This is a genomic window from Ilyomonas limi (assembly GCF_005233845.1).
Lineage (GTDB): Bacteria > Bacteroidota > Bacteroidia > Chitinophagales > Chitinophagaceae > Ilyomonas > Ilyomonas limi.
This window is the reverse complement of the sequence record NZ_SZQL01000008.1, coordinates 1-57,671: the sequence shown is the minus strand read 5'-3', so window position 1 is coordinate 57,671 and position 57,671 is coordinate 1. Positions and strand designations below refer to the sequence as shown.

The window sequence follows — 57,671 nt, the reverse complement described above, 5'->3', positions numbered from 1 at the left end:
GGCAACGAAGGCGCCAAGCGTTTTGTGGAGTTTTTAAAGAATTGTAATGTAACTACCAAAATAGAGCCGTACCCTTCCATTGCGCTGGGTGCCGAAGAAATATCGCTATACGAAATGATGCAGGCATACAGCATGTTCCCCGGCAGGGGCTTTAATACCAAACCGCTGTATATTACCCGTATAGAAGATAAAAACGGTAATCTGCTGCAAAGCAACATGCCACAACGTAAAGAAGTAATTAGCGATATAACGGCATATTATATTATCAGCATGATGGAAAGTGTAATAAAGAATGGCACGGGCCGCCGCATGTGGAGCTACGATGTGCATGGCGATATTGCCGGCAAAACGGGGACTACCAACGATAACAGTGATGCCTGGTTTATGGGCTACACGCCTTCGCTGCTGGGCGGCGTATGGACGGGTTGCGACGACCGTTTTATCCGGTTTAACAGCACTGCTATCGGGCAAGGCTCATCAGTGGCGCTGCCGGTGTGGGCGTATTTTTATAAGAAGATAAGCGATGATAAAAGTTTGGGAATAGATACCCGTATTTCTTTTGCAAAGCCCGAAACACTGCAGCGCGAAGATAATTTTGACTATATCAATGATGTGCCTGATGAGTTTTTGGGTGCCGAAGGCGAAGATGTAGGTAATGGCTCTGCCGAAGACTACAGCGCAGGGCAGGGAGTTACACCGCCACCAGCGGATAAAAACAACGATTACGATATACAACCCGAAAGTAAGCTGCCGGCAGATACGGGTAAAAATACCAATCAAAACCAGCCACCGCCCAAAGCAGTGATGCCGAAACGGCCAAGATAAAGGTATATAAAAACGAGCCTCATCAGAGGCTCGTTTTGCTTTTTATAGATGAGGTGTGGTGCTCTGTTATGCTTTGATTAGTTGTAGATCCAGGGGTATTGTCTGCTGATTGCCAATCCTGAAATTCTGACAACGCTTATCCTACCCTTTACGTAGGCTTTGGGTAGGCTTTAAGTACACTTAAGTTGTAGTGTATAGGTTCTTAGGATGGGTCACACATCCGGCTGGGACAAGGCAAATTGCATAGGTTGTTTATGAAAGATTTTGCCGGTGAAGAACACCGGCAAAGGCGGAAAGGCAAAATTATGTTTGCTGTTGGTAAGGTGTATAGTCATTCGAGTAGCTCTTCAATTTAAGAAAGTCATCGTTCTGACTGGAATACTTAAGAAACATCAAATTGAGTACTATGCTATTCTTTTGCAAGCGGGGCATCCTGGCTGCTCTTTAAAGGCTGCACAGTTTTAAGATAGTTGTAAATTGCTTTCAAATCATTATCACTCATATTTTTAAAAGAATTCCAGGGCATTTCGCTAAATGGAATTCTTTTGCCATCATGGAAGCGGCTGACAAAATCGTTTTGCGACCACCTGAAGATGCGGCTGCTGGAATCGCCGGTAATATCAGGCGGTGTAAGTGCCGGATACCCTTCTTTTACAATAGGGGTGCCACCTGCCAGCCATTCGCCGGTGTACTCGCCCGATATACTGCGTTTGGTATGGCAACCGCTGCAATTGGCAACATTAGCCACCAGGTATTTTCCATATTCTGCAGAAGTATCCCTTTTCACCGATTTTTTAATTACTTCACTGGGACCAACCGGTTTTACTAAAAAGGCAATTACCATCTTTCCCAATAGATTAGGGTTGTGCGCAGGCACCTGGTTATGTACCGGTTTTTGTGCTCGCAAATAGGAAATTACCGCCGTCAGGTCTTCATCGCTGATGTTGTGAAATGGCATGAAATCAAATACGGCAGTACCATCTGGGTGCACGCCATAGCGCAGGGCCCGGGCAATCTCCCCATCGGTATATTTGCCAATACCGGTGGAAGTGTCCGGCGTGATGTTTTTAGAATAAATATCCCCTACCGGCAATCCAAATTTTCGTCCACCTGACAAAGGAATGTCGGCATTGGCAAGCAACAGTGAATCTACATTACCTGCATTATGACATTCCACGCAATGCGCCGGGCCATATACAATTTGTTTGCCTCTTGCAATGATGGAGCTGTCTTTGGATGCCTGAATAGCGGGATAAGGTGCATCATATTTCACGTGCTGCCGGGTTGCGGTAATGATGCTTACGCCGACAATAAGCGTCAGCAGCAATACACCTGCCCATTTAAAGATTTTCCGGATCATTAGGGTTGCATTTAGGATTGAGTAAAAATTTGATAGCAAGATATTTTACTCAGGTAGCCAAATGCAACAGGAATAGGTATCAGTTGTGTTTTTGACGGGATGAAATGATAGTGGATGAATAAGGGAAGCAATAAAAGTAGAAGTCAAATCAGTAGTCATCAATAATTTTTACTTTCCGCCGCTGTTGGTGTTCTTTCGCCAGCAGAAAAACAATTTGCCGGTGAAGAACACCGGCAAAGGCGGAAAAAGGTAATAAAAAATCAGCTCCTGTTAGACTGTATATTTCTATACCCTTTCACCTACATTGGTATTCTTTACCATTTCCCCAAACTTTTCTCAAACCTTTCACCTCTGCAAAAGCTCCCCGCTTTGCCAATTCCCACATTATGCTATATTTGCGGCTCAAAAATTTCTACACGCAGTGCCAACAAAGTTTTCCAAAGAAACATACCTGTACTGGTATGAGCTCATGCAGCTCATCCGCCAGTTTGAACTGAAAGCCGAAGAAATGTATAAAATGGCGGGTAAAATCCGCGGATTCTTTCACGCTTACATCGGCCAAGAGGCCATTGCCGGCGGTTGCATGACTGCTACCAGGCAGGAAGATCCCTTTATCACCGGTTACCGCGATCATGGTTTAGCCCTTGCCAAAGGTGCCGATCCTAAAGCCTGTATGGCTGAACTGTACGGCAAAGCGACCGGTATAGCCAAGGGTAAGGGTGGCAGTATGCACTTTTTTAGCGCCGAGCATTACTTTTTTGGTGGTCATGGTATTGTGGGTGCGCAAATTGGCGCAGGCGCAGGTCTCGCTTTTGCCGAGCAATACAAAGAAACCGGAAATATCGTACTCTGCTTTTTTGGTGATGGTGCTGCACGTCAGGGCATCCTGCACGAAACCTTTAACCTGGCTATGTTGTGGAAGCTGCCGGTAATATTCATTTGCGAAAACAACAACTACGCAATGGGTACCTCAGTAGAAAGAACTTCTAACGTACGGGATATTTACAAGCTGGCAGATGCCTATGATATGCCGGGTGATAAAGTAGATGGCATGCATCCTGAAGCCGTGCACGAGGCTGTAGAACGTGCAGCTAAAAGAGCGCGCGAAGGCGGCGGACCTACCTTACTCGAAATGAAAACGTATCGCTACAAGGGGCATTCCATCTCCGACCCGCAGAAGTACCGTACCAAGGAAGAAGTGGACGAATACCGCGCAAAAGATCCGATAGCCATGGTGTTGCAAACCATAAAGGAAAACAACTATGCTACCGACGAAGAAATAAAAACTATTGACGACCGCATTAACGCTGTTGTGGAAGAAAGCGTGAAATTTGCTGAGGAAAGTCCATGGCCGGATGAAAGTGAAGTATATGGCGATGTGTATATAGACAAAAATTATCCATTCATCAAAGATTAGTAAAGCCGGTATTATTGCCGAAATCAAAAACATTAGTTGTCATTTATTTCATATAAACATTTTTCTTTTTAAAACATATCAAGTTCATTATGGCGGTTGAAACGAAAGTGAAAGCAGTACCTGTACGGGGAGATGCTGCTGCACGTTTGCAGGGTTATTGGATAAAGTATGCAAAAACCGCAGCTATTGTAATTGTAGCTGCTATTGTGATATTCGGTGGCTGGTTTGTCTACAACTCGTGGATAATGCAGCCTAAAGAAGAACAGGCAGAAAAAGCGATTTATAAAGCGCAGCAATATTTTGCCCAGGATTCTTCGTACAAAGTATTGCATGGTGATGGCGTAAATAAAGGGGTGTTGGCGATTATGACCAACTACAGTGGCACTAAAACGGCCAACCTCGCTAAGTTTTATGCAGGGGTAAGCTATTTGAAATTGGGTAAATTCAGCGATGCAATTAACCAGCTTAAAGATTTTACTACCGACAGTAAACCGGTACAAATGAAAGCGTATGGCTGTCTTGGTGACGCATACAGCGAACTCAAAAAGAATACAGAAGCTATTGATGCGTACAAAAAGGCGGCTTCCACCTTTGAGGCGGACGAAGCGGATGCTGCCGAATACCTCTTCCGTGCAGCATTGCTCAGCGAAGTAAGTGGTAATACGCAGCAGGCAGTGGATTTGTATAAACAACTAAAAGATAAATTTCCGACCACCATGCGTGGCTCGCAGGCAGATAAATATCTGTACCGTTTACAAATAGTACCAAACGAATTTAGCGCTAAATAATGGCTACACAAGGCAACACCACATTGCACAAAGGCATTCCGCAAATAGGGGATGCCTTTGTAGTTATAGTAAAAACAGAATGGAACGCACACATCGTAGATAAACTGGAAGATGGCGCCATTAAGGTGCTCAGCCAGCAAGGGGCAAGATATCAAACGCTGGTTGTTCCGGGTGCGGTTGAAATAGCTTTTGCCGTAAAAGCGTTTGCCCAAAAAAGTGCACAAAAAGCAGATGCCTTTATTACTTTGGGCACAGTCATCAAAGGTGATACACCGCACTTCGATTATGTGTGCAAAGCAGTAACCGAAGGTAATACCGCTCTGAACCTGACCTTAGATGTTCCTGTGATCTTTGGCGTGCTTACTGTTAATGATGAAGAGCAGGCAATAGAGCGCATAGGCGGTGCGCAGGGCCACAAAGGAGAAGAAGCGGCTATTACGGCATTAAAGATGATTGCATTGAACCAATCTATTCAATAATAAAAATTCCTGTAGGTTTGGGCATGAACGTCAGCATTTTTATACCTTGTTTTATAGACCAGTTATATCCTTCCGTTGCTTTTAATATGGTAAAGGTGCTGGAGAAGGTGGGCTGCAAAGTGCATTACAATGCCAACCAAACCTGTTGCGGCCAGCCGGCTTTTAATGCCGGTTTTTGGGAGGAATCGAAAGCAGTATGTGCCAAGTTTTTGAAGGATTTTGAAGGCAGCGATTACATTGTAGCACCCAGTGCAAGCTGTGCCGGTTTTGTAAGAAATTACTACAATAAACTCTTTACAAAAGGAGAAGCTGCAAGCGTACAAAGCCGCATTTACGAGTTTTCTGAATTTATGGTAAAGGTGCTGAAAGTAGAGGATGTGGGTGCGCGCTTTTTTGCCAAAGCTACTTACCATGATAGCTGTGCCGGACTGCGTGAAATTGGTATAAAAAGTGAGCCACGTCAATTGCTAAGCAAAGTAGAGGGGCTGCAACTGATTGAAATGAATGATGTGGAAACCTGCTGTGGCTTTGGTGGTACTTTTGCAGTGAAGTTCGAACCGATCAGTATTGCTATGGCCGACCAGAAGATAACCAATGCATCAGCAACAGATGCGCATTACATCATCAGCACCGATATGAGTTGTTTAATGCACCTTGACGGTTGTATAAAGAATAAAAAATCCGGTCTTAAGGTGTTGCACCTGGCAGATGTGCTGGCGAATTTTTAGATAATAAATTTTTAAGCTGCCATATGCTGCTATTTGAGGTCAGCCCTGTAGGAGCAGGCAGGTTAGCAGCAGCGTAATAAGCTTAGCAGCGCATTTGCTACAATGTTTTTAAAACAGTCCGCTCTTTTCGCCTTGGTGCGTTTCCTTACGCGCCACCGTTGCCAATAGCTTCATTTCGGTGCGTGGGGGACAGGCGCCACGCCGGAGCGCTTATGATTACTTTGATTGATTCTTTTCTACTAATGTATTGCTTTTACCGAGCTTTAGAATAATTGCTTAGCCAAAATGATTAAACTCTGGTTATTAGCTATTTTAAAGAAGTTTTTCTTATAATTAACCATGAATAACACCAAGCGCATTTGTTTATGGAGCAGTCCCCGCAATTTGTCTACCGCGCTCATGTATTCGTTTGCGCAGCGGAAAGATACCCTTGCAGTAGATGAGCCGTTGTATGCCCATTACCTGCGTGTAACCAACGCCGATCATCCCGGCAAAGAAGAAGTATTACAATCGCAGGAAAAGGACGGTGCAAAAGTAATTGCACAAATGGTGGATGGCTTGTATGACAAGCCGGTTGTGTTCTTTAAGCAAATGACACACCATTTAGTGGAAGTGGATACTTCTTTTTTAAGCAAAACACTCAATATTATTTACATAAGAAATCCTAAGCGGATTATCAGTTCGTATGCGCAGGTGCGCAAAGAGGTAATAATGGACGATATTGGTATTGCGGCGCAATGGCAGTTGTATCAGTTTTTACAAAATAACAATTACTCCTGTATTGTTTTAGATAGCGGCGAACTATTGAAAAACCCTGAAAAAGTATTAACTGATTTATGCACTGCATTAACTATTCCGTTTGATAAAGCGATGCTGCACTGGCAATCGGGGCAGAAAAAAGAAGATGGCGTATGGGCAAAATACTGGTATGCCAATGTGCATCAATCTACCGGCTTTGCAAAGCAGCCTACGAGCGAAAGACCATTACCCAAATACCTGGAATCCTTGTATCAGGAAAGCAAAGTATATTACGACCTGTTAATTCCTCACTCCATAAAGGCCTAATTAATTATCATGTTACAACAGTATAATCCGGCAAACGAAAACATTTACATTTTTATCAAAAACAAATTGTGCTCCCGGCGAGAGGCAAAAATTTCAGTATTTGACAGTGCTGTACAAGGCGGCGATGCGGTATGGGAAGGGCTACGCGTGTACGACAATAAAATCTTTTGCCTTACAGAACATATTAACCGGTTACAAGCTTCGGCAAAAACATTGGCATTTACAGATATTCCTACCAAAGCGTTTATCAAAGATGCCATCAGGCAAACGCTGGATGCAAACAAAATGGTAACCAATGTACACATCCGGCTTACCCTTACACGCGGCGAGAAAATTACTTCCGGTATGGACCCGCGTTTGAACCAGCATGGTAGTTGCCTTATTGTGTTAGCTGAGCATAAACCGCCGGTGTACGACAATGCAGCGGGCATTAAACTCATTACTTCGCATATCCGCCGCAACTCACCCATGCACCTGGATTCTAAAATCCACCATAATAATTTGCTCAATAATATTCTTGCAAAAATAGAAGCCAATTACTGTCATGCCGATGATGCCATTATGCTGGATAACCTGGGGTTTGTGGCAGAAACGAATGCGTGTAATATTTTCATGGTAAAAAATGGCGTGCTGCTTACATCCCATGCAGATGCCTGCCTTACCGGTATTACGCGGCAAAAAGTAATTGATATTGCTAAACAACTCAACATTGAAGTGATTGAGCGCAATATCTCGCTTAGTGAATTTTATAATGCTGATGAAGTGTTTACCACCGGTACCATGGGTGAGCTAACACCAGTGCATGAGATTGATGGCAGAATAATAGAAAATAAAACAGGGAGTGAAGTAAGAAAGCAATTGTATGCTGTTTTTAAAGAGAAGATTGAAGCAGAAGCAGAGGAAGTATGAAACGTCCATGTTGAATCAGGATTATACTGATGTATTGCCGATGTAACTGATGAAGAATGTGGTTGGCAAGCATTGCTTTAATAACCCAGGGCTGAAGCCTTAGGTTATTGTAAACTAATACTATACAACTTTTATCTGAAAATTACTGTTGAAATAAATTTTACCGAATACTCCTGTATATTCCTGCATAAGCCGATTATCACTATATGCGGCAATATTCTCTAATTTCCTTTTCTTTGTTTATCGTTTTATACATTTTAAACCAACACCACTTCAAATTATACCTATGCCATACAACTTACTTCAAGGAAAAAAAGGAATTATTTTCGGTGCCCTCAACGATCAGTCTATTGCATGGAAAATTGCAGAAAAATGTTATGAAGAAGGCGCTCAGATTGTACTGACCAATGCGCCTATAGCCATGCGTATGGGCGAAATAAACAAGCTGGCTGAACGATGCGGCAACGCCCCGGTAATTGCTGCTGATGTAACGAACAATGAAGACCTGAAGAACCTGCTTCAAAAAAGTATGGAGCATTTTGGTGGTCCGGTAGATTTTATACTGCACAGTGTGGGCATGAGTATGAACATGCGGAAGAATAATTCTTATACAGATCTGAATTACGATTTCACACATAAAACGTTAGACATATCGGCACTTAGCCTGCACCGCATTTTGCAATTGGCCTTTCACATGGATGCCATCAGCGAATGGGGCAGCGTAATAGCACTTACCTACATTGCGGCACAGCGCGTTTTCCCCGACTATAACGAGATGGCTGATGCAAAAGCGCTGTTGGAAAGCATTACCCGCAGCTTTGGCTATCAATATGCATTAAAGAAAAAAGTACGTATTAATACAGTATCGCAATCGCCTACGCGTACTACTGCCGGCAGTGGCGTAAAAGGCTTTGAAGGTTTTATAAGATATGCTGAAAAAATGAGTCCATTGGGTAATGCGTCTGCGGAAGATTGCGCCAATTATTGCGTTACGCTCTTTAGCGATTTAACTAAAATGGTAACGATGCAAAACCTCTTCCATGATGGTGGTTTCAGCTTCACGGGTGTATCGAGGGAGGTAATTGAGCAAATGGAAAAGTAGCTTTATAACACACAAATTATTTAAATACAATTACACGAATTTCTGGAACACACCTGCCTGTTGGCAGACAGGGATGACACGGATCTGATACACGTGCAGGCAGAATTTTATAATAGAAAACCAAGGGCTTTAGTAAGATTTTATTCTTAAACTAAAGCCCTTGGTTTTATTGAATTGCTGAATACTAATCCAATGTAGCAGCATATTCATAAATCCTGGCTATTATATCTGCGAGAAGGATGTTGGCGTTAAAAAAATCGCAGTAATTTTCGAAATCAGTTTAGCATCAGCATAGTCAGGAATAGATTTTAATTTATTCCATTCGGGGCTGCTACCGAATGTACCCCACGATTTATCGTGGTCTGCCATATCATCAAATTGAAGCATATACGTCAAATTGGGCTGGTTACCCCCAATTAAGCTTTGACCATAAAACACAGCGTCCAAACCTGTTTTCTTAAAAATATCCATTTCACCGCCTTCATTAAACATTTCTATTTTTTTCATACCTGCGGCTTCGGTAGGGCTTTCGTAACGGCGCAATTCAAATATGCGCGGCTTATCAGGCGTGGTAGTTGCCATCTCGGGCATGCGCGGAAAGGCATATAGCAGTGAACTTTCTATGCGTTCATAAGCCGGTGCAGTTGCCGGTGCATGGAGGTAAGCACTGGCAGCATCTATATACGTTTTATCATTCATCAGCTTGCTCTTTGCACTGCTGAAATCTTCAATGCTTTTGTACGGAATAACAACGAATAACTTCGTTTGTCCTTCTGGCTTTAGCTCTGTAAAAACACCTATATTTTTACTGCCTGTTTTGTTGTAAGCCGGTATGGCTGCATGTTGATAATAATCTGCTACCATTTGCTGCTGCGTGGCATCTTTTAAAGTATAAACACGCAGTTCGTAATATTCACGGGCCGTTTTTTGGGCCGATGTAGTGCCGGCAAAGGCAGCCGCTGGTATAGTGGGAACAAGGAGGGAAGCTTTCACAAAAGAGCGTCTTTTCATAGTGATGTTTAATTGAATAATTGTCCTGTAAAGTAAACAATTCTGCATACAACAAATACATTTGCTATGCACTTTATAAAAGCCTGTTTAAAAGTGTTTGAGACACAAGGGCAAAAACCTCAAAGCCGTTCAAAGAACGTGCATACTTCGTGCAGTTTAGGTCCTCTTATTTACCGGCAGCGAGGGTTAGGCATCTTCTAACAAAGCAAGAAAGCCACGCCGCAGAAGCGGCATGGCCTACCCTTTGATACTAATTGCTAAACTATTTTATGTTTTAAAGCTTTGGCAACTGCCTCGCTCTTGGAGTTGACATGCAATTTGTCATAAATATTACGAATGTGGCTGCGTACCGTATCTATCGAAATATCCATTTCGGCTGCCACCATCTTATAACTGTTGCCATCTACCAGTAACTGCAATACTTCTTTTTCGCGCTCAGAGAGGTTGAAGTTGCTGCCTGCAGGAGAAGGTATAGAAGCAAACATTTTTAATACCTGTGTGGCGATGGACGCGTTCATTGGTGCGCCGCCTTCATACACTTCATGCAGGTACTCTATCAGGCGTGTGGGGTTAGTTTTCTTCAGCAAATAGCCGTTCGCACCGGCTTTGATGGCTTCAAATACATTTTTGTTATCATCAAATACGGTGAGCATCAGAATTTTTACATCCTGATTTTTTACCCGTATATTTTTTACACCTTCAATACCGGTAAGGCCGGGCATATCTATGTCCATCAGCACAATATCGGGCTGCAGCACCGCAATATCGGTGGGGGCTGTTTCGCAGTTATCAAAAGTACCAACCACCTCAAAGCCTTCTGTAGTGCTTACCAGCAGTTCCAGTGTTTCGCGCAATTCCTGCACATCGTCGTAAATCAAAACTTTTATCATTCGCTCGTATATTTTCTCTATCATGCCTGCAAAGATATTTTGCAGGGTGGTGTGTACAATAGCATAAGTATGCGGTAGGAGAAAGCTATTAGCTGCAAGCGGATATACTTTGAGCCGTGAACCTTCAATTTTTTAAGCTGATAGCAATGTGTGTGCAGCTTGTGACTTGTGGTTTATAGCTCTCAGCTTACAGCGGTATTTTCAGCACCAGTGTTGTGCCTTTGCCAATAGCTGTTTCAATGCTCAGTTTGCCGCCATGCATCCCTTCGGCTCTTTTTTGCATGTTTTTCAGCCCGTTGCCGCGGTGGGCAGCTACCTGTTTATTCGGGTCGAAGCCAACGCCATTGTCAGCAATCGTAATCACAAAGCACTTTTTTTGTACCTGCATACTAATGCTTACTTCTGTACATTTAGCATACTTCAAAATGTTATTAATTGCTTCTTTAAAGATAAGGAAAATGCCGCGGCGTGTCTCCATATCAAAGCCAAGGTCTTTCGCATCTTCATCAATGTGAAAGGTATAATTGATGTCTTGTGCTTCCAGCGAATTACCGGCAAATTCTTTCATCCTCGCCGCCACTTTGCGCATGTTATCATTCACCGGGTTAATGCTCCATACAATATCATCCATTGCTTCCATCATGCGCGAGGAGTTGTTGCTGATGCGCGATATATATTCCTTTGCTGTGTTGTGGTCGGTATCGGCTTTTTTCAAAGCCATATTACTCAGGATATTAATGGTACTCAGGGTAGAACCCATGTCATCGTGCAGGTCGCGTGCCAGGCGGGTGCGCACTTTTTCCACGTGCAGCAAACGCTGTATGCGCAGGTGATGCAGATAATAAAGCAACCCTGCCATAGACAAAGCCAGCAACATATAAAACCATACAGACTGCCAGAAGGACGGTGTAATGACTATGTGAAGGGTAGTAATATTATCAGAGAAAATGCCTTCTTCGTTTTGCGCGCGAACCTTAAATGTATAACTGCCCGGTGGCAGCAACGTATAAGTAGCCTGCAGTTGTTCGGCTTGTATCCAGTCTTTATCGGCGCCTTCGAGCATGTAGTAATAGGTAAGCTTGCGTATTTGCATAAAACTGAGCGCGGCAAACCCTATTGTGAGTGAGTTTTCGTTATGCGCGAGTTTTATTTGTTTTAAACCTAATAAAGAATCTACCGGCAGGTAATCATTAAATAATTCAAAGCCGGTAATAGACACATCGGGAGGAGATTGCCTCATGCGGAACTGAGCAGGATTGAAGCTGACGAGGTTTTGGTTACCAGCAAAAACAATATTGCCATTGTTGAGCTTTGCAGTCGTTTCCAGTACAAACTTACTGTTGTAAATGGTTATCAATCCGTCCCATTGTGTGTATTTAATGTAGGTATTTGCATAGTTGTTATACTTAAAAATACCACTTACGGTGCTCACCCAAAATTGTCCATCATTATCCGTCTGCACTGCCAGTATATTGCCTAACGGTAAGTCGGAAAAAGCAGTGGTAGTAGTTATCTCGTTGCTATTAATGTTGAGTATGTTCAATACATCGCCGGCAATGCCATAAATGCTGTCGTTCAGTTGTACCACATTGCGCAGGTGGTTGCCCGAAAGACTGCCATTGCCGTGACCTTCCAAATATTGTTTTTCAAGGTTATTGGTAGCAGCATCGTACACCAGCAAGCCTTGTCCTTCGGTACTTATCCAGAGCTTGTTCCGTTTATCAATAAACAAACTATTAATAATTGCATTCAGCTTTGCTACCTGAATGAAATTGGTATCGCCGATGTTTTTATGATAATTCCATTTTACCAACAGTCCATTCTGGCAGCCAAACCACATATTGCCCTCTTTATCCTCTTCCACCTGCCTTACCGTACTGCCTTTAAAGATGGCCGGTTGTAAATACGACGTAACATCGGCCGAAGGATTGTACAGTGTGAGCTTACCGCCCTGGCAGCCAATCCATACTTTGCCATCAAGATGGTTTTGCTCCATGTCCCATACGCCGAGGTAATCGGTATCTGGCGGTTTTTGTTTGTAAATATTTACTTTGCTGTAATCGTATATGGTTTTGCCAAGTGACAATACACCGCGCCCCCAGGTGCCTATCCAAATGTCAGTATCAGCATACTGCATTACGCTGGTAATAGATGCCGGGGCTTTCTGCTCATCCAGTACCAAATGGTTGCTCAGACTGTTGGTGGCTAAGGTGTTGTACAAGCCATTATCGGTGGCAACCCATAGCAGCTTTTCACGGTCCTGCAATACATCGGAGACATAAGAAAAATCGATAGTAAAAGACTCGCCGCTGCTGTCTCTTAAACTTACAAAACTGTTGCCCTCATTTATCTGCAAACAGTTGTGGCCATATAACAGCACTATCGAATCGGCAAACTCGGTAAAGTGGTCTAATTCGTAATAACCTTTTATATTGGTGGCAATGCCAGTGGTATCATCGGTAAAGCGCCCCTTTGTTTCATCATAACAATAGCAAAATTGCTGAATACGCTTCGAAGTCATATCCCAATATACAATCCAGTGGCGGCGTTTACTATCTATATAAAAGTTAGTTACATTGTGTGTAAAGCGCTTATCTTTCAGCAGTACATTGTGCGCCGGATTGTTTTGGTGTGTAAATAATTTTTTTTGTTGCCAATCGTACATGGCCAGTCCGCCCGAGCCCGCAACCCATGTTACCTTGTTTTTAGCATCATCCACTACTTTTCTTACGCCAAACGAGTCGGCAATTTGAAACGGAGCTGCATGTTGCTCCATAGAAAAGGTAGCCGGGCTGAAGTAAAACCAATTATAGCCCGCCACTATCAGATACACATTGCCCTTACTGTCTTTTTGTAACTCGTATTCATATACGTCAGAAACGGGCCGCTTAAAATGTACCGGCACTACATGAAATGTAAAAGTAGAAGGGTTGAAAATACCAATGGTCTTACCTTGCCGTACCCACATCCTGCCCCATTTATCGCTTACTATCTGGTGTACCGGTTTTTCAGGTATCTGGTTGGGTGCATTATAGTAAGGATAGGTAAAATTATAGCCATCATACCGTTGCAACCCGCTTTCTGTTCCTACCCACAAAAACCCCTTTTTATCCTGCCACAAACAATAGATGAAATTGGATGCCAGCCCGTCTTTGGTGGTTAAATGATTAAATATATACTCCTGTGCAGGTATGATTGTACTTACAACCAAACCTATTGCCAGCAGGCAAATCCGGCGTTTAAAAATTGAGGGTATGGTAGCAAAAAAGTTAGTCATGGCTAATGTGCTTCAAAAATAAGAAATAATATTTCGGATGCTGCTATACGCAATTGCATACTTCAAAATTGTGCGATACCGCATTGTGTGGGCATCGCATGTTTATGCTATTGAAACAGGGGTACGTGTGATGGTAGTTTTGCATCAGCAAATGAGAGAAAGGAACAAGAGGCAGGAATTGAACATCAGGAAATCATTACCATAAACAAGGATAAAAACAAGCAAACACCACCTTATGAAGAAAATATTTTTCGCTGCTATTTTAATGACCCTACCCTTTGCCATGCAGGCGCAACTTGGCAAATCGCTGCTCAACAAGGCTAAAAGCAAGGCGCAGCAGCGTGCAGATGCAAAGGTTGACCAGGCAATGGATAAAACACTGGATGCCGCAGAAAACAGTGTAAAAAAAGGTAAAAACAACACGAATACGAATGATGCTGTACCAGCTGCCGAGGATAACAATACAACAGCAACTGCCAGCGATGCGCCTAAAGAAGAAAAGCCTGCTGGCATCAAAGCCTACTCCAAATTTGATTTTGTGCCCGGTGATAAAGTGCTGTATGCCGAAGACTTTAACCAGGATGCCATAGGCGAACTGCCGCTTACCTGGAACTCCAGCGGCAAAGGCGAAATAATGACTATTGAAGGGGTAACAGGCAAGTGGGTGAGGGGCTATCAAAACAATACACTGCTGAGTGGTAACAAGAGCAAGTTTGGCGACAACTACACCGTGGAATTTGACCTTATTTATTATTTCAATCCCAAAGAAACAGGCTATGTAATGCCCAATATAGAGTTTGGACTATTCAGCAGCCGTGGTGAGGATAATGGCGATAACCGGTTTTTGAGAGAATATGATGATTATAACGATGTAGAAGTAAAAATTCATCCGAACAGGGAAGGTATTGCCAGTGTAGAAAGCAATCTGGACCATGCGAGAACCTTTGGCAGCGATAATGTAGAAGTGCCGGGCTTTATGAAGGCAATTAATAAACCGCTGCACTATGCTATACAGGTACAAAAAACAAGGTTCCGTATTTGGGTGAATGAAACGAAGATCTTTGATATACCACGCGGCGTGAACACCAAAGACACACTCAACCAGTTGTTCTTTAAAATGGAAGGCAGCAATTACAAAGACGATGAAATTGGTTATTATCTTACTAACATCAAAGTGGCTACCGGCGTACCCGATACAAGACACAAACTGATTGAAGAAGGTAAATTCAGTACAACGGGTATTCTCTTCGACTTTCAAAGTGCAACTATCAAACCCGAATCGTATGGTGTAATAAAAGACATAGCCAGTGTGCTGAAAGAAAACCCGACCGTTAAAGTAAAAATAGTAGGACATACCAGCAGTGATGGAGATTTAAACGCCAACATGGAACTATCTAAGCAAAGAGCTGCCGCCGTAAAGGATATGATGATAAAAGAATTTGGCATAGATGCAGCACACCTTGAAACAGAAGGTAAAGGACCTACGCAACCTGTAGCCGACAACAAAACGGCTGAAGGCAAAGCACAAAACAGGCGGGTAGAATTTATAAAACTGTAAATCTATATATACGTTTCACTCTAAACCCATTAAAGGCTTTTCAACCCTAAATCATCAATATTTAACCTTAAACCCGGTAAAAAGCTTTTTCAACACTAAAGACCTTAAACACTCAACTATAAACCCGTTAAAAAAGTTCTTTTCAACCCAAACCTTAAACAACAGCTTTTTTATCCTAAACCCTGAAAAGAACTTTAAACAGCAGACCTTAAACCCGGAAGACAATAACCCACAATAATAAAGAAGAGAAAGGCAGGATAGATTGTTTATTCTGCCTTTATTTTAAAACCAAAGCGCTTTTTATAACCCACTATAGATAAGCCATTGATTTATTAGCCCAAACCTTACAACATGCGAAAGATTGTAATCTTATTACTGATGACAGTTGCCTTAAGCGCTGCCGCCAACATCTCAACCAATAGCAGCGAAATATCCGCTAATAAAGACGATGCACCTACAGGCGAAAACAGTATTCCGGCCAATACCAACAGTGTTTTATCCGGTTCGTCGCTGGTGATAAAAAATATGCTGCAAAGCACTACTCCGGTAAAGGCGGTATTGGCTTACACCAGGCAATTACGTCCGCTGGATATTCATTATTTCCCCGGAATAAGTAACGAAAATGCGCTGGTAATTGGTGGCGTGCATGGCTCGGAATTGTCTTCTGTATCGGTGGCTAAGCAATTGATTGAATTGTTGTCGAAAGGTGATGTAAAGCCTTATTATAATGTAATTATTATTCCTTCTCTTTTCCCCGATAATGCGGCACTGGCAGCTACATATAAAAACGAAATTGGCAGTACCAGCAATATTGGCCGCTACAGCGATGCTTTTCATCCAGACCCTAACCGGCAAATGCCGCCGTTTGGCAAAGCGTTTAACGAAGACGAACCGGTTGATTTTGCAGGTCGCAGCATTGAAATGGAAAACCAGTTATTACTGCAGGTCATTCAACTATTTCGTCCTTCGCGCATAGCCAATGTACATGCCATCCGCGATAAAAACAGAGCAGGCATTTACGCCGATCCGCGTACCGACTGCAACGGCATTGCACAAGGTTTTGAGCAAGACAGCACCCTGGCTGTAAACATTGCTCAGTATATCTGTCGTCATAATGGTTGTGCACCCGGCAATCAACTGGCAAATTCATATACAGCGTTGTACTATTGCGATCCGGCTATTGCGCCGGTTGGTACCAAGCAGCCACGCAATATTCATGGCAGCTGGCTGGCAGGCAATCGCGGCTATGGCGTATCGCTTGGTGGCTGGGCAAGTACGGCAGTGTGTGAAGATGATACGTTGTTGAGCCGTCCGGCTATGACATTGCTGACGGTAGAATTTCCCGGTAACAAGCGCCCTGAAGATTATGATATGGCAAGTGAGAAAGAAGCCTGCGCACACAACGTAATGCAGTATGCCAAAGCACTGCAAGCGGTGTTTTTGATGGCGGAGTAGTAGCGGGATTATGTGAGATGCGTTTAATGTACACGCAGGCGAAGCAATCTGTGAATGGTGATATATCAGTAGCTGATTTTTCTTATCCCTTCATTTGTCTAAATGTTGCTTTGTATTACTTTTTGATGGTGGGTAATACAATTGTAGATGATAAGTGATTTTAACCCTGATTTACTTACCAAGCACAGATTGCTTTGTTGTGTGATTGCGGAAAGAATAAGCATATAGTAACCAAAATAAGTTGAAGAGGCAATGAGCAGGTGTTAAAGCTATCCCTCGTCATTGCGAGCGGAGCGAAGCAATCTGTGAATAGCTATAAATCATCATAGATGGCTTTGTTGGAATATTTATAACAAAGTTTAGCATTCATTATTACAGACTTATTTTGATCTTCCTACCACCCACAGATTGCTTCCTGCTTCGTGCCTCGCAGTCGCAATGACGACTCACACCCGCAAAAAGATTTTCTTTTTATACATAAAATAAAGGAACAGCCATTTAATACCTACATAGCACACTGCCATCACTACGGCATTGTACGGATTACCAATCCAATCGCCGAGCCAGCCAAAGAAACCGGTAGTTGTATATCCCCAATTGATAAAGTGGCCAGACAGGTAAATAAGTATCGAATTCATGCCAATCACGCGGAAGAAAAACGCCCAGCTTTGATAACCTTTTACATCAATAATATAATAAAAAAGAGATAATAGCAGCAAACTAATGCCGCCTACCTGCAATACAAAAGAGCTCGTCCACAGGTTTTTATTGATAGGAAAGTTTAAATTCCACAGTTGCGCAAGGAGGAGGAAGATAACGCCCGCAATAGCCAGCCACAAAGTTTTTCTTTCGCCGCTAATCGTTGTTTTCTTTAAAAGGTTACCCGCCATAATGCCCAGCAAGCCGGTGCCAATTGCGGGAATAGTAGAAAACAATCCTTCGGGGTCGTGAATGCCGAGGTAGAGTTTTCCGGGTAGTATAGTACGGTCAATATACGATGCAAAGTTGCCTTGCATGGTAAGGTCGCCGGGCGGAAAGCCGGGCGCTGATGCAAACTTCATAATGAGCCAATAGCCAATTAATAAAGCGCCAAACCATATTATTTGCGCGCGCTCTTTGGTGTAGAGATAAATGATGTTGGCAAACATATACGCCAGGCCAATACGCCCCAGTACGCTGGCAAAACGTATCTCCGAAATGGGTTTTAATTCCGTTAGTCCGTTGTTGTAAATAACGCCCAGCAGCACGAGTATCAATCCTCTTTTAATAACGCGCAACAGCAATTGCTGTCGGCTTTTACCCTTCTCCAGCTCGCGACCTATGGAGTAGGGTGTTGCCACCCCCGCCATGAATAAAAAAAGTGGAAAAATAAGGTCGTAAAAATGAAAGCCATTCCAGTCGGGGTGCGTGAGTTGGGTGGAGATAGCGCCCCAGAAAGGTGAGCCGGTGGCTTTGTACAGGTTGTGAAAAATTTCTTCGGCCCCCATGATCCAAAACATGTCGAAGCCGCGCAAGGCATCTAAAGAATACAGGCGTTGCTGCGGTGCGAAGGTGGTTTTGATTTTTACGGTTTTTACGCGTTCGGAGAGAGGCACAGCCTTAGCTTTGGCAGTGCCGGGCAAGCTATTCATATATGGCAATGTTTTATGGCTCTAAAGTAGGTGTTTTATATTTTAAAATTTAGCAATTGGGTAAAATAAAAGGATGGGTTGTTTGTAATGTGTTATTCGCGCGCCCGTCATTGCAAGCGGTAGCAAAGCAATCTGTGGGTAGCTATAAATCATCATAGATGGCTTAGCTGGAATATTTATAACAAAGTTTAACATGCATCATTAGAGGCTTATGTTGATTGTGCTACCACCCACAGATTGCTTCCTGCTTTGTGCCTCGCAGTCGCAATGACGGGCGGCGCAATGACGTTGTTACGGCATCTCCCCGATAATTTTTATTGTCTCCACACTTACGGTGCATACGCGCTGGAGTAAATTAATGACGTGTTCTTTATAATCGTGAAAATGATAGGTATTGAAATGTTCGGCAATAGTGGGATCACCTGGTTTCTTTTCTTTGTATTGATCGAGAATCCATTCGAGGGCGCTGCGGTTGCCGAGTTGGTAGTCCCAGGCAGTTGTTGGGATGTTGGATAAAGTGGTAATGGCATCTATGGCTATCTCACCACTTTCTTTGTTTGCTTTTAGTTTTGGCTTAAAAAAACTATCCAAGTTTACGCCTGCTTTCTGTTCAACGGCCGCATCATTTCTTTCCAAAGGATATGGCGCAACAGTTTCATAATGAATATGCAAGTCCATCAGCCTTTTGCCCCAGGCTGCCCATTGATGAAAGTTGTCGTACAGGGGAATGCGGGGAAACTCACGTTTTAAATTCAGTTCATATTTTTTGCGGTAAGCGGGATGGTGCAGTACGGCATATACATACTGAAAAATGGCTTCTTTACAAATGGTATTTGCCGGGGGAACATCCAGCAGAAACTCCGCTCTTAATTCACTGCTGCCTGCATAACATACCGGCGATGAAGGTTCGTTTTGACGATAATAATCGTTGAATAAATGGAGCGCCCAATCGGTGATGTTGTCTTGTTGTTGTCCTTCTTTGTTGTAGCGATAAAGTGGAAGACATTGTGATTTTTCAACAGTATGCCTCTCTGTTAATGTATCAAATGCAAGGCAATGGAATGGCTGTGTGAAACCAATTCCGGATATTGCAATTACTTTATTTGATTCATTTAAATTACTTGAAAACATTTCATAGTGAAAGTTTGTAAGCAAATAATTCAAATTTGAATCAGCATAAAAAAGCATTTTATTAAATGGACGAAAATGAGCTTTACGAATCTTTGATTTATCAAGCTCTATTTTAATCTTTCTTGAGAATAGATTTTTTAAATCCCTATTCCATTTGATAGAATTTATAACCTCTCCAGCGTTAACACTTTGATTAAATATATTGATGTAAAACTTTATTTTAGTTAGTAATGATTTCTCTGATAAATCAAACATCCACTCATCCCTACCCGTTTCAAGACCATTAGCAAATAATTTAAAAATAGCTTCCTTCTTTTTTCCTGCTTTTGCTTCTTTGTCAATCAACGGAACCAATTCTTCCCAATTATTTTCAGATTGATTAATCCAGTTATTATTTCTATCCGGTGTGATATTATCAAACTCGATATTCTCAATTTTATGCTCCGCAAACCAAGCCCACTTTTCTTCTTTTCGCCAATCATCATCTAATGCAATGTATTCAATGCGGCATGGGTGCGGCTTCAATTGCTTGTGTGTACTTTTTACCAAAAACATTACACAAACGCCGGTTTGAATACCAAATACATTATGCGTTGTGCCTGCAATTTTTGGATTTGCGCGTACATCGCTTTTAGTATCTATAATGTAAGCGTGGTCGTATTCATCCTGAATAATTTTTCTAAAACCATCCAATGCTCTTGCATCTATAAAACTTCTGTTAGTTACAAATGCAATAATGCCATTATCATTCAACCTATCCATTGCCCAGCGATAAAAGCGCGTGTACATATCGTACACCACAATCTGGTTTTGCGCTGTGCCTTGTTTTATATAAGAGTCTTTAATTCGTTTATCAATTTCTCTATAAGCTCTGTTGGCGTTCTGAAAATTATAATTCTCCTGCTTTGCATTATACGGCGGGTTGCCAATAATCACACTTATCCTGCGCTCGTTTTGCCTGCGGATGCGCTCGGCATTTTCGGCACTTACGCCAAACAAACTGCCTTGCTTGCCTGCCCAGTGAAAGCCGGTATTGTCCAGCGTATCCACAAAGCAGAGGTTGCTAAACTCTTCGTACTTGCCGGTCTTTTGCTTGTAGGTATATTCAATGTTGAGGTTGGCAATGTAATAGGGCAAAATGGCTACTTCGTTGGCGTGCAGTTCGTTCTTGTATTTGTTGGTCAGTTTGCCTACAGGCAGGTAATCTATAATGTCGCAAATAAACGTGCCGGTGCCGGTGGCAGGGTCAAGTATTTCCACATTTTTATCGCCGAGTGTTTTGCCAAAATGCTTGTGCAAGAGGTAGTCGGTGCTGCGTATCATAAAGTTCACAATCTCGTTGGGCGTATATACAATGCCGAGGCGGTCGGCAGCTTTGGGGTTGTAGCCTTTGTAAAAGTTTTCATAAACAATTTTCAAAAACTTTTGTTTTTCGTGGTGGTCGGCAATGGTAGCCGCACGCGCATTGATGGTATCGTAATAATGCTTGATGCTGCCGAGTGTATTGCGGCGCACATTGCCGGTAAAAAAGGTTTGAATAATGGTATTGAGTTCGCGGGCAATATTGTTTTCCTGGTGAAAGTGCGGCTCATCAAAAATGGTGTTGAAAATGTCGGCACTTAAGATGTGCTGAATCATCATTTCCTTTACATCATCAGCCGTAATATCGGGATTGATGGCTTCTTTGCACATGGCAAGGAAAGCCGCCTGTACCGCCTGCATGTCCTTGTTGCTTTTTTGTTCCGCTTCAATAATGCGGCGGATGGCTTCAGTAACCTTTGGAATGTCTTCTTTGAATTTTTCGATGGCTTCGCGAAAGTCGTGTACATCAGGGCGCTCGTACTGCAAAAAGCGCGTGAGAATATTATGCAATTGCTCATCATCGCGCATGTTTACACGCATCACTTCGCCGCCATGCTGGTAGAGAACGGCAATTTGCGAGTCTTCAAACAGGATGTTATCGGATGGATAGCCTTTGTTGAATTTCTTCTGAATTTCTTCGTCTATATCATCGCTTTCATCTTTGCTTTCCCAATAGCCCCAATCGTTACGGATATAGTCTTTGAGCGTGCCATCGGGCGTAATGATTTTGCCCCCTTTGTTTTTGGTAGAAATTTCGGCAATGAGCATGAGGTCTTTACTGCGCGCGTATTCATTCAGCAAATAATAAAATGCATTGCGGATAGCGGTTTCTTTTTTGCTGCCGCCGTATTGAATAATTTTTTCCAGTTCGTTTTGGTACTGTGTAATAGCATACAAACTCATGATGGTAGGTTTCTCTATAACCTGACAGGTTCTTGAACCTGCCAGGTTAGATAATACAGTTTTATTGTTGCTCAAACGTAGTATTATTTTGAGAGATAGGCAAGAAGTGTATGGTTGGGATGTTGATGATGATGGATGCTTGTTGTAAGCAGATGCTTTTGTATGGGAGGTGCGAGCATCGTTGGGGCGCCGGTGCAAGCGTCATTGCGGGTGCAGCGAAGCAATCTGCGGATGGTATTACAATCAGGATAATTATCCTGATTGATTCATAATAATGATATAACGTTTGAAGTAAGCTATCAATACTGGTTTACAGCTTAGCATAGATTGCCTTGCTCCGCCTGTAATGACGGGGTAGCAAAAGCGAGTACATTTTTCGCTGAATATCTGTAATAGCATACAAATGCTAACAATGCAATTAAGACATTGCTGCAAGGCGAAGTGTTGTACTTGTGTAATATGGTTGCTACATGCTGCCTATATAAAACTGTATTGTGCGATGGTATTGCCGCTGTAATCGTCTTTATAAATGACGTCCTTCAATGTTGGATGACTCGTTTGTGTTCCGTTTCTGTATAGTTCAATTTTTATTACATTTATATGTTCGGTAAACATGTTGTGATTTAGTTCATTTTCAATCCTGTTGTATTTATTGCCATCAGCCGTATGATACACAGTAAAAAAATCAGGCGTCAGAATCTCACGATGGTTAATGAAAATAGTTTGCATACAAATATGTATTTAATCCCGAAAATTGGTAAGTGATGTACATTCTAAAAAATCCTAAAGCATTAACAATGCCAAAGTGGTATTGGTTTGTTTTGGTTGTCTCACCGTGGGGAGCGGTCTCGCCAAACGAACTGCGGTTTAAAACATAGCTAAGCAATAGTGTAATCATAACAAATATAAACAGATACTTATTTAAAAAATATAGATTGTTCAATTTAATTATAGTTTATTTTCATTGCTATTTATTTTAAAATGCTTATGAAACAATCAGTCTTCTTTTTAGCAGCACTCCTGTTGCTGCAGGCGCCACTTTTTTCGCAAACAAAAACTTCATTACCACACAGCACACCCGAAGCGGAAGGTGTTTCGGCACGGGGTATTACCACTTTTTTAGATTCGGTGGCAAATAGCAAACACGAGTTTCACAGCTTTATGTTGCTGCGGCATGGCAAGGTGATAGCCGAGGGTTGGTGGAATCCTTATCGTGCCGATCTGAAGCACACATTGTATTCCTTAAGTAAAAGTTTTACGGCTACAGCAGTGGGTTTTGCAAAAGCAGAAGGCAAGCTTTCCTTAGATGATACAATCGTTTCCTTTTTCCCCGATCAACTGCCCGATACAGTAAGTCCTTATTTATCGCAACTAACGGTAAAGGATTTACTCACCATGTCGGTAGGGCAGGAGCCGGACCCTACGGGCGCTATTGTGCCGGATACGAATTGGGTACGTCGTTTTTTAGCCCTGCCCATTGCGCACCAGCCGGGCACTACCTTTTTGTACAATTCGATGGCTACGTTTATGCTATCTGCTATTGTGCAAAAAGTAACCGGCGAGAAAGTAATGGATTATTTAAAGCCAAGGTTATTTGAACCATTAGAGATTACAGGCATAGACTGGGAAACCAGTCCGAAAGGCATCAATACAGGTGGCTGGGGACTGCGGTTGAAAACAGAAGACATAGCGAAGTTTGCGCAGTTGTTTTTGCAAAAAGGTATATGGAATGGTAAACGAATTTTGCCGCAGGGCTGGGTAGAAGAAGCGAGTACGGCTAAGATTATTCAACATCCCGATTTGCCACAGGCTAAAAGGGATTCGAGCGATTGGGAGCAGGGGTACTGTTATCAAATGTGGCGCTGCCGCCACAATGCCTATCGTGGCGATGGTGCTTTTGGGCAATATGCCATTGTAATGCCCGAAGAAGATGCGGTAATTGCTATTACCTCGGAAACTGCAGATATGCAGGGCGAACTGAACCTCATCTGGAATATTTTGCTGCCGGCAATGCATAAAGGTAAATTGCCTGCCGATAAGGAGGCAGATGCCGTATTGCAACAAAAGCTGGCATCGCTGGCACTGCCTGTTCCGGAAAATCATCTTACTTCGGCGACATTAAAAAATATCAACGGAAAAACGTTTAACATAATGCCTAATGATAAACACATACAAACCCTGTCGTTTGATTTTAAGAACAACAAGTGCCTGCTAACAGTGAAAACAGATACTGCCACGTACAACTTAAGTTTTGGTGCAGGTAAATGGGAAAAGGGCGAAACCACTATGCGTGGGCCTTATTTAGTAAATGGCAATCATAGTCTTGCCGGATTGCCAGCCTTCAAGATTGCGGATGATTATACGTGGATGGATGATAATACATTGAAACTGGTAATGCGCTATATTGAAAGTCCGCATACAGAAACGATAACTTGTCATTTTGATGGCAAGGCGATAACCGTTGACCTGAAGCCCAGTTTTAATACCAATGCACCCGGTGCAATAGTTACGTTGAAGGGAGAGAGGAAAGAGTAGTAATTGTGCCGGTATAGTAGTATAATGTTTGTAATGCGTTGGATGTTTGGAAGTATGATATAAACGTCATTACGAGCGTGAACGAAGCAGTCTGTGGATGGTAGTACAATCAAGATATGCTATTTAAGTTGTTTCACCTGGCAGGTTCGGTTATCATAAAGTTCAACCAAGCTATCAGTATTGATTTAAGGCTACCCACAGATTGCTTCGTGCCTCGCAATGACGGGAGCTAAAGTTGCAGCATACAATTGTTTATTACCTGTTGTGCTTTTTGGTATAAAGCCGGATTTCCTTTGGTTATTTTATGTAATAAGGCACGGTATTCAGGAATGAACCTTTTTGCAAAATCAGGATCTTTTTGGGTTATCTCCGGTGCATTATCTATAATATCAGCATACTTGATCGTTTGTGCTTCTGCACTCACTTTTTCCAGCCGCTCTGCTTCTTTTCGTTTGCGCTTTTTACGGTTCCATGTTGGGTAGTTTTCTTTTATATACACATCGGTCAATTCTTCTACCAGTTGTACGGTTTTGATTGCTTCTTCCCCGGTCATGCGTTGTAATAAAAATGCTTTTAATTCTTCTTTCGTAACCGGTGTATCTTCCAACACATCGTGCAAAAGTGCTGCCGCTAATACTGCTATATCCTGGGTGTAATCTTTACAGGTTCGCATCACCCGTACCGGATGAACAATGTATCGCTCGGGCGTGTATTTGCGCATTTGATTGCCATGCGCTGTATCGGCAAATACAGTTATTTCGGTGAGTAAAGCATCGGTATCCATCATTTATTTTTTCATGTAAAAATTGTTATACGAAAATGCAATTTCAAAATTGTAACAAAAGATGCAATATGTGCCTTATGCACCCATCTGCACTGTGTAATTTAACTCTAAGAAAACATACGTATGACCGGGCTTGTCTTTGTTTTGAAAATACATAACTGAAGAGTGTCGTTACGCAAATGACAAGGTGTATAAAGTAAGGATTGAAAGTGGCAAAATAATACAAACTGTTTTGGCTGCAACACTTAATCAATAAGAATTTACTACACCTTGTGTCAACTACTGTAACATCACTGTTTCAACAACCAGCTAATGCGGTCGTAAGAAATAAGATAATGAAGGATGGAAACAATGATGAACAGGTATGCCCATGTATCCATTTGTAATTGAAAAAGCAGATAAGCTGCCGAAACAAAGATAATGAAGGATGGAAACAATGATGAACAGGTATGCCCATGTATCCATTTGTAATTGAAAAAGCAGATAAGCTGCCGAAACAAAAAGCAATGCCTCGTACAACAACCTGAGCCAGCCTGGTATAGCTACCATTGCTTTACCAGGATCTCCTTCTACCCTGCAAACGCCCCAAATAGCAGCAATTACCAACGGCAATCCTATACCGATAACATACTTGCTGATGCCCATAAACCTGCTTAAGCCCCAGTAAGCAAAAATAATGAGCAGGATAATTTCTAATACAAAGCGGAGTCCTAAGTTTAAAGGATGGTTATTCATGTTAAGCGGCTACAAAGAAAACAGGTTTAGTCTTATTTGGCAATCAGAAAAACCAGTGCTGCTGCACCAATCCCGACGGTGAAAGCACCAATAGCTATTTTAAATTTCTGCCGGTTTTCCTGTTTTAATTTGCTCAACGAATCGTTTAATAATGCTTTTACATTGTTCAGCTCACTCGTAGCGCTGGATAAGGATTGGTTAATGATATTGATATTCGTGTCGGTTCTTTTAACAAAGCTGGTCGTATTGCCCACCAGGCTGTCGAAGCTGCCTCTTAACTGTTGATAATACATTTCTTTTGATTGCAGCATACTGTCCTGCAGGTCAATCAAAGCACTATAATTTGCCAAAAGGCTGCTCAGTTCGGGATTGCCACTTTGAACGCTTTTATAATTGTTTTGCAGCAGCTTAAATGTTCTGCCATTCAGGATGTATGCTGTATCGTAGTTTATAAATAGTGTATCACCCCTTAATACCGCATACGAGTGCAGTCCGGTAGAATCGGTTATTTGAATGATGTTGTGCTGGGAAAAACATACGGAGTACTGCAACATGCTAACGAAAAACAGTCCTATCAGAAGCAGCAATTTATTGGTAAGCATCATTATCTGTTTTTTAATACTATTACGTCAATACCGGGGAGGCTGTCTGTTGAGAGCCGTGGTTTGCTTTGTTTTATTTTATTCTTCAGTTCGGCTGCCCTGCTTTCATTTCTTGCTTCTTCCACTCTTTTAGCGGCATCATTCACTGCCACCTGAGCTTGTATTTGGGTGAGGTGAGATTGTAGATTAATCATATCCGACTTAATGGAATCGAGCTTGCTTTGTGAATACTGCAATTCATTAAGCGCCGAATCGGTGCCGCGCTTTGCCTGCTGTAGATCATTCCTGATGTCTTTCATGCTGCTGTTGCCGAATAGCATTACAATGAAATTGATAAGGACAATGCCCAGTATAACAAACAAAATAATCTTAACTGACTTTTCCATTATGAATGATAATAAATGGTGTACGAATGTTTAAACAGCAGTTATAATCAGTGCAGCTTTCATGAGGCATCTGATGTTTTAAAGGTTGATATAAAAATAATTCAATTTTAGATAAAAAGAACTAATTTTTTGTGTTAGCATAATTTGCTGTTCGCGCCTCCTTAAAAGATGGTGCAATACTATTTAAACAGCGTAACAAACAGTGTGTTTTACGCAAAGCTCATAAGCTATAACATTGTATATGTAAACCTAAGTAAAAGTGGTATAAAACGGTGCTTTCAAAACAAATAAATACAATGCTTTACCTGGCTAAAACAGGTGTGGAAAGTGAAGAATATTGAAGCAATTTGGTAGCTGTTTCTTGCTGTACATCTACCTGCAGGAGTTATTGCTACTTTCAAAACTTATAGTTAGATTTGTTATGTACGCCACGATTGCCAATAATAATTGCATTGTCCTAATTATCCTGCTATGAGAAATGCTTCCAAACAAGCCCATTCATTTTCATATCAGCACGCTTATGTTTTCACCCGGAAAAACATTGCTTCGGATCAGAAAATCGATACTTTTTTAGACACCCTTAATACGGCTAAATAGTAAAAAACTAATGCTACACATTTATACAACGAAACACCTTGCTTTATGAAAAAAGCCAACACACAAGTGACCCAACAATTAAGATGGTTGCAAATTGTACTGCTACTATTATTGCAGCTTCCGGTACTGGCGCAGGAAGGTACTGCAACGCTTACCGGAACGGTACTTAATGAAAAAGGCGACCCTCTGCCCGGCGTTTCTGTATTGGCTGCCAGCGCCTCGGGCGGCGAACGATTTACTACCATTACCAATACACAAGGCGTGTTTACCTTCCAGCGGTTGAAGGTGGGCAGCACGTATTCTATCACCTCTTCGTATGTAGGTTACGAAACAAATGTGGTGAACACATTTACTGTAAAATCCGGTAACAACTCTTTGCTTGTAAAGATGGCGGCAAACAGTAATGTACTCGATCAGGTGGTAGTGATTGGTTATGGCACACAAAAGCGCGAAACGGTTACAGGTGCCATTTCCACCGTTACCGCAAAGGATTTCAACAGTGGGTTGATTAATGATCCGCTTACGTTAATTGCCGGTAAAGTGGCTGGTTTGTCTTTAAGTAATACCAACAGAGCCGACCCGAATGCCGGCATTGATTTTTCTTTACGCGGGCCGGCAACAATTACAGGTAATAATGCGCAGCCATTAGTGGTAATTGATGGTGTACCAGGTGGAAATTTGCAAACGATCGCCCCCAACGACATTGCTTCCATTGACATATTGAAAGATGGATCGGCAGCTTCTATTTATGGGTCTCGTGCAACGGCAGGTGTTATTATTATTACTACCAAAAGGGGCAGGCCTGGTACTGTAAAGGTGAACTACAGTGGTTATGTTACCACATCGTCTATCGCTAAAAAATACGATGTGCTCAATGCAGCACAATATAAAGCCTTCGGAGCGCAAATTGGGGCTGATATAGATGACCAGGGCGGCAATACGGATTGGTTTGATGCCGTAACCAGAACACCGGTTAGCCACTCGCACAATGTGTCTGTAAGTGGTGGCAATGAAAAAACCAACTACTATGCTGCGGTCAATTACCGCAACATTCAGGGCATTGACCTAAGATCTAATAGGGATTTTGTAAATGCTACTTTCCGGTTGAACACAAAAGCGTTGAATGACAAGCTTGACTTTGGATTGACCGTAGTAAACTCTTTTAGCAAAAGAGATTTTGCCAACTATGGTGCTATTGCACAATCGCTCAATATGAATCCTACCTATCCAATATACAATGAGAATGGCACTTATTTTCAAAACGATGTGCCTTTTCATTTGCAGTGGAACCCGGTAGCAAACATTTATCAGAATTCGTTTAACACCAAAGAGCGTAATTTTTTAGGAACGGCTAATGCTGCTTATCATATTCTTCCCTCATTAACTGCATCAGTTACTTATTCGTTAATCGAGAATGCTACTTTGAGTGGCTCATTTTCAGATGTAGATGAATTTTTCCAAATCATTAATGGCACCAACGGGCAAGCTTCCCGGTCTGAAAATAACGAGACGAATAATGTGTTGGAAGCAACGCTTGGTTATGATAACACTTTTGGCGATCATCACCTGAATGTAATAGCTGGCTATTCTTACCAGGACATCTTCAATGAAGGTTTCAATGCAGGAAACAATAGTTTTATCTCCAATGCTACTTCCTATTACAATCTTGGATCAGGTGGTGCCTTAAGTGCGCTTGATCCCAACTTCAACAGGAGCGGTCTTGCCGTAGGTAGTTATGGAAATGAAAGAACAATCCTCGCTTTTTTTGGCAGAGCCATATACGATTATAAGCAGAAATATTTGTTGAACGTTAGTATAAGAAGAGAAGGTGCATCGGTGTTGGGCGCCAATCAAAAATGGGGCAATTTTCCCGGTGTTTCTGCCGGTTGGGTGTTAAGCAGAGAAAACTTCTTAGCCAATTCGGCTGCCATTAAGTTCCTTAAACTGCGTGCCGGATATGGTATAACTGGCAACCAGGGTGCGTTGGTGCCTTACCAGTCGTTGCAAACTATACTTCCTTTTTTTACAGGTACGCAAAATGGCTATATCGGCACGCCAGATGGCGGTACATGGGTTTTGCCGTATGGACCAGCTACCAATGCCAACCCATTGTTGGAATGGGAAACAAAAGCCGAAGTAAACATAGGTGTTGATTTCGGCTTGTTTAAAGACAACTGGCTGAGTGGCTCAATAGATGTTTACGACAGAAAAATAAAGCACCTGATAGGCAACTACAGCGCGCAACTACCTCCGTATATTATTCCAAATATTTATGCCAATGCAGGTACGATGAGTAATAAAGGAATTGAAGTTTTATTGAATGCAAAACTCATCAATACCAAGAAGTTTAACTGGAATCTTACTGCAACGGCTGCTTATAATAAAAATAAAATACTTTCTGTAAGTAGCAACCAATTCTTTGGGTCAGCCATTGATATTACTCGGGTAGCCGAGGGGATTGCTATACAAAGATTGGCGCCGGGGCAGCCGGTAGCTGTTTTTTACGGACCAGTATTTGGCGGATTAACAGACGAAGGTAAATGGCAGTTTTTAGATAAAGAAGGTAAAACCATTTCGCAGGATGACCTTGGGCCGGATGATTATGCTTATCTTGGAAACAGCATACCAAAATATACCTATGGTCTTACCAACAATTTTGGCCTCGCAGGATTTGATTTATCTATATTACTGAAAGGCGCTGCAGGCTTTAAAGCAGTAAATGCTAAAAGAATATTTCACGAAAATGCGACCTTTTACTCCAGGAACAACCTGTTTACTTCTGTACTTAATACAAAGCTTAACGATGCGCCTTTATTTTCAAGTTATTACATTGAAAACGGTGCATACCTGAAGGCTGAAAATGTGAGCTTAGGTTATACACTTCCCATAAAACGTTCTACTTACATTCAGAATGTTCATTTTTATTTTACTGCATCCAACCTGTTTACCATTACCGGCTTTTCGGGTACCGATCCTGAGTTGCAGGTAAACTATTATCCTGCCGATCCCAATTCAGAAACAGACAATGGACCTGGGTTAGAATCAAATTACAGCTACTACCCCAACACGCGTAATTACACATTTGGTGTAGATATTAATTTTTAGTTTTTAAACGAATACTATGAAAAAGATACTGTCTCATACATCTATATTCCTCTTGCTTATTGCAGTGATTTTGTGTTTTAATAATTGCACAAAGAAATTAACAGAGAAAGTATATAGCGAAAACACGCCCGGTAATTTTTATCAGACTGCCAACCAGGTGGTAGCTGCTTATGTATTGCCATACAGCTTTTTGCAGACACATATTTACCAGGTGCATTTTCAGGTAACAGAATTTACAACCGATGAGGCTTGTGTACCGGTGTTGTTTGGTTATATTGATCAGGAAGGTCAATGGATACGGCTGCACAAGCATACATGGGCTGCACAGGACGCATGGATACTTGCAGAATGGCAGAACATGTTTCAGGCAATTGGCTACTGTAACAACTTTATTGATAACATACAGAATGTAGATGTAAGTACTATGAGCCTGCCGGTGAGCAAAGAGCAGATGATTGCCGAAGCAAGAATGGTACGGGCACTACATTATTATTGGGCATGGAGCGACTTTGGCAACATCCCAATTGTTGAGCATGTGGGCGGTGCCAATCCTACCAACAATACAGCAGCAGATGTATTTAAATTTATAGAAAAGGAAATTAAGGAAAGTATTCCTGCTTTAAGTGAAAAAGGCGATGACAACTGGTATGGGCATTTTACTAAAACAGCAGCATATGCATTACTCGCCAAACTCTATTTGAATGCACAATCGGTGACAGGTGAAGACCATTACCAGGATTGTTTGGATGCTTGTAATTATATTATCAGCTCCAACAAGTACGAACTGGATGCACATTGGAATGATCCTTTTCGTGTGCATAACGAAAACAGCAATGAAAATATTTATGTTGTTCCTTTTGATGCAAACAATGCACAAAATTTCAATTTTATTGAACAGAACATTCATGAGAATATTATCAATGCCAGGTATTCTGAAGATCATTCGGTATGGTATGGCTGGCGCAAAATCAGTACAGAAGCATCTTTCTACAACCTGTATTCAAAAAAAGACGCGCGTATCAATCAATGGATAGTTGGTCCGCAAACGTATGTGGATGAAAACGGCGATACGCAGCCCATTTACAACTGGAGTGATGAGGAAATGGTGATAACACCGGAAATTGGTGATCTGATGGATGCAAATGATAACGAGGGTGTAATGAATATAAAATATGAGATTGAACAGAATTTTGGCAACTATGGTGTCAATGGATTTGTAAATATGAACAACGATATGGTTGTTTTCAGATATGCTGATATTTTGTACATGAAGGCAGAATGTTTAATGCGGTTAAACGGTGGCGCTGCTACACAGGAAGCTGTTGATTTGGTTAACCAGGTTAGAAAAAGAAATTTTTCTGCAAGCGATTTCGATAAAGAAAAATATACCACTGCTTCCTTAACACTGGATGAACTACTGAATGAGCGTGGTCGCGAATTTGCGTATGAGATGTTCCGCCGGGAAGATTTAATTCGTTTTGGAAAGTTTCAGGACGCATGGTGGGCAAAAGAACAGGATCCTGATAAACATTATGAATTATTCCCGATACCATTTACTGTTATCACAGCCAATCCGGCATTACAGCAAAACCAGGGATATTAATGCCGGGTTTAGTATAAGTTGCAGGCATTACACTACGAGCTATGGTTTAGAGAGCAGGTATGTTACTTATACCATTTCGAGGTAGATAGTCCGGTTAACCGGTAGAGATAAATCAGTTGCATAATCTTATTAATCTGCCGAACTCAATTTGAAAATGATATAATAATTATACAGCCGGCTAAATTATCTTCTGATTTCTGCGGGAACCCGCCGGTACCACCCCATTTTGGATGATATTGCAGCATCCGGAATGGGGTGCTTTATGCTAAGCAGGGTTGATAAACAATGTACTTAATTTAAAATGAAGTACGCTTTACACCATGCGGCCGGAATCGCGGGGCCTCGAACCAGCCTTGCTGTTGCGACTATGGTGCTAAAGATGTCGCAGGCTTACAGATTAACTGTTTAACAGCTATATTTAATCTTTTGGCCGCCTGTATGCCAGTATTTTAAAGGCTTTTTAAAGACAGCCATTAACGGGTATGCTTATTTTTGTACCATAAATCCAATTTCGTTGACAATAAGGCCACTCGATATTTTTGGTAAAGGAAACTTCAATACCATTCAGTTCCTCGCCGTTTTTGCGCTGCTCTCTTTTGCTTTCTATGCATACATAGGAGTAACAGTGCCGGGCGGAAAGATTTATTTCCCGGTATTAGCGCATTATTTTGATGTGGTTAGCTGGTTTGCCGCATTGCTGGCACATGGGGCAGGTGCGCTGCTTACTCTTTTGGGTTATGCTGTTAAATATACCTATCCTGCACGGCTTTCATTTGCCACCGGCGGTGGCGGAGTGTCTATTGGCTACTCTTGCCTGGGTGTGCAAATAATGGCATTTTGGATAGCTTTTGTAACTGCACATACTGCCGCGGCATGGTATAAAATGAAATGGATGGCGGGGGGAGTTGCTGCAATTGTTCTTTTAAATATGATGCGTATTGCCTTGGTAAGCTTAGCTACCCACAACCATTATATATCCATTTTACCATTTGACCATCATACCTGTTTTAATATCTGTGCGTATATCGTTGTTTTTATTTTACTGTATTATTTTATCAGGTCAAATAACAAGCAGCAAACGCAGGCGATTATTGCCTGAAACCGGAGATGGGCTGGCTTTTATATAAATTTAAAATACCCTTCTATAAAGAAGGCAGATAAAAAATAGCAGCATTTACATTATTAAATAACAATATTCATTATATATTAATAGTTAACATAAAATCCAATTAATTTTCATTACATTTTAAGTTACTCATTGTATTTGAAATAATATCACGCCTCGTTTATCGAATACATTTAATTACCCAATTGAAAACATAACTGATGCCTAGTTTATTTGTACGAGCCCTTGGTTTGCTGCTACTGCCGGCTATATGTATTTTATCTTTATCTTCCTGTACTACTTACAGGAGCGTGCCCTATTTTCACGATTTGCCGGATACCGCACGTCCTACTTTAGCCAAAACAATGCCTTTTAAAAACCCCGTGATACAACCCGATGATGTGCTGACTATTACCATACAAACCATAGACAATAATGTGTCTGCCCTGCTGAACAGTGCCAATACGGTAAATGGTGTAACGGCTGCAGTACCGGTTAGTGCTACAACAGTAGGCATTGGCGGATTGGGACAGCAGGCAATCAACGGCTATCTGGTAGATAAGGACGGCTATGTAGAACTGTCTTTTGTAGGTAAAGTAAAGGTTGGTGGTCTGACTACTGCGCAGGCACAGGATAAGATAAGGGCAGAAGTGGATAAATATTTTAATAACCCCGTAGTAAATGTGCGGTATGCCAATTTTAAAATTACCGTATTGGGCGAAGTAGCCCGCCCGTCTTCTTATGTAATGCCGAATGAAAAGGTAACCATTTTTGATGCGTTGGGCATGGCTGGCGACCTTACCATTTTTGGCAAAAGAGAAAATGTGCTGCTGCTTAGAGATAGTTCTTCCACTGATAACCGGGAAATGGTAAGACTTAACCTTAACTCTAAAGGCATTGTTAGCTCGCCTTATTTCTACTTAAAACCAAACGATATTATTTACGTAGAGCCAAGTAAATACAAAATCGCGAGTGTAGATGCAGTGAGAACAAGAAACATAACAATTTTAACCTCCGTGCTTTCATTCGCAGTCATTATTGTTTCACGCATTAATTTTTAGTGAGTAAATGGATCAGCAATCTTATACAGAAGACCAACGCGAAACCTCTTTTAACAGTAAAAAGTTTATCGGGCAAGTTATTGATTATTGGTACTTGTTTGTTATATGCATTTCCATCGCCGTAGCGGTGGCCTGGCTTAAAGTACATTATGCTACGCCTATGTACCGGGTAAATGCACAAGTGCTGATAAAAGACGATAAAAACGGTGCTACGCAGGGCTTGGCCGGAAGTGCCGATGGAATGGCTTTCAGCTCGCTTTTTAATATGAAAAGCAACGTGTACAATGAACTGGCTATTTTGCAAACGTTAGATTTGTACAAGAAGGTAGTAGATGAGATGAGCTTAAATATCTCTTATTACCATAAAGGGAATGTAAGGGAAGTAGAACTGTATAACTCCAGTCCTGTTAATGTGTATTACCGGTCAGTTGATAATACCTTCAATCCATCTTCTTTTACCATTAATTTTCAAAAAGATAACGGGTTTATTCTCCATTTTGGCGACAGTACGGTAGCCGGACATTTTAATGATTCGCTGCGCATTGGTAAAAAAGTTTATTTCCTTACGCGTACTGCAAACCCTTTCAATTATAGTGATACTTATATTGTATCCATCAATAATCCTGATTACACTACAGCAGGTTTAGCCAGTAATCTTTCTGCCAAACTTATGGATGTTAAAGCTACTGTTATCAACTTAAGCTATAACACCAACATCCCCGACAAAGGAGTAGAAGTGCTGAGCAATGTGATGAATGCTTATATCCAGCGGGATTTGAATGAAAAGAATAAGATTTCTGACAGCACATTGCAGTTTATCAACAACAGAATTGCCTTGGTAGGTACCGATTTGAGTGGTATTGAAACGGATATACAACAATTTAAACAGAGGAACAGAATAGCTGATTTCTCGGCACAGTCGCAACAATTAATACAGAACAGCAGTGCTTATCTTCAACAGGGAAACGACTTACAGGTAAAGATGCAAGTGGTACAAACCATGATTGACTATATTAAACAGGAGACGAATAACCGGCGCCCGGTACCTTCTTTAATATCCAACGATCCTACTTTTCTTGCATTGGTAGATAAGTATAACACCTTGCAAATACAGCGCGACCGACTACTGCTTTCTGTAAAAGAGACCAATCCTGTTATTGCAAATCTGGATACCCAAATTCAGAATTTACGGTTGGATATGCTTAAAAGCCTGCAAAACCAGCAGGAATCCTTACTCATTGCCAATAAACAATTAAAGGTACAAAACAGCCAGGTAGACAATTTAATCAGCAGTGTACCGCAGAAAGAACGGCAATTTCTCGATATCTCAAGGCAGCAGGATGTGAAGCAGGCGTTGTATTCTTTCTTGTTGCAAAAGAAGGAAGAAACTGCTATTGCTAAAGCTTCGAATGTATCCAATGCCACTATTATTCAATCTGCCAGGGCGGATGTATTACCTTATTTTCCGCAAAAATCAACTACCCTTTTATTAGGTGTTTTAATTGGTCTTGCGTTGCCAACCGGCTTTATTATATTGAAGTCTTATGTAAACAACAAAATTCAGAATAGAGATGATGTAGCTGCTGTAAGTCCGGTTACGGTGATTGCAGAAATCGGGCATAGCAAGTCTTCAGGTTTTATCTCTTTGCAAGAGGAAGGCAGGTCGCTCATTGCAGAACAGTTCAGAGTATTCCGTACCAATTTGGAATTTACTAATCCCGGTAAAAAAACTTCTACCGTGCTGTTTACTTCCAGTGTAAGTGGTGAAGGGAAATCTTTTATCGTAGCCAACCTGGGTCAGATATATGCTATTGCGGGTAAAAAAGTGCTGATTATGGAAATGGACCTGCGAAAGCCTAAGCTGAGCAAAATGTTGAATTTATCCTCCGCTGAAGGCTTTACTAATTTGATTACTTCCGACAAGCCGGTATCAGAATTATTGGTGCCCATTGCTGTGCAGCACAATACCATGTATTTGCTGCCAAGCGGGCCTATTCCTCCAAATCCGGCAGAGCTGTTACTATCGGGTCGCATGGACGAAATAATGGCAGAGCTTAAAAACAATTTTGATGTTATTCTGATAGATACTGCGCCCATAGGTGCTGTTACTGATGCAGTCATTCTTGGAAAATATGCCGATGTTTCCATGTACATAGTGCGGCAGAATGTTACGCGGATAAACAGTTTACACATTTTAAACGAATCACTTGTTGATTCAAAGTTGCCATCTCCGTATGTTGTTTTTAATGATGTTCGTTTGAAGACATCCGACAGATATGGCTATGGATATAGATATGGTTACGGATATGAGTATTCGTCGGAAGTGAAGGGAAAGAAGAAGGTTTTTCAATTGGCAGTTAAAGGCAAATAGGTGATTGTGTGCAGATATTATTTTATATTATAAACCCCGAAGGATTCTTACTAAAACTTGCGAGTTAGAGTATCCTGGATTTAGTAAATGCAATCATTTTGAATTTATCGCATGATTAGTTACCTCAAACTCTTTGTATGTATGGGTTTATATTTAGCGATCACATTATTTGCATATTTAGTCAGTTTCTTTATTGAGAGACACTTTACAAGGACTACATAAAGAATGGCATTATTAGTTAATAAATAACTGGATCGAATACTACAAGTAGTATTTAATAATATTTGGAACTAAGAAGTAAATGATCAATATAAGTAATGTCAACAGTTAAGAGATTGATATCTGGCAGTGCAGCTTCCTGGGTGAGAATAGCAGTAACAATGGTAACGCAGTTAGCATTGGTGCCTGTGTATTTGTCACACTGGTCGGTGGAGTTATATGGCGTCTGGATAGCTATTCAGGCATTAGTAAATATATTGACGACGTTAGATAGGGGATTTTTGGATTATTTAGAATATGAATTTCTGAAAATAGGAACAAACAATAGAAAAGAAACGGGAGATTATTTATGGTCTGGGCTACTGGTGATTTTAATAGCAGGAATTATTGAGATGCTTGTAATTACAGCATTTTCACTCTCTCCTATTTTAATCTCGTTTTTAAACGAAGGAAAAAGTGAAAGTCAGGAGTTATGGACACAGGCTGGATATGTGCTAGTAATGCAATGCATAAGCTGGTTCTTTTGCTATAATATTACCGGACTCTTTTTCAGAGCTTTGTCGGCATTCGGATACTTTCCGCGGCTTAGTTGGTGGAATGTTGCAGTTTCTACTGTAGCATCTGTAGCTCCGGTTCTCGCAGTCATTAACGGTGCCAGTTTGCTTACTGCAGGTATTTGGGCTACTATGGGAATGATTATAATAACAGTGCCGCAATATTTTGATATCTACAAATTACTTAAAAAGGAATGCATACCTAATACCAAAGGACGATTAAAAATAGGTATGCAGAATTATATTAAATCTTTAGCCTTATCGGGCAGGTACTTTTTAGAAAACTTTAGGCAACAAGGCGTTCGGCTCATTTTAGCTCCTTTATCAGGCGCTGCAGGATTGGCCAGCTTTGCTACTATGCGAACCGGCGCCAATGTTGCACTGCAAGGATTGACAACTATAACAAATCCGTTAATGCCTGAACTAATGCGATTTCTAAACCAGAAAGCGCAACAAAAAACAGAGGCAGCATTCGGCACCGTATGGTTAGTGCTTGTAGGAGGTCTTGCTCCTGCCGTTGTGCTGCTGCAAGCTATTGCACCCCCCTTATTTACTATATGGACAAAGGGGCAAATTGACTTCAATCCACTCTTATTTGCGTCATTGTCACTCGGTGTTTTGGTATATGCTTTAGCGCAACCAGCCATAGCAGTCGTTGTAGGTAATAACTTATTGAAATCGCAGATGATTGTATCTATAGCCTCTTCTCTTACTGTGCTATGTAGTTTACTAATATTAGTTCCACTGTTAAACATGCTCGGAGCAGGCATAGGACTTTTGATAGCTGAAATTATAGCAGCAGCAGGATTTAGGAAGTATGCTAAAAAGTGGTTGGAGCAAAATTCACTCTATTGGCCATCAGAACCGGCGAAAATAGCAAGTATTTCTGTTTGGGTATCAGCCAGTGGGATGCTCCTTATGATATACCTACCTGCAATAAAATATGTCGTATTGATACTAACGGTGGTTACTTTATTCTGGAATGTAAGACGTTATTGGAAAAACATGCCACGTATTGCGAAGGACAAGGTAGCATCTATATCAGCAAGATTGTTTTTTTTAAAAAAGCTAAAGTTAGCAGTGCACTAAAACTAATTATTGTATGAACGTTACGCAAATCTCAATAGGGCGCTTCCATCATTTTCATTTAGCACGACAGCTGGAACGGCATCAGCTTCTTGACAGTATCTGGACCGGTTATAGAAAATACAACTTACGCGATGAGACAGGAATAGATCAAAAGAAAATTAAGACCTATCCCTGGTTGCATACACCCTATATGGCCGGTGCCCGTTTTGGAATAACACAGTGGCATTGGCTAAAACATCAATGGGCTTGGCTTTCCAACCAAACGTTAGACAGCCATGTATCTAAACACATAAATACACCTACCATTTTAATGGCCCTCTCTGGCTGTGGTTTACACGCCGGAATTAAAGCTAAAAAGATTGGAGGGTATTACATATGTGATCGAGGTTCTGCCCATATTCGTTTCCAGGATGAGATTCTAAAAGAAGAGCATGAGAAATGGGGTTTACAATATCAACCAATTGACCCGAGAGTTATTAATAAGGAGGAGACGGAGTATGAAGCATCTGATATTATAACAGTGCCTTCTGAATTTGCCAGAAAGTCTTTTATAGAAATGGGTGTAAGTGCCAATAAAATTTGCAAAGTAATTTATGGTGCAAGACTAGAGCGGTTTAAAAAAGTTGCTGAGCCTTCAAAAGATATCTTTAGAGTACTTTGGGTAGGCGCGGTAAGTATTCAAAAGGGTTTTATGTATGCTTTAAGGGCTTTCCAGAAAGTAAGGCATCCTAAAAAAGAGTTTGTTGTTATAGGTCATGTAACTTCAGAGGTAAAAGGATTATTACATTCAGACAATCTAACTAACGTTATATTTAAGGGTACGGTTGCCAATCACGAACTGCCTAAAATCTACAGTTCTGCTCATGTGTTTATTCTCTCGAGCGTTCAGGAAGGATTAGCAATGGTGCAAGGCGAAGCTTTGGCATGTGGCTGTCCTGTGATAGCAACCAATCACACTGGTGGTGAAGATTTGTTTACAGATGGAGTTGAAGGTTTTATTGTTCCTATCCGTTCTGTCGAAGCTATCGCTGAAAAGTTGCAATTGCTGGCTAATGATAGATTGCTACGAATAAAAATGTCAGAAGCTGCCATTAAAAAAGTGCAATCCTTGGGCGGTTGGGATAGTTATGGAAAAAGTTTTATAAAAGTTATTCAATCATTATAACTAGTGTAAAAGTAATCAAGTCATTTCCAAACACTATTAGTCGAATAAGTTTATGATGCCCTTGAATATATCAATGCGAACAAGTTTGAAGAGTATGGAATCATCAATATCCTATACTACACTCTCCAAAAAGAGCGATCTCACATTTATATTAATAACTACAGCACCTGGTTGGCTTTTAGCTTCAATCTTTAATAGTATCGCTATTGCAGATCTAAATTCTATATGGGCAAGTTTTATAGTTGTACTTTGGATTGGAAAGCAAGTTGGGAGGCCATTTGAAATGATCCGGTTTGTACGTATTACTGCTGCAGTATTATGTGCAATACAAAATATATCCTGGATAATGGCATCATTTATACATAAATTTTATTTAGATGAGTCTATCGAAGAAACATTATATCATTCTATGAGCGGTGGCTTAACGTTTCAATCTTATGCCCTCGCTATTTTTTATATCACTGCTTTTTCAATAGCTATATCGTTTCTTGGATATAAAAAGAAGATTTTTCTTCTGGAAAATTCAATTACAAAAGCAATATTGATTTTAAAAAAATACCCCTTCGTAAAATTAAGACTCTTATTAGTAGGATTTAGCCTTATTAATATTCTTTTGATTATCACAGGCGTTATAGGACAGCGTTCAACTATAATAGAAGGTTATGAAAATGGTGAGAGAGCTTTTTGGATAGTTCTTTATGAATCTTTATTGCCAGCACAGGTTCTGTTATGTGGGCTCTTTCTCTGGAATTTGATTAATAGTAAAAAGAGTAAAATAAACTGGGGCATCCTATTATTTTCAACGCTTGTTCTCCTGTTTATCTTTTTTACTAAAGATAGAAGAAGCTTTATATTTTCAGTTTTTGGAATTGGATTTTGGTTTTACTTCTTTTCAGGTAAAGGAATTAAAGTTTTTAAAGTTGCTCTAATCATAGCTATAATTTACCCCTTTCTATCTAAAGCTTTATTATTTAATAATTTTATCAGAAGTGCTAATGGCATCACAGGTGCACAGCCAGTAAGTGCAGTTGAACTGGTGCCTGAAGCATGGGAAAAGTTTAATTCATCTGAAGGCTTTATAGAGGAAGAAGAAGAGAATACAACGGAAAATCTTTCTGAAAGACCGCTTGTAGCAACGCCACTTGCTCTTTGTTTGCAGTATCCGGTTGAGAAGAAGACATTTACTTTAGGAGAAAATTTAATAAACTCTTTCGTGTGGTCTATACCTGGACCGATTATTTCAAATAAAAGGGAGTTTCCTGTTCAGGAAGATTTACTGTATGCTCATTTCGCAATTAGTCGTGGCGATTTGGAGGATACAGCTGATTCTCTATATCTCAGCTCCTATACTGAGTTTTCATGGTTTGGATTTCTTATATATCCTATTTTATTGGTAGTCCTTTGGAGATTAGTTCTCTCGTTATTAAAAAGTTGGAATATTCAGGGAATAAGTCTAATAATTTGTGTTTCTATTTTCTTCCAAAGCTTTTTATTGAATATTGGCGAAGGTTCAACTATTGCATGGTTTGTTGCTTTACGTTCCTTCCTTTTTTGGGCTATACTTTATAAGAGCTATAACTATTTCATTAAAAAAAGTAACTATCCTAAACCTTTCTATTATAAAAGGTAACATGATCAGACGTATTCTTTATATAGGTAACAGCAGTGGATTCACAACTTCTTTTCAAAGGTTTGAAGCTTTAAAGCGCTTGGGCTACACTGTATGCATGCAAGATCCATATAAAGCAATGGAAGTAAATTTAAGAAGAATTATTTCAAGGCATATTCATTATCGTACTGGCTACAGATTTCTTCAAAAGAAAATTGAAGAATGGATAAAAGAAGTGGTCACAGCTAATCAGGAAAATTATGATTTAGTCTGGATGAATAGTGGAGAGTTGATTGGTAAACATGTGATTAAGTTATTACATGCAACTTACAAATGTCCTATTATATTATACAACAATGATGATCCGACAGGCGGAAGGGATGGTAGGCGATTTTCTACACTTATTAAAGCTGTTCCATTTTATGATTTATGTATTGTAATGAGAGGTGTTAATAAAAATGAGTATGAAAAATTGGGCGCAAAAAAAGTACTGCGTGCAACTATGTCTTATGATGAAGTAGCGCATCATCCCTTCGAGCACACTGTAGAAATTCCACCAAAACTTCGTTCAGAAGTGGCCTTTATTGGTACCTGGATGCGCCATGAAAAAAGAGATACATTTTTATTAAAACTTATCGAAGCTGGTATTCCTGTTAGTATATGGGGCGACCGCTGGCAAAAATCACCACTTTGGAACAGGCTTGCACCACATTACAGAGGCCATGCCTTAGGCGGGAGAGATTATGTAGGTGCTATACAAGGCGCTAAAATAGTGCTGGGCTTACTTTCGAAAGGGAACAGGGATTTACACACAACACGTTCGCTGGAAGTGCCTTATGCAGGTGGATTGCTTTGTGCAGAAAGGACTTCAGAACATTTGGATATGTATAATGAGGGTGAAGAAGCCGTTTTCTGGTCTGATACGGAAGAGTGTATACAAGTTTGTAAAAAACTATTGGCAGATGATAATTTAAGAGAATCTATTAGAATAGGGGGAATGCGAAAAGTGGGAGCACTTAGGGTAGGGAATGAGGATATATGTCGCCAAGTTTTACAGGAAGTAGAAACATTAAAGAAGTAGGTTGTTTTAATCGTAATATCAATTATGAACATTGTTTTCTTTACACATCCATCCTTTTTAGCATCGCAAAGCATGCCCCGCTTTACTGCAATGCTTACTAAGGGTATGGCTGAGAGAGGACATTCCGTTGAAACCTGGGCGCCACATCCCCAATTTTATAATTTACCGGTAATATCGTCTTTAAAAAAGTGGATGGGATATATTGACCAGTATCTTATTTTTCCTCAACAGGTAAAGGAAAGACTTACTATCTGTCAGAAAGATACTCTGTTTGTATTTACCGATCATGCCTTGGGACCATGGGTGCCATTATTTGCTAATCGGCCGCATGTAATTCATTGTCATGATTTCCTGGCGCAACGATCTGCAAAGGATGAAATACCGGAGAACCCAACCGGCTGGACAGGAAAGCAATACCAGCAGTATATAAGAAAAGGATACCAGCAAGGTAGGAATTTTATATCCGTATCGCAACAAACAAAGAATGACTTGCATAAGTTTTTAAAATCTCCTCACCGGATTTCGGAAGTTGTGTATAATGGAATGAACCAGCAGATAAAAACAACTGATATACATACAGCCAGAAAGCAATTAGGTGGACTACTAAAAATAGACCTGACATCAGGTTATATATTACATGTAGGAGGTAATCAGTGGTATAAAAACCGCAAGGGAGTCATAGAGATTTATACCACATGGAGAGCAGATGATAAACATAAACTACCATTGATAATGATAGGGAGTTCTCCTTCTGAAGTACTACAAAAAGCAAGAGATTTATCTTCTTATAAAGAGGACATTTATTTCATCAGCTGTTTGAATGATGAAGCTGTGCAACTGGCTTATTCAGGAGCTAGCCTTTTTTTATATCCATCGTTGGCAGAAGGCTTTGGATGGCCTATTGCAGAAGCTATGTCCACAGGCTGTCCGGTTGTTACCACAGGAGAAGCGCCTATGAATGAGGTAGGTGGAGAAGCTGCAGTTTATATATCTCGCCGTCCTGCTAACGAAGGAGATGTGCTTGGATGGGCAAAGCAGTGCGCAAATACAATTGACAAAATCTTAAGCCTTGATAGTAAACAAAGAGATAAGGTAGTACATGCCGGATTTGATAATGTACAACGATTTAACACGGCTGCTGCTCTGGACAAAATAGAAAGTATATATCAGCAAGTGCTTGCAAATGGCAATTGATATTTCTAATAAGATTTGCTGCTTATTCCAGTATTATAATTATAGTAGTATGAATGTTTATAACATCAATAAATTATCTGGAATTATTGTTTGGAAGTTTTTCAGAAAAAGATAGTATTTTATGAGTAAAAGTATTTCTGTAATTGTTTTAACTTATAATGAAGAGAAGCATTTAGAGCGTTTGTTAAAAAGCTTAGTTCAAATTGCTGCTGATGTATATATCATTGATTCTTTCTCAACGGATAAGACGCTTGCGATTGCGGAAACTTATAATTGCCGCATCTTCCAGAGAAAATGGATAAACTATGCCGATCAGTTCCAATGGGCACTCGATAACTGCAGTATTCAAACTCCCTGGATAATGAGAATGGATGCCGATGAGTACCTGGAGCCTAAGCTGATTGAAGAGATCAATCATAACATTACAAAAATGCCTGAAGACACTACCGGCATTTATATAAGGCGGAAGGTGATCTTTAAAAAGAAATGGATACGCTATGGAGGGTTTTATCCGCATACATTAATGAGAATATGGCGCATAGGTGTAGGGAGTATTGAGCAAAGATGGATGGATGAACATATCGTTTTAAGTGAAGGAAAAACCACGATTCTTAAAGAACATATTGTTGATGAGAATCTTAACTCCATCAATTGGTGGGTCAATAAACATAACAGTTATGCTATTCGCGAAATGATTGATCTACTCAATATAAAGTATCATTTTTTAGACACTGACTTACGATTAACGCAAAATGAAAGCTCCCAAGCCAAGCGGAAAAGAATTCTGAAGGAAAAAGTGTATTCAAATATTTCACCTGGCTTACGTGCTACCTGTTATTTTCTTTACAGATATGTCGTAAGGTTTGGATTTTTGGATGGATACAAGGGCTTTATTTTTCACTTTATGCAAGGATACTGGTATCGTCTGCTGGTTGATGTGAATGTGATGGAATTTGAAGATAAATTACAGCATCCAAATAGGGACAGTATTACTATGTTATTAGAAAGGGACTATAATTTTAAATTGAAATGTTGAAGATTTTACATATAGTTCCATCCTATAAACCCGCCTATATTTATGGAGGTCCTATAGAGTCTGTTTCAAAGCTATGTGAAGCACAGGCATCTGTAGGGCATACTGTAAAAGTTTTTACAACTACGGCTAATGGTGAAGCGGAACTGGAAGTAAAAGCCGGTAAGGAATTGGATGTTGATGGCGTATGTGTTACCTATTTTAAAAGGATTACAAAAGACCATACCCACATATCGTTTGATTTATGGAAGCAACTTGCTAAAGAAGGGAATAAGTATGATCTGATACATATTCATTCATGGTGGAATATACTGGTAATTGTAGCAACAATAATTTGTCATGCAAAAAAAAGCAAAGTAGTTATATCGCCGAGAGGTATGTTGAGTGGGTATATTTTTACCAGTTCTAAAAGCTTTATAAAAAAAGTCATTCATTCATCAGTTGGTAAGAAAGTCCTGAAAAAAAGTGCTTTTCATGCAACCTCACAAGCAGAGTATGATGAATGCAAAGATCTGATACCAGGCTGGAAGGGCTTTATGGTTCCGAATATTTTAACCTTACCACCATTGCCTCTTGTTAAAAAGGCGAATGAGGTTTTTACACTGCAATTTCTTTCAAGAATACATCCTAAGAAAGGTCTTGAATTTCTATTTGAAACCATAGCAAATATTCCCTTTCCTGTTGTTCTTAAAATTGCTGGGAGTGGCGAAGAGGAATATATAACAGAGCTTAAGCAGAAGGCTAAAGAGTTAAATATTGAATCAAAAATTCAATGGTTAGGATGGCAGGACAGAGCATCCAAGTTTGATTTACTTATGAATGCAGATTTGTTTGTACTTACTTCCTACAATGAAAACTTTGCTAATGTGGTAATTGAATCCTTGCATGTTGGGACACCGGTAATGGTGTCAGATAAAGTAGGGTTAGCAGCATTTATAGAAAGCGAGCATATGGGCTGGGTAAGCAGTTTAAGCACTGCTGCTATTACTAAAACTATTATAGCCGCTATAAATGATGTTGCTGCGCGGAAAAGAATTGCTGCGGAGGGACCAGAGATAATAAAAAGTCATTTTTCAATTGAAAAATTAGTTGATGATTACGTTATAGCGTATCAAAAAGTATTATACCAATAATTCTCTGATCAACTATAGCCTTTATTATTACGACAGTAGATTAATTATAGTTCATGGAAGTTCAACAACTCAATAAATTCAAGATGCCGGATAGGTTCCGTGGCAAACCCGGCTGGTACACGCAACTCTGGTGGATAGTAGAAGCATTATTGTTTCATACATCACCGCAGTTTATGTATGGCTGGCGGCGGTTTTTGCTAAGAAGCTTTGGTGCCAAAGTGGGTAAAAGGGTGATTATACGATCTTCTGTACGTACGCAATTCCCCTGGAAGGTAACTATTGGCGATTATAGCTGGATAGGCGATGATGTGGTACTGTATAGTTTAGGCGAAATCATCATTGGCAACCATGTGGTGATATCGCAAAAAAGCTATTTATGCACTGGCTCACACGATTATACACACGCTGCTTTTCCTATTTATAATGTACCTGTTGTAATAGAAGACCAGTGCTGGCTGGCTACCGATGTATATATAGCACCGGGTGTAACAATAGGCAGAGGTACCGTAATAGGTGCAAGGTCATCAGTATTTAAGTCTTTACCTGCCGGCGTGGTGTGCATGGGCAGTCCGGCAAAAGTGGTGAAAGCGAGAAATGTTGAAAACGTTAAGTTCACTGGTTACAATTCACAAGTACACAAGGTTCACTTGTCAGATTCAAAGTTGGAGGTGTGAAGCTTAAAATCCAACATACAAAGCAGTATGCAGATTACAACTTACACCGGCAACATGCCTACTGTATAATTTTGATATATTTATTAAATTTTAATTAGTAAAATTCATAAGGCCAATTATATTTGCTTTATAGATTGTTAGATATAACAACTGCTAAGCCTTACGTTCATAAACTGACGAAAGGCACACTAATCAGGTAACTATAAGACCACTAAACCTGCAACCAAAACGTAATTGCCGCCTTACCGGTAATATACTTGTTTATTAAAAAGTAAGAACCAAAACGAAACTGCTCATGAAACGCAGCATACTACTCATCAGTGGTAATTACTCCCCTGAGCCTACCGGCATTGGCAAGTACAACAAAGAAATGACCGACTGGATGGCTGACAATGGCTTTGAAGTAACCGTTATTTCCACCTATCCCTATTATCCATACTGGCAGTTGCAGGCACCTTATACGCGCAGGCACAAATGGTACAGCAAAGAGCGGCTGATTACTGCTAATGGCAATGTTATTACTGTTTACCGCTGTCCGCATTATGTACCAAAAAAGCCTACAGGCGCACGCCGTATGATGCTGGATTTTTCGTTTGCACTGGCGGCTTTTTTTCAGGTATTGAAACTAGCGGCAGGCAAAAAGTTTCAGTATGTGATTACCGTTATTCCACCACTGCCCTTAGGATTGCTTTCGGTGCTGTACAAAAAATTGCGGAATGCTACCTTTTTGTATCATGTACAGGATCTGCAGATAGAAGCTGCGCGTGACCTGCAGATGATTCAATCGCAACGTACCATCCGCAACCTGTTTCGTATAGAGCAATACATATTGCGCCATGCCGATATAGTAAGCTCCATTTCAGACGGTATGATTGAAAAGATGCAGGAAAAGACAACTAAGCCGGTGGTATTTTTTCCCAACTGGGCAGACCTGCACCAGTTTTATCCTATATCTGATAAAGGCGCGCTTAAGCAGGCATTCGGCTTTGCAACTACCGATAAGGTGGTGTTATATTCGGGCTCTGTCGGTGAAAAGCAGGGACTGGAAGCTATCTTAGATGCTGCTGCCAAAGAGCAAAATCCTGCGGTAAAGTTTGTGATATGCGGCTCGGGACCTTATAAGGAAAAACTGCAACAAATGGCAGTCTGCCGGAAGCTGGATAACGTTGTTTTTATGCCGCTGCAACCGTTGGACCAGTTCAACAATTTTTTGAACATGGCCGATGTGCATCTTATTATTCAGAAAGCAAATGCGAGCGACCTGGTAATGCCCAGCAAACTGACGAATATACTTGCTGTAGGTGGCCTGGCGCTGGTAACTGCTAATGCCAACAGTACATTGCACAAGCTGATCAGTAAGCATAAAATGGGTTTGCTGGTACCTGCCGAAGATGCGCCTGCCTTGCAGCAAGGTATTGCCTGTGCTTTATCGCAGCCAATGGCAGCAGTACAGGCAAATGCATTGGCATACGCCCGGCAGCACCTGGCTATTGATGAAGTAATGAAAACCTACTTTAATCACACGCTAGCCCCTATCAATCTGACCGTGGAGCAGGTAGCCATAAAAAGGAAAACGGTAATGAGCTATTTTTTCAATGCCTGATGTATCTACCATCACGCTGCCGATTGAATTACTTTCTATTTTTCCCTACTGGCAGATTGCCATCCGGCAGCCTGCTGCCGAACGTGCTGGTGCTGGTGTTAGTTAAACAATATGCATTCGTACCACTACAATTTTCCTATTTATATATGTGTATGTCTTTATGGATAAACAGTAAGCATGCCGGGCTGCGTTGTCTTTTTGGTTATAAATGATATGCAGTATTCAAATTATTTAAAAATGATTTTAATTTTATTTTAATATAATAGGCGCTGAAAATTATAAATTTATTATTGATTTTATTTTTATATAAATATATTTGAGCCATACTTTATACCGGTAAAAAGAAAGTGTAAAGCACAAGATACCAAATACCAAAATAATTGCTTTAAAGTAGACCCGATACTGGTGTGGCTGCCGCTTAAATTATCAGTTCCCTAAGCAGGCAAAATCCTCTATCAACATACAACCAGGTAAACAAACCCTAATATATGCATACAGTGTTACGTACTGCAAGTGGCAAACGATTGCCCGTACTTTCTTTGTTATTGACTTTTTTGATGACGGCATGGTGGAGTGTAGGATGGGGACAAATAGTGGGATATGATGTAAGTACACAAACAGCTTACGGTGTATCTCCTTTAACTCCTTCTTTAACAGCTTCGAATGTCACCATCGGCGGATTAACCAGAGGAAGTGGTGTTGTAACTACTACTGGAACTGCTGCTGCAAGTGGCTGGGGCGGAACGGGATGGAATAATGCCACACCTGCTGCTGCAATATCTGCCGGCGCATATATCACATTTACAGTTCGGGCAAATACGGGATACATCATGTCTTTAGCTGCACTTAATGCGTTTGATTACCGGCGGTCAGATAGTGGACCAGTAAATGGTTTGGTACAATATTCCATAAATAATGGTGTATTTACAGATATCACTACAGTGGCATTTGTAAGTATGGCAAATACAGGAGCTTCTATTGGCAGTACAAGCCTGAGTGCCATACCAGCATTACAAAATTTGCCAGCCAGTTCAACCGTTACTTTTCGAATTGTTCCGTATGGCGCTACTATTTCATCGGGCACCTTTTATATTTATAATAAAGAGGGTTCAACTGATCCGGACTTGTCTTTAGCCGGTACCATTAATAGTACAACCGGCGTTACCTTCTATCCGAAATCAAGAGGCAAATTGAATGATGTAACCACCTGGGGAACTAATATAGATGGCACAGGGACAGCTCCTGCCAGTTTTAGCGCCAGTAATCAAATATTTAATATTCAAAACAGAGCCACAGCAACAATTGATAATTCATGGACTGTATCCGGAACGAATTCTAAAATAGTTGTTGGCGACTGGAGTAGCGATGTAACCTTTACAATACCCTCTACCTCTCCGGTAATTGGAACGATAGATGTTGCTACGAATGCTACACTTGATTTAGACAACACAACACTGCCAACTTTGGGTGTACTGGCTACCAATAGTACAGTTCTTTATAGTGGAAGCGCTATTCAAAACGTTGCTGCCAAAGCATACAGAAATTTAAGTATCAACAATATGAGCGGCGTAACCCTGACTGGCAATGTAACGGTCAGCGATGCTTTAAAGCTTACTAAAGGTGCAGTTAATATTGGCGGCAATACCCTTACGATTAATGGTTATATAAGCAGTAAAGGCACAGGCACTTTATCCGGATCTTCGAGTTCTAATATAGTTATAGGAGGCATTAGTAATAACCTCAGTACGCTCAACTTTACACCTGCAGCTAATACGCTCAATAATCTGACTATCAGTACGGGCGTATCCGTTGCATTGGGCAATGCGCTTAATATTACTGCGGGTAATAATCCGGGTACGGTTATCGTCAACGGTATTTTAACTACTAATGGTTATCTCACTATAAAAAGTGATGCTAATGGCACTGCACGTATTGGTGCCTCCACCGGCAGTATCAGTGGTAATATCACCGTAGAGCGATATATACCTGCAAAACCAGCACGTAAATGGACCTTGCTGGCGAGCCCGGTGAGCGTACCGGTGCGCAATGGCTGGCAGCAGCAGTTATTTGTTACGGGTCCGGGTACGGGTGGTACGCCTTGCGGCAGCACTACGGGCAATGGTGGTGCAACTGATATGTACAACAGCAACGGCTTTGATGATACACAAAATGATCCCTCCACCATATTTACCTACGAGCAAAGCTATGCTGCCGGTAGTACCAGTTATTTTACGCCTATTGCCAACACTGGTGTGCAATTGACGCCGGGCGCTGGCTACCGGGTAAATGTACGTGGCGACCGGAATACGGCTGGGGCTTGTGCTACTCAGATCAACTACTCGGGCAGTGCACCTTCTGCGGGAGCAGTAACCCTTAGCGTAACAGGGGCTTACACTTCAAGCGCCAGTAAAGCATTAAATTTTGCAGCCGACAATAAATTCACCCTGGTTGGTAATCCGTATCCCAGCGAGTTGAGCCTCAGTTCTTTTTTCACCGACAACAGCAGCCGCATCAATATTAGTGCATGGTTTTACTGCGGCACTACCGGCAATACAGGCGATGTATATACGGTATACAACAATGGCCAGTTGACCAATGACTTTTTACCTGCTGCTAATAAAGTATTTACTAGTGGTGCACTGTCGGATATAGTGGTATCATCGGGTGAAGCCTTCTTTGTAGAGGCGAAGGCAACGGGTAGTGTTAGTTTCAGGGAGACTCAAAAAACTACTGTAAATGCTTCGGGTAATGGTATTTATAGCCGGCAGGCAGCGCCATTTGTATGGACTAACTATATACGGTTGCACCTGATGAAACAGGCAGATAACCTGCAGGAAATGGATAATATTATTGTTCGCTTTAAAAATGATAAAAAAGTAAGCAATATGCAATATGGTGCTTTAGATGCTACAAGCATCAATACAGTAGCTTCTTCCATTGCTTCGCTTAAAGCGGGTGGCAGGATGGCTATACAAACAAGGCGCCTCGATTTTATAGGTAAGGATACGGTGTATTTGGCTGTGAATGCTGCGGTTGGCAATTACCGGCTCTCTTTTACAGAATACAGCCAGTTTGCGAAGGCTAAGTTTATTTATCTTATAGACCGTTACCTGCATTTTACTACTGATGTAAAGCAACAGCCCGGCGGCTATCCGTTCAGCATTACTGCCGATACACTAAGTAAGGGTAATAACCGGTTTATGGTAGTGTTCAGCACCACAGCTATTAGCACCGGTACGGCTAAGTATGTAAGCAGTCCGGTAAATAAAACAAGTGCGCCGGTACAATTTGGCTTATACCCCAATCCCGTACATAGTCAGTTGCATATAAGCATACCTCCTTCTACTGTGGTGCAGTATCAGCTCAGGATATTGTCAGCAGCAGGTACTCTGGTCATAGCAAAAGAGGGCAATAGCAAAGCAGGTTCTATAGATATCTCCACTGCCAGCCTTGCGCCAGGCACTTATATAGCCGAGTTGTATTTTGCTGATGGAACACGCTACACTCAAAAATTTGTAAAGCAATAACATAGAAAAATCTGACTAAACTAGTTTAATATGCCAAAGAGAAATAATTACAAAAAGAGCAACATGATAAGGGCAGTTGGTGTAGTAGCATTTGCCTGCTTATTAAGTGTAACTGCTGTATATGCCCAAGGACCAGAAGCAGTAGGCGATGGGTTAGATGGTGAGACCACTACCAATGTTCCCTTTGATGGTGGTGTAAGCCTTTTGGTAGCAGCTGGTATTGGCTACGGCGCTAAAAAAGCGTACAATGCCAAAAAGAAAGGGACTACTGAAGAAAATAATGAAGCCGCTCCCTGCCTGTAAAATGATGAGCTTTTAAAGCTCCGAAAGGCAGCTAATCCTATAGCGGATCAGCTGCCTTTTTTTATAAGTATGTTGGCAATCATACTTTACTTACATTAGGGAGATTATACCATTTTCAATTAAGTAGCATACCATGCGCTTAGCTCAAAGCTTACAACCCGAGGTTCAATACTTGTAGCCTGAGGCTTGCAGCTTACATAGTATTATCTATTTGAAAAGGTATTACCCACAACAATTAATAATTTAGCAGTATTAAAAATTTGGAATACTCTTTTCTTGCTTAAAAACAGAAAAACAAAAGGAACATGGCATTTATAGATTATTACTCCATTCTTGGCGTGGATAAAAACGCATCGGAAGAAGATATAAAGAAAGCTTATCGCAAACTGGCACGCAAGTATCACCCCGACCTTAACCCGAACGATAAAGATGCAAAGATGAAGTTTCAGCAGATTAATGAGGCAAACGAAGTGCTAAGCAACCCTGAAAACCGTAAGAAGTATGATGAATACGGCGAGCATTGGAAGCATGCCGAAGAATATGAACGGGCAAAGCAATCGCAACAGCAATACCAATATCAGCCGGGCGGAGGAGATGGCGGTCGCTGGCAGGAAGCCTATACCGGTGATTTTGATGAAGGTATGTTCTCCGACTTTTTTGGTTCAATGTTTGGCAACCGGCGTAGCGGCAGGCAGCAGGCTAAATTCAGAGGCGAAGATTACAATGCAGAAGTAAACCTTATGTTGAGTGAAGCTTATACTACACATCAGCGTACGTTTACTATCAACGGCGAAAATGTGCGCATTACTATTCCGGCGGGTATAGCTAATGGTCAAAAAATAAAATTGAAAGGGCGTGGCGGTCCGGGTATTAATGGCGGTCCTGCAGGCGACTTGTACATTACCTTTGTAATTACAGACGATACAGACTTTAAACGTATTGGAAATGACTTGTACACTACGGCAACGCTGGATTTGTACACCGCTGTGTTGGGTGGCGAAACAACCGTGAATACATTTACCGGAAAAGCAAAAGTAAAGGTACATGCGGGCACGCAAAACGGTACTAAAGTACGCCTGAAAGGAAAGGGCTTTCCGGTATATAAAAAAGAGGGCGAATTTGGCGATTTGTTTGTTACTTTTTCAATACAAATTCCCACTCACCTTACCGAGAAGCAGAAAGAATTATTTCGGGAGTTATCCAAGCTACAATAAACTAATAAACCATTTGTATGGAAAACCAAATGATTACTATAGAAGCCTATTGCACGTATCATCAGGCAGAGCCTGCATTTATTGAAGCACTGGAAAAAAGTGGCTTGCTAAACGTTATAGTAATGAATAACGATCGTTTTATTGATTACGAACAATTGCAGCAATTAGAATGTTATACACGCTGGTACTACGATATGGACATTAATGTGCCAGGCATAGATGCCATTAATAACCTGCTGGATAAAATAAAGCAGATGCAGCAGGAGATGGAAGATTTGAAGCATCGGCTGGCAGTATATCAGACTAATAGCCTATTGCTGTAAAGATGCTTATCTCTGTGCTAAATGCATGTAGGTAAAATTCTATCTCACCGTTAAGAATGAAGGAGTTGTAAAAACTAATTGTAATATTGCTTTCTAAATCAACTATTATGAAAGTTTGTTCAGAGGTTTTTCTTGAATACAATTTGCTGAACCATCCTTTTTACCAGGCATGGAATGAAGGCAGGCTTACCTGCAGTCAGCTAAGTTTATATGCAAATCAGTATGGTTCATTTATCCAGCTTATCAGTGAAGGCTGGCAGTGTGTAAACGAAGAAGCGATTGCTGCCGAAGAGCAGGAGCATTACGAATTGTGGCAGCAGTTTGGTAACAGCCTCAACAAAGAAGTAAATGCTGCTTTTCTTCCTGCTGTTGACGAATTAACAAGTACAACCAAAGAAAATTATAAGACGTATGCAGGAGCGCTTGGTGCATTGTATGCTTTTGAAGCACAGCAACCGGCAACCGCTACTTCCAAATTGCGGGGGTTGAAAGAACATTACAGCCATTGGAACGTAGATGAAACTTATTTTACCATTCATGCCAACGACATAGAGGAGCCTGCATTGCTTGAAGAAAAGATGAATGTTTTATCTGCAGAAGACAGAGCCATTGCATACGAAGCCTGTGCCAGCACTTGCCGCCTGTTGTATAACGCGCTCACAGATATTTATAATCACAGCATGGTTGCTTCGCAAAACTAAATTACAATCATCTTTTACAATATTGGTGAGGCTGTTTCCAAAGTAAGAAACAGCCTCTTTTTAGTTTACTGTTTATACACTTCTTTGTTTATAATTTGTGGGAGTTGTTCTCCACGTAAGCCGGCAATAACATTATCTACTGCCAGCCTTGCCATACCGTACCTTGTTTTTACGGTGGCTGAGCCAATGTGCGGCAATACAGCAACCGTAGGCATAAATAGCAACGGATTATTTTTATCCATTGGTTCAGGATTGGTTACATCCAAACCGGCGCCCCAGATAGTGCCTGTTTGAATTGCTTTTATCAAATCCTGCTCGCTGTGCAGCGCACCGCGTGCGGTATTGATAAAAATAGTATTCTTTTTCATTTGACTAAAAGCTGCTTTATCAAACTTATTTCTTGTTTCTGTGGTAAGCGCTGCATGTACCGAAAGTACATCGCTCTGCTGCAGTAATGTTTCAAAAGAAACTTTTGTAGCATGCAATTCTTCTTCAGCTTTTTTGTTGGAACTGCGGTTATGATAAATAATATTCATATCGTATGCCGCTTTGCAACGCTTAGCCATTTCGTAACCGATGCTCCCCAAGCCAAAAATACCTAATGTTGCACCTTGCAGATCAATACCCAAGTCGGTGAACGGATCAAAAGAGTGCCACTCTCCCTGTATAATTCTTTGGTGTAAATAAAAGGCTTTGCGTGCTGCTGCAATCATCAGTAAAAAAGCAGTTTCGGCAGTGGCTTTGCTCAATACCCCAGGTGTATTACTAACCGGAATGCCCAATCTGGTTGCGGTGGCAATATCAATATTATCATAGCCAACAGACATTAATGCTATTAGTTTCAGATTGCTGCATTCATTTAAAAAATGAGTATTCATATCAATTCTGCCTGCACTTAGCATGGCATCGTGTTGCTTGCATTGCCGTATCAGTTCATCCTGTGGCAGCCGGTTGGGTTCTGTCCATTCTGTATAGCTAATACCTGCATCACGCAAAGGCTGTAACAGTTCATCGGGTAGTTTTCGGGTGATAAATACATTCATAGGTTGTGCGGTTTTATTGTTTGTAAAAAACTACTTTACAATATCAGTGATGGTTGTTGCCAATGCAATTTTACCCTGATAATAAAATGTATCTGTAGCAAATGGTTGCGTAAATATAAAAGCGCTAAGTTATATTGTTGTAATTTAGGTATGGTGCAGTTGTTTTTGTACTTAATAATCAAAACAAAAACAGTATTAAAATTTAAGCCTTGCCTTAAAAAATTGTAGTATCTTACACTTGCATTTCCCCACATATACATCCAAGCCAAGACTCTTGATATATGGAGTTTTTTATTGCCATTATAATAATTATTATATGCAGAGTTATATTTGAATACCTCGACATCAGGTATCGCCAATCTGTTGTGCAAAGCGATTATAAAAGAGCTATTTATATTTCTAAGAATTTCAGGGTAAAAAATAAGTACACAGTGCCTACCTATAAGGTATTTCAAGACTTTTATAAACTATCGCTTGCACTTCCCAGATTGGTTATCAACTGGCTGCATCATTAATCATAATTACACTACAGCTACTGCGCTAATGCTATCCTTTTGTTTTATCCGTTAATAGCCTGAGTATTCCGGCAATGAAACCATTACCATATGTAATATGCAGTAGCGGATACACGGCACTCATATACAGTGCTTGCATAAACGGTTGCCTGGCGACTAAAGAAAAATAAATATTGCACAGGAGATACAATGCCAACGGTAGAAGTGCTGTAAAAACGTGCAACAAAAAAAATGAGTGGTAATGCAATCAAATACAAAACAAACGCTGCCGGTACCAGATGCGACCATCCGATACCTGATTTGATTTTTGATAATACCATTGGTTTGTAGTTGCCATATTGAAAATACTGGCTGAATACATCTTTACATGTTCTGCACGGATGATAATAGCTTTTAATACGCGGTGATTGATAAATATGGAAGCCCTGCTACCGTGCGATAGTTAAATTCATCGCCCTGGTTGCGCACAAATGCTTCATCAAACAAGCCGTAGCGCAGAAGATCTAAGAATACCCAAAATGACAGGTACTAAATAAAATACCCGCTTCGCAGCGGGTATCTCATACAAAAACCTATGGAATATCAAAAAATCAAATGTCCCTTATTACGTATTTTTTCATTCGTCAGTTCGGCAACTAACTGTACACCGTTCAGCGATTTGATAACCTGCATTAATTGGAGGCAGGTACTGGTTTCTATGTTATCTCCTTTCATCAGCCACAAAAAATCCATGTTCCTGAACTCGGGTAACAGGTATTCTCCATCGTTATAATTATGATAGATGTAATGTGACAATTGTGTATGACGTACCTTATGCTCATACACCCGGAAATAATAGCTGCGCTCGCGGCGACGCAACTGAATCTCAATATCGCGGTTGAGCCTGAATTGATAATTTAAAGCCTGATTGATACTCCAGCAAAACTGGTAACTTTTTATGGTAGAAGTAATGCCCAGCAAACAAGTGTCATCAAAAAAATCTTCTGTTAATTCATCAACATCTAAACAAAGTTTCGTCATAGCGGATAGGTTATGCGGGTAATCAATTTTTATATCTCTAATGCAGTAATGAACCGCGACAAAAATAAAAAAGCACCGGCGGATAAGACCAGTGCTTGATAAAAATACGCTTAAAGATTTATTAACGCACATTTATTAGAGTGCCCATGCTTTGTCACCCTTTTTGTAGGGATAGTCGCCGATATATTTACCTGGTACAGGCAGGTAGCGCAGTGCTTTGGTGGCACCTTGTTCGCTCGTAAAATAGCCCCACACTGTCAACTGTTTCATCAGGCTAAAGTAGTGATTCTGGTCTTTTTCCTTACGATTAGCATTGTAATCTTTTGCTTCCTTGTCAAGGTCCACCAGCAGGTCGTGCCGTTGGTTAGGTGCAAGTTCCATAAACGTTTTGTCAAACTTCTTTTTGCTGGCATCATTCAGTTTATTAATGCCTGCCGTAAATGTTTTCTGATCATCGTCGTTATAACAATCCGTTACAATTACTTTCATAAACTCGCCTATTTTGGCATCCTTTGCGCCCGGCGATGCAGCCGTTGTAGGTAATATCGTATCGCCTACTTCGTCCAGCAAGGCAACATCTTCTGCCGAAAACAAGCCCTCTTTTTTGCCGGTTGTTTTACAGCCTGTAAGAAAAGCTTCTGCGCCTACCAGCGTACCGCCTACCAGTAGCGCAATGGCTGATAAGGCTTCTCTTCTATCCATCATAAGTAAAGAAATTTTCAGGTTTAAAAATAACTATCTTTTCTGCCCTTCGGGCAAATATTTTTTATATTAATGAACTACCTCGCAGCAAGCTGACGAGGTATCAAAACAGCCTTAGCTGCTGTTGGTGAATCCTTTTATATTCTTTTTCGGCTCCCTGCGCTTTGACATAGTGCTGAATGGTATTTTCATCT

The 57,671-nt window shown here is 40.9% G+C and carries 46 protein-coding genes (1 of these 46 running past the window's edge); 31 read left to right on the top strand and 15 right to left on the bottom strand.

The annotated features are described in order from the left end of the window. Positions 1-825: the end of a penicillin-binding protein 1A gene (locus FC093_RS11430; protein WP_137261916.1), read on the top strand. Its footprint begins 1,548 nt before the window's first position; 825 of the gene's 2,373 nt are visible here — the last part of the coding sequence; its start codon lies beyond the left edge, outside the window; its stop codon occupies positions 823-825. A gap of 409 nt (positions 826-1,234) precedes the next feature. Here the strand turns inward: FC093_RS11430 and FC093_RS11425 are convergent, their stop codons facing one another. Then, on the bottom strand, positions 1,235-2,185 hold the full coding sequence (locus tag FC093_RS11425) for a c-type cytochrome (protein WP_137261915.1): 951 nt from the start codon (positions 2,183-2,185) through the stop codon (positions 1,235-1,237). A 421-nt stretch (positions 2,186-2,606) separates the two neighbouring features. On the opposite strand from FC093_RS11425, the gene pdhA reads away from it, so the two are divergent. The 7 genes from pdhA to FC093_RS11390 all read left to right on the top strand — a co-directional run bounded on the left by pdhA (position 2,607) and on the right by FC093_RS11390 (position 8,673). Beyond that, positions 2,607-3,602, top strand: coding sequence for a pyruvate dehydrogenase (acetyl-transferring) E1 component subunit alpha (gene pdhA / locus FC093_RS11420; protein ID WP_137261914.1), 996 nt, complete (start codon positions 2,607-2,609; stop codon positions 3,600-3,602). Between the two features lie 89 nt (positions 3,603-3,691). Continuing rightward, on the top strand, positions 3,692-4,390 hold the full coding sequence (locus FC093_RS11415; protein ID WP_137261913.1) for a tetratricopeptide repeat protein: 699 nt from the start codon (positions 3,692-3,694) through the stop codon (positions 4,388-4,390). Further along, positions 4,390-4,869, top strand: a complete 480-nt coding sequence (gene ribH / locus FC093_RS11410; RefSeq protein WP_137261912.1) for a 6,7-dimethyl-8-ribityllumazine synthase — start codon at positions 4,390-4,392, stop codon at positions 4,867-4,869. The genes FC093_RS11415 and ribH overlap by 1 nt, the downstream gene beginning before the upstream one ends. Positions 4,870-4,892: 23 nt before the next feature. Beyond that, positions 4,893-5,597: a (Fe-S)-binding protein gene (locus tag FC093_RS11405; RefSeq protein WP_137261911.1), complete on the top strand. Its 705-nt coding sequence runs from the start codon at positions 4,893-4,895 to the stop codon at positions 5,595-5,597. A 339-nt stretch (positions 5,598-5,936) separates the two neighbouring features. Beyond that, a complete protein-coding gene (locus tag FC093_RS11400; protein WP_137261910.1) occupies positions 5,937-6,662 on the top strand; it encodes a sulfotransferase-like domain-containing protein in 726 nt (241 codons plus the stop codon). Positions 6,663-6,671: 9 nt separating this feature from the next. Further along, positions 6,672-7,571 carry an aminotransferase class IV gene (locus FC093_RS11395; protein WP_137261909.1) on the top strand — a complete coding sequence of 300 codons (900 nt, stop codon included), beginning with the start codon at positions 6,672-6,674 and terminating at the stop codon, positions 7,569-7,571. A gap of 286 nt (positions 7,572-7,857) precedes the next feature. Beyond that, complete coding sequence (locus FC093_RS11390; protein ID WP_137261908.1) at positions 7,858-8,673, top strand: enoyl-ACP reductase FabI; 816 nt, start codon at positions 7,858-7,860, stop codon at positions 8,671-8,673. Positions 8,674-8,895: 222 nt separating this feature from the next. Here the strand turns inward: FC093_RS11390 and FC093_RS11385 are convergent, their stop codons facing one another. From FC093_RS11385 to FC093_RS11375, 3 genes are all read right to left on the bottom strand, one after another. After that, positions 8,896-9,684: an NIPSNAP family protein gene (locus tag FC093_RS11385; protein ID WP_137261907.1), complete on the bottom strand. Its 789-nt coding sequence runs from the start codon at positions 9,682-9,684 to the stop codon at positions 8,896-8,898. Between the two features lie 257 nt (positions 9,685-9,941). Further along, positions 9,942-10,574: a response regulator gene (locus tag FC093_RS11380; RefSeq protein WP_137262028.1), complete on the bottom strand. Its 633-nt coding sequence runs from the start codon at positions 10,572-10,574 to the stop codon at positions 9,942-9,944. Positions 10,575-10,761: 187 nt separating this feature from the next. Continuing rightward, complete coding sequence (locus tag FC093_RS11375; RefSeq protein WP_137261906.1) at positions 10,762-13,851, bottom strand: sensor histidine kinase; 3,090 nt, start codon at positions 13,849-13,851, stop codon at positions 10,762-10,764. Between the two features lie 235 nt (positions 13,852-14,086). Between FC093_RS11375 and FC093_RS11370 the strand changes: the two genes are divergently transcribed. Both FC093_RS11370 and FC093_RS11365 read left to right on the top strand, forming a co-directional pair. Further along, the gene (locus FC093_RS11370; protein WP_137261905.1) at positions 14,087-15,409 is read left to right on the top strand and encodes an OmpA family protein; all 1,323 of its coding nucleotides are present in this window, start codon (positions 14,087-14,089) and stop codon (positions 15,407-15,409) included. 351 nt (positions 15,410-15,760) lie between these two features. After that, positions 15,761-16,864 (top strand): M14 family metallopeptidase, encoded by a 1,104-nt coding sequence (locus FC093_RS11365; protein ID WP_137261904.1) that lies wholly within the window; start codon positions 15,761-15,763, stop codon positions 16,862-16,864. 446 nt (positions 16,865-17,310) lie between these two features. Here FC093_RS11365 and FC093_RS11360 read toward each other — a convergent pair whose 3' ends face one another. The 3 genes from FC093_RS11360 to FC093_RS11350 all read right to left on the bottom strand — a co-directional run bounded on the left by FC093_RS11360 (position 17,311) and on the right by FC093_RS11350 (position 22,620). After that, positions 17,311-18,495: an acyltransferase family protein gene (locus FC093_RS11360; protein WP_137261903.1), complete on the bottom strand. Its 1,185-nt coding sequence runs from the start codon at positions 18,493-18,495 to the stop codon at positions 17,311-17,313. A gap of 291 nt (positions 18,496-18,786) precedes the next feature. Beyond that, positions 18,787-21,966 (bottom strand): type ISP restriction/modification enzyme, encoded by a 3,180-nt coding sequence (locus tag FC093_RS11355; RefSeq protein WP_206106554.1) that lies wholly within the window; start codon positions 21,964-21,966, stop codon positions 18,787-18,789. Positions 21,967-22,368: 402 nt separating this feature from the next. Next, positions 22,369-22,620 (bottom strand): hypothetical protein, encoded by a 252-nt coding sequence (locus FC093_RS11350; protein ID WP_137261902.1) that lies wholly within the window; start codon positions 22,618-22,620, stop codon positions 22,369-22,371. A 258-nt stretch (positions 22,621-22,878) separates the two neighbouring features. Between FC093_RS11350 and FC093_RS11345 the strand changes: the two genes are divergently transcribed. Beyond that, positions 22,879-24,426, top strand: coding sequence for a serine hydrolase domain-containing protein (locus tag FC093_RS11345; protein WP_206106553.1), 1,548 nt, complete (start codon positions 22,879-22,881; stop codon positions 24,424-24,426). Between the two features lie 229 nt (positions 24,427-24,655). Here FC093_RS11345 and FC093_RS11340 read toward each other — a convergent pair whose 3' ends face one another. From FC093_RS11340 to FC093_RS11325, 4 genes are all read right to left on the bottom strand, one after another. Beyond that, entirely contained in the window at positions 24,656-25,213 is a 558-nt protein-coding gene (locus tag FC093_RS11340; RefSeq protein WP_240743270.1) for an HD domain-containing protein, read from the bottom strand. 306 nt (positions 25,214-25,519) lie between these two features. Then, entirely contained in the window at positions 25,520-25,945 is a 426-nt protein-coding gene (locus FC093_RS11335) for a YrdB family protein (protein WP_137261900.1), read from the bottom strand. A 32-nt stretch (positions 25,946-25,977) separates the two neighbouring features. Next, entirely contained in the window at positions 25,978-26,550 is a 573-nt protein-coding gene (locus FC093_RS11330; protein ID WP_137261899.1) for a hypothetical protein, read from the bottom strand. Further along, positions 26,550-26,933, bottom strand: coding sequence for a hypothetical protein (locus tag FC093_RS11325; RefSeq protein WP_137261898.1), 384 nt, complete (start codon positions 26,931-26,933; stop codon positions 26,550-26,552). The genes FC093_RS11330 and FC093_RS11325 overlap by 1 nt, the downstream gene beginning before the upstream one ends. A 642-nt stretch (positions 26,934-27,575) precedes the next feature. Here FC093_RS11325 and FC093_RS11320 point away from each other — a divergent pair. The 19 genes from FC093_RS11320 (at position 27,576) to FC093_RS11230 (ending at position 54,197) form a co-directional block, all read left to right on the top strand. Continuing rightward, a complete protein-coding gene (locus FC093_RS11320; protein WP_137261897.1) occupies positions 27,576-30,635 on the top strand; it encodes a SusC/RagA family TonB-linked outer membrane protein in 3,060 nt (1,019 codons plus the stop codon). A 16-nt stretch (positions 30,636-30,651) separates the two neighbouring features. Then, positions 30,652-32,238 (top strand): RagB/SusD family nutrient uptake outer membrane protein, encoded by a 1,587-nt coding sequence (locus FC093_RS11315; RefSeq protein WP_137261896.1) that lies wholly within the window; start codon positions 30,652-30,654, stop codon positions 32,236-32,238. A gap of 514 nt (positions 32,239-32,752) precedes the next feature. Then, positions 32,753-33,337, top strand: coding sequence for an exosortase/archaeosortase family protein (locus FC093_RS11310; protein WP_137261895.1), 585 nt, complete (start codon positions 32,753-32,755; stop codon positions 33,335-33,337). Between the two features lie 227 nt (positions 33,338-33,564). Next, on the top strand, positions 33,565-34,404 hold the full coding sequence (locus FC093_RS11305) for a polysaccharide biosynthesis/export family protein (protein WP_137261894.1): 840 nt from the start codon (positions 33,565-33,567) through the stop codon (positions 34,402-34,404). A 7-nt stretch (positions 34,405-34,411) separates the two neighbouring features. Then, on the top strand, positions 34,412-36,775 hold the full coding sequence (locus FC093_RS11300) for a GumC family protein (RefSeq protein WP_137261893.1): 2,364 nt from the start codon (positions 34,412-34,414) through the stop codon (positions 36,773-36,775). 317 nt (positions 36,776-37,092) lie between these two features. Beyond that, complete coding sequence (locus tag FC093_RS11295) at positions 37,093-38,637, top strand: lipopolysaccharide biosynthesis protein (RefSeq protein WP_137261892.1); 1,545 nt, start codon at positions 37,093-37,095, stop codon at positions 38,635-38,637. 13 nt (positions 38,638-38,650) lie between these two features. Further along, positions 38,651-39,802 carry a glycosyltransferase family 4 protein gene (locus FC093_RS11290; protein ID WP_137261891.1) on the top strand — a complete coding sequence of 384 codons (1,152 nt, stop codon included), beginning with the start codon at positions 38,651-38,653 and terminating at the stop codon, positions 39,800-39,802. 94 nt (positions 39,803-39,896) lie between these two features. Further along, positions 39,897-41,432: a hypothetical protein gene (locus FC093_RS11285; RefSeq protein ID WP_137261890.1), complete on the top strand. Its 1,536-nt coding sequence runs from the start codon at positions 39,897-39,899 to the stop codon at positions 41,430-41,432. Position 41,433: 1 nt separating this feature from the next. Then, positions 41,434-42,492: a CgeB family protein gene (locus tag FC093_RS11280; RefSeq protein ID WP_137261889.1), complete on the top strand. Its 1,059-nt coding sequence runs from the start codon at positions 41,434-41,436 to the stop codon at positions 42,490-42,492. 24 nt (positions 42,493-42,516) lie between these two features. After that, on the top strand, positions 42,517-43,686 hold the full coding sequence (locus FC093_RS11275) for a glycosyltransferase (protein ID WP_137261888.1): 1,170 nt from the start codon (positions 42,517-42,519) through the stop codon (positions 43,684-43,686). Between the two features lie 121 nt (positions 43,687-43,807). Further along, positions 43,808-44,722, top strand: a complete 915-nt coding sequence (locus FC093_RS11270) for a glycosyltransferase family 2 protein (protein WP_137261887.1) — start codon at positions 43,808-43,810, stop codon at positions 44,720-44,722. Next, the gene (locus FC093_RS11265; protein WP_137261886.1) at positions 44,716-45,852 is read left to right on the top strand and encodes an XrtY-associated glycosyltransferase XYAG1; all 1,137 of its coding nucleotides are present in this window, start codon (positions 44,716-44,718) and stop codon (positions 45,850-45,852) included. Before FC093_RS11270 ends, FC093_RS11265 begins: the two co-directional genes overlap by 7 nt. A gap of 53 nt (positions 45,853-45,905) precedes the next feature. Further along, on the top strand, positions 45,906-46,526 hold the full coding sequence (locus FC093_RS11260) for a putative colanic acid biosynthesis acetyltransferase (RefSeq protein ID WP_137261885.1): 621 nt from the start codon (positions 45,906-45,908) through the stop codon (positions 46,524-46,526). Between the two features lie 295 nt (positions 46,527-46,821). Then, positions 46,822-48,129 carry a WcaI family glycosyltransferase gene (locus tag FC093_RS11255; RefSeq protein WP_137261884.1) on the top strand — a complete coding sequence of 436 codons (1,308 nt, stop codon included), beginning with the start codon at positions 46,822-46,824 and terminating at the stop codon, positions 48,127-48,129. A gap of 488 nt (positions 48,130-48,617) precedes the next feature. Further along, the gene (locus FC093_RS11250; RefSeq protein WP_137261883.1) at positions 48,618-51,656 is read left to right on the top strand and encodes a T9SS type A sorting domain-containing protein; all 3,039 of its coding nucleotides are present in this window, start codon (positions 48,618-48,620) and stop codon (positions 51,654-51,656) included. Positions 51,657-51,686: 30 nt separating this feature from the next. Further along, complete coding sequence (locus FC093_RS11245) at positions 51,687-51,959, top strand: PID-CTERM protein-sorting domain-containing protein (RefSeq protein ID WP_137261882.1); 273 nt, start codon at positions 51,687-51,689, stop codon at positions 51,957-51,959. Positions 51,960-52,264: 305 nt separating this feature from the next. Then, positions 52,265-53,173: a DnaJ C-terminal domain-containing protein gene (locus FC093_RS11240; RefSeq protein ID WP_137261881.1), complete on the top strand. Its 909-nt coding sequence runs from the start codon at positions 52,265-52,267 to the stop codon at positions 53,171-53,173. Between the two features lie 17 nt (positions 53,174-53,190). Then, positions 53,191-53,496: a chaperone modulator CbpM gene (locus FC093_RS11235; protein WP_137261880.1), complete on the top strand. Its 306-nt coding sequence runs from the start codon at positions 53,191-53,193 to the stop codon at positions 53,494-53,496. A gap of 107 nt (positions 53,497-53,603) precedes the next feature. Beyond that, entirely contained in the window at positions 53,604-54,197 is a 594-nt protein-coding gene (locus tag FC093_RS11230; RefSeq protein ID WP_137261879.1) for an iron-containing redox enzyme family protein, read from the top strand. Between the two features lie 65 nt (positions 54,198-54,262). Here FC093_RS11230 and FC093_RS11225 read toward each other — a convergent pair whose 3' ends face one another. Then, a complete protein-coding gene (locus FC093_RS11225) occupies positions 54,263-55,240 on the bottom strand; it encodes a 2-hydroxyacid dehydrogenase (RefSeq protein ID WP_137261878.1) in 978 nt (325 codons plus the stop codon). A 281-nt stretch (positions 55,241-55,521) separates the two neighbouring features. On the opposite strand from FC093_RS11225, the gene FC093_RS11220 reads away from it, so the two are divergent. Further along, positions 55,522-55,755 carry a hypothetical protein gene (locus tag FC093_RS11220; protein WP_137261877.1) on the top strand — a complete coding sequence of 78 codons (234 nt, stop codon included), beginning with the start codon at positions 55,522-55,524 and terminating at the stop codon, positions 55,753-55,755. 83 nt (positions 55,756-55,838) lie between these two features. On the opposite strand, the gene FC093_RS11215 is transcribed toward FC093_RS11220, so the two are convergent. The 3 genes from FC093_RS11215 to FC093_RS11205 form a co-directional block, all read right to left on the bottom strand. After that, positions 55,839-56,075: a hypothetical protein gene (locus FC093_RS11215; protein ID WP_137261876.1), complete on the bottom strand. Its 237-nt coding sequence runs from the start codon at positions 56,073-56,075 to the stop codon at positions 55,839-55,841. Positions 56,076-56,337: 262 nt separating this feature from the next. Continuing rightward, on the bottom strand, positions 56,338-56,775 hold the full coding sequence (locus FC093_RS11210) for an IPExxxVDY family protein (protein WP_137261875.1): 438 nt from the start codon (positions 56,773-56,775) through the stop codon (positions 56,338-56,340). A 135-nt stretch (positions 56,776-56,910) separates the two neighbouring features. Next, on the bottom strand, positions 56,911-57,480 hold the full coding sequence (locus FC093_RS11205) for a gluconate 2-dehydrogenase subunit 3 family protein (protein WP_317129047.1): 570 nt from the start codon (positions 57,478-57,480) through the stop codon (positions 56,911-56,913). Positions 57,481-57,671 lie beyond the last annotated feature (191 nt).

Excerpts from the sequence above, each read along its gene's own strand:
- FC093_RS11385 (WP_137261907.1), bottom strand. The coding sequence starts at position 9,684 with ATGAAAAGACGCTCTTTTGTGAAAGCTTCCCTCCTTGTTCCCACTATA.
- FC093_RS11335 (WP_137261900.1), bottom strand. The coding sequence starts at position 25,945 with ATGAATAACCATCCTTTAAACTTAGGACTCCGCTTTGTATTAGAAATT.
- FC093_RS11400 (WP_137261910.1), top strand. The coding sequence starts at position 5,937 with ATGAATAACACCAAGCGCATTTGTTTATGGAGCAGTCCCCGCAATTTG.
- FC093_RS11220 (WP_137261877.1), top strand. The coding sequence starts at position 55,522 with ATGGAGTTTTTTATTGCCATTATAATAATTATTATATGCAGAGTTATA.
- FC093_RS11365 (WP_137261904.1), top strand. The coding sequence starts at position 15,761 with ATGCGAAAGATTGTAATCTTATTACTGATGACAGTTGCCTTAAGCGCT.
- FC093_RS11395 (WP_137261909.1), top strand. The coding sequence starts at position 6,672 with ATGTTACAACAGTATAATCCGGCAAACGAAAACATTTACATTTTTATC.
- FC093_RS11225 (WP_137261878.1), bottom strand. The coding sequence starts at position 55,240 with ATGAATGTATTTATCACCCGAAAACTACCCGATGAACTGTTACAGCCT.
- FC093_RS11360 (WP_137261903.1), bottom strand. The coding sequence starts at position 18,495 with ATGAATAGCTTGCCCGGCACTGCCAAAGCTAAGGCTGTGCCTCTCTCC.
- FC093_RS11255 (WP_137261884.1), top strand. The coding sequence starts at position 46,822 with ATGAAACGCAGCATACTACTCATCAGTGGTAATTACTCCCCTGAGCCT.
- FC093_RS11330 (WP_137261899.1), bottom strand. The coding sequence starts at position 26,550 with ATGATGCTTACCAATAAATTGCTGCTTCTGATAGGACTGTTTTTCGTT.
- FC093_RS11245 (WP_137261882.1), top strand. The coding sequence starts at position 51,687 with ATGCCAAAGAGAAATAATTACAAAAAGAGCAACATGATAAGGGCAGTT.
- FC093_RS11425 (WP_137261915.1), bottom strand. The coding sequence starts at position 2,185 with ATGATCCGGAAAATCTTTAAATGGGCAGGTGTATTGCTGCTGACGCTT.
- FC093_RS11210 (WP_137261875.1), bottom strand. The coding sequence starts at position 56,775 with ATGACGAAACTTTGTTTAGATGTTGATGAATTAACAGAAGATTTTTTT.
- FC093_RS11370 (WP_137261905.1), top strand. The coding sequence starts at position 14,087 with ATGAAGAAAATATTTTTCGCTGCTATTTTAATGACCCTACCCTTTGCC.
- FC093_RS11305 (WP_137261894.1), top strand. The coding sequence starts at position 33,565 with ATGCCTAGTTTATTTGTACGAGCCCTTGGTTTGCTGCTACTGCCGGCT.
- FC093_RS11325 (WP_137261898.1), bottom strand. The coding sequence starts at position 26,933 with ATGGAAAAGTCAGTTAAGATTATTTTGTTTGTTATACTGGGCATTGTC.
- FC093_RS11285 (WP_137261890.1), top strand. The coding sequence starts at position 39,897 with ATGGAATCATCAATATCCTATACTACACTCTCCAAAAAGAGCGATCTC.
- FC093_RS11275 (WP_137261888.1), top strand. The coding sequence starts at position 42,517 with ATGAACATTGTTTTCTTTACACATCCATCCTTTTTAGCATCGCAAAGC.
- FC093_RS11300 (WP_137261893.1), top strand. The coding sequence starts at position 34,412 with ATGGATCAGCAATCTTATACAGAAGACCAACGCGAAACCTCTTTTAAC.
- FC093_RS11260 (WP_137261885.1), top strand. The coding sequence starts at position 45,906 with ATGGAAGTTCAACAACTCAATAAATTCAAGATGCCGGATAGGTTCCGT.
- FC093_RS11280 (WP_137261889.1), top strand. The coding sequence starts at position 41,434 with ATGATCAGACGTATTCTTTATATAGGTAACAGCAGTGGATTCACAACT.
- FC093_RS11390 (WP_137261908.1), top strand. The coding sequence starts at position 7,858 with ATGCCATACAACTTACTTCAAGGAAAAAAAGGAATTATTTTCGGTGCC.
- FC093_RS11215 (WP_137261876.1), bottom strand. The coding sequence starts at position 56,075 with ATGGTATTATCAAAAATCAAATCAGGTATCGGATGGTCGCATCTGGTA.
- FC093_RS11230 (WP_137261879.1), top strand. The coding sequence starts at position 53,604 with ATGAAAGTTTGTTCAGAGGTTTTTCTTGAATACAATTTGCTGAACCAT.
- FC093_RS11375 (WP_137261906.1), bottom strand. The coding sequence starts at position 13,851 with ATGACTAACTTTTTTGCTACCATACCCTCAATTTTTAAACGCCGGATT.
- FC093_RS11270 (WP_137261887.1), top strand. The coding sequence starts at position 43,808 with ATGAGTAAAAGTATTTCTGTAATTGTTTTAACTTATAATGAAGAGAAG.
- FC093_RS11250 (WP_137261883.1), top strand. The coding sequence starts at position 48,618 with ATGCATACAGTGTTACGTACTGCAAGTGGCAAACGATTGCCCGTACTT.
- FC093_RS11295 (WP_137261892.1), top strand. The coding sequence starts at position 37,093 with ATGTCAACAGTTAAGAGATTGATATCTGGCAGTGCAGCTTCCTGGGTG.
- FC093_RS11340 (WP_240743270.1), bottom strand. The coding sequence starts at position 25,213 with ATGATGGATACCGATGCTTTACTCACCGAAATAACTGTATTTGCCGAT.
- FC093_RS11315 (WP_137261896.1), top strand. The coding sequence starts at position 30,652 with ATGAAAAAGATACTGTCTCATACATCTATATTCCTCTTGCTTATTGCA.
- FC093_RS11290 (WP_137261891.1), top strand. The coding sequence starts at position 38,651 with ATGAACGTTACGCAAATCTCAATAGGGCGCTTCCATCATTTTCATTTA.
- FC093_RS11320 (WP_137261897.1), top strand. The coding sequence starts at position 27,576 with ATGAAAAAAGCCAACACACAAGTGACCCAACAATTAAGATGGTTGCAA.
- FC093_RS11240 (WP_137261881.1), top strand. The coding sequence starts at position 52,265 with ATGGCATTTATAGATTATTACTCCATTCTTGGCGTGGATAAAAACGCA.
- FC093_RS11415 (WP_137261913.1), top strand. The coding sequence starts at position 3,692 with ATGGCGGTTGAAACGAAAGTGAAAGCAGTACCTGTACGGGGAGATGCT.
- FC093_RS11350 (WP_137261902.1), bottom strand. The coding sequence starts at position 22,620 with ATGCAAACTATTTTCATTAACCATCGTGAGATTCTGACGCCTGATTTT.
- FC093_RS11265 (WP_137261886.1), top strand. The coding sequence starts at position 44,716 with ATGTTGAAGATTTTACATATAGTTCCATCCTATAAACCCGCCTATATT.
- FC093_RS11345 (WP_206106553.1), top strand. The coding sequence starts at position 22,879 with ATGAAACAATCAGTCTTCTTTTTAGCAGCACTCCTGTTGCTGCAGGCG.
- FC093_RS11380 (WP_137262028.1), bottom strand. The coding sequence starts at position 10,574 with ATGATAAAAGTTTTGATTTACGACGATGTGCAGGAATTGCGCGAAACA.
- ribH (WP_137261912.1), top strand. The coding sequence starts at position 4,390 with ATGGCTACACAAGGCAACACCACATTGCACAAAGGCATTCCGCAAATA.
- FC093_RS11205 (WP_317129047.1), bottom strand. The coding sequence starts at position 57,480 with ATGATGGATAGAAGAGAAGCCTTATCAGCCATTGCGCTACTGGTAGGC.
- FC093_RS11235 (WP_137261880.1), top strand. The coding sequence starts at position 53,191 with ATGGAAAACCAAATGATTACTATAGAAGCCTATTGCACGTATCATCAG.
- FC093_RS11405 (WP_137261911.1), top strand. The coding sequence starts at position 4,893 with ATGAACGTCAGCATTTTTATACCTTGTTTTATAGACCAGTTATATCCT.